The 56520-nt window shown below is 56.4% G+C and carries 59 protein-coding genes (2 of these 59 cut by a window edge); 35 read left to right on the top strand and 24 right to left on the bottom strand.

Features of this window, described 5'->3' with window-relative positions:
* Positions 1-677, bottom strand: the 5' end (the start) of a protein-coding gene (locus tag ACXJGX_RS11880; protein WP_474781867.1) for a sensor histidine kinase. It extends 1093 nt beyond the left edge of the window; the window shows 677 of its 1770 coding nt (coding positions 1-677); it begins with the start codon at positions 675-677; its stop codon lies off the left edge, out of view.
* Positions 678-736: 59 nt separating this feature from the next.
* Between ACXJGX_RS11880 and ACXJGX_RS11875 the strand changes: the two genes are divergently transcribed.
* On the top strand, positions 737-1906 hold the full coding sequence (locus ACXJGX_RS11875) for a cytochrome P450 (RefSeq protein WP_474781865.1): 1170 nt from the start codon (positions 737-739) through the stop codon (positions 1904-1906).
* 394 nt (positions 1907-2300) lie between these two features.
* Positions 2301-4322, top strand: a complete 2022-nt coding sequence (locus tag ACXJGX_RS11870; protein WP_474781863.1) for a Hint domain-containing protein — start codon at positions 2301-2303, stop codon at positions 4320-4322.
* 221 nt (positions 4323-4543) lie between these two features.
* On the opposite strand, the gene ACXJGX_RS11865 is transcribed toward ACXJGX_RS11870, so the two are convergent.
* The 5 genes from ACXJGX_RS11865 to ACXJGX_RS11845 all read right to left on the bottom strand — a co-directional run bounded on the left by ACXJGX_RS11865 (position 4544) and on the right by ACXJGX_RS11845 (position 10389).
* Positions 4544-6430: a bifunctional sugar phosphate isomerase/epimerase/4-hydroxyphenylpyruvate dioxygenase family protein gene (locus tag ACXJGX_RS11865; protein WP_474781861.1), complete on the bottom strand. Its 1887-nt coding sequence runs from the start codon at positions 6428-6430 to the stop codon at positions 4544-4546.
* Positions 6427-7266 carry a shikimate dehydrogenase family protein gene (locus ACXJGX_RS11860; RefSeq protein ID WP_474781859.1) on the bottom strand — a complete coding sequence of 280 codons (840 nt, stop codon included), beginning with the start codon at positions 7264-7266 and terminating at the stop codon, positions 6427-6429. Before ACXJGX_RS11860 ends, ACXJGX_RS11865 begins: the two co-directional genes overlap by 4 nt.
* Positions 7263-8765: a tripartite tricarboxylate transporter permease gene (locus ACXJGX_RS11855; RefSeq protein WP_474781857.1), complete on the bottom strand. Its 1503-nt coding sequence runs from the start codon at positions 8763-8765 to the stop codon at positions 7263-7265. Before ACXJGX_RS11855 ends, ACXJGX_RS11860 begins: the two co-directional genes overlap by 4 nt.
* The gene (locus ACXJGX_RS11850; RefSeq protein WP_474781855.1) at positions 8765-9277 is read right to left on the bottom strand and encodes a tripartite tricarboxylate transporter TctB family protein; all 513 of its coding nucleotides are present in this window, start codon (positions 9275-9277) and stop codon (positions 8765-8767) included. Before ACXJGX_RS11850 ends, ACXJGX_RS11855 begins: the two co-directional genes overlap by 1 nt.
* 113 nt (positions 9278-9390) lie before the next feature.
* The gene (locus ACXJGX_RS11845; protein WP_474781853.1) at positions 9391-10389 is read right to left on the bottom strand and encodes a Bug family tripartite tricarboxylate transporter substrate binding protein; all 999 of its coding nucleotides are present in this window, start codon (positions 10387-10389) and stop codon (positions 9391-9393) included.
* 157 nt (positions 10390-10546) lie between these two features.
* Here ACXJGX_RS11845 and ACXJGX_RS11840 point away from each other — a divergent pair, with 157 nt between their 5' ends.
* Positions 10547-11230, top strand: coding sequence for a TetR/AcrR family transcriptional regulator (locus ACXJGX_RS11840; protein ID WP_474781852.1), 684 nt, complete (start codon positions 10547-10549; stop codon positions 11228-11230).
* Between the two features lie 110 nt (positions 11231-11340).
* Here ACXJGX_RS11840 and ACXJGX_RS11835 read toward each other — a convergent pair whose 3' ends face one another.
* Positions 11341-11802, bottom strand: coding sequence for an Lrp/AsnC family transcriptional regulator (locus ACXJGX_RS11835; protein ID WP_474781850.1), 462 nt, complete (start codon positions 11800-11802; stop codon positions 11341-11343).
* A gap of 134 nt (positions 11803-11936) precedes the next feature.
* On the opposite strand from ACXJGX_RS11835, the gene cysG reads away from it, so the two are divergent.
* From cysG to ACXJGX_RS11805, 6 genes are all read left to right on the top strand, one after another.
* The gene (cysG, locus tag ACXJGX_RS11830) at positions 11937-13328 is read left to right on the top strand and encodes a siroheme synthase CysG (RefSeq protein WP_474781936.1); all 1392 of its coding nucleotides are present in this window, start codon (positions 11937-11939) and stop codon (positions 13326-13328) included.
* Entirely contained in the window at positions 13328-13627 is a 300-nt protein-coding gene (locus tag ACXJGX_RS11825) for a DUF2849 domain-containing protein (RefSeq protein WP_474781848.1), read from the top strand. The genes cysG and ACXJGX_RS11825 overlap by 1 nt, the downstream gene beginning before the upstream one ends.
* A 2-nt stretch (positions 13628-13629) precedes the next feature.
* Entirely contained in the window at positions 13630-15300 is a 1671-nt protein-coding gene (locus ACXJGX_RS11820) for a nitrite/sulfite reductase (RefSeq protein ID WP_474781846.1), read from the top strand.
* Entirely contained in the window at positions 15290-16009 is a 720-nt protein-coding gene (locus ACXJGX_RS11815) for a phosphoadenylyl-sulfate reductase (protein WP_474781844.1), read from the top strand. Before ACXJGX_RS11820 ends, ACXJGX_RS11815 begins: the two co-directional genes overlap by 11 nt.
* A complete protein-coding gene (locus ACXJGX_RS11810; RefSeq protein WP_474781842.1) occupies positions 16006-16413 on the top strand; it encodes a DUF934 domain-containing protein in 408 nt (135 codons plus the stop codon). Before ACXJGX_RS11815 ends, ACXJGX_RS11810 begins: the two co-directional genes overlap by 4 nt.
* Before the next feature lie 69 nt (positions 16414-16482).
* The gene (locus ACXJGX_RS11805) at positions 16483-17331 is read left to right on the top strand and encodes a ferredoxin--NADP reductase (RefSeq protein ID WP_474781840.1); all 849 of its coding nucleotides are present in this window, start codon (positions 16483-16485) and stop codon (positions 17329-17331) included.
* Positions 17332-17403: 72 nt separating this feature from the next.
* Here the strand turns inward: ACXJGX_RS11805 and ACXJGX_RS11800 are convergent, their stop codons facing one another.
* Positions 17404-18000: a hypothetical protein gene (locus ACXJGX_RS11800; RefSeq protein WP_474781838.1), complete on the bottom strand. Its 597-nt coding sequence runs from the start codon at positions 17998-18000 to the stop codon at positions 17404-17406.
* Positions 18001-18184: 184 nt separating this feature from the next.
* On the opposite strand from ACXJGX_RS11800, the gene infC reads away from it, so the two are divergent.
* Positions 18185-18739, top strand: coding sequence for a translation initiation factor IF-3 (gene infC, locus ACXJGX_RS11795; protein ID WP_474781934.1), 555 nt, complete (start codon positions 18185-18187; stop codon positions 18737-18739).
* Between the two features lie 170 nt (positions 18740-18909).
* Here the strand turns inward: infC and ACXJGX_RS11790 are convergent, their stop codons facing one another.
* The 4 genes from ACXJGX_RS11790 to ACXJGX_RS11775 all read right to left on the bottom strand — a co-directional run bounded on the left by ACXJGX_RS11790 (position 18910) and on the right by ACXJGX_RS11775 (position 23317).
* Entirely contained in the window at positions 18910-20664 is a 1755-nt protein-coding gene (locus tag ACXJGX_RS11790; RefSeq protein ID WP_474781836.1) for an OmpA family protein, read from the bottom strand.
* Positions 20665-20768: 104 nt separating this feature from the next.
* A complete protein-coding gene (locus ACXJGX_RS11785) occupies positions 20769-21560 on the bottom strand; it encodes an FAD binding domain-containing protein (RefSeq protein ID WP_474781834.1) in 792 nt (263 codons plus the stop codon).
* Positions 21547-22050 carry a (2Fe-2S)-binding protein gene (locus ACXJGX_RS11780; RefSeq protein WP_474781832.1) on the bottom strand — a complete coding sequence of 168 codons (504 nt, stop codon included), beginning with the start codon at positions 22048-22050 and terminating at the stop codon, positions 21547-21549. Before ACXJGX_RS11780 ends, ACXJGX_RS11785 begins: the two co-directional genes overlap by 14 nt.
* 292 nt (positions 22051-22342) lie before the next feature.
* On the bottom strand, positions 22343-23317 hold the full coding sequence (locus ACXJGX_RS11775) for an XdhC family protein (RefSeq protein WP_474781830.1): 975 nt from the start codon (positions 23315-23317) through the stop codon (positions 22343-22345).
* Between the two features lie 309 nt (positions 23318-23626).
* Here ACXJGX_RS11775 and ACXJGX_RS11770 point away from each other — a divergent pair, with 309 nt between their 5' ends.
* Positions 23627-24547: a phosphoadenosine phosphosulfate reductase gene (locus ACXJGX_RS11770; RefSeq protein WP_474781828.1), complete on the top strand. Its 921-nt coding sequence runs from the start codon at positions 23627-23629 to the stop codon at positions 24545-24547.
* On the opposite strand, the gene ACXJGX_RS11765 is transcribed toward ACXJGX_RS11770, so the two are convergent.
* Both ACXJGX_RS11765 and ACXJGX_RS11760 read right to left on the bottom strand, forming a co-directional pair.
* Positions 24544-24765: a DUF1127 domain-containing protein gene (locus ACXJGX_RS11765; protein WP_474781826.1), complete on the bottom strand. Its 222-nt coding sequence runs from the start codon at positions 24763-24765 to the stop codon at positions 24544-24546. The two genes, ACXJGX_RS11770 and ACXJGX_RS11765, sit on opposite strands and share 4 nt — an antisense overlap.
* Before the next feature lie 105 nt (positions 24766-24870).
* On the bottom strand, positions 24871-25158 hold the full coding sequence (locus tag ACXJGX_RS11760) for a hypothetical protein (RefSeq protein ID WP_474781824.1): 288 nt from the start codon (positions 25156-25158) through the stop codon (positions 24871-24873).
* Between the two features lie 117 nt (positions 25159-25275).
* Here ACXJGX_RS11760 and pyrC point away from each other — a divergent pair, with 117 nt between their 5' ends.
* The 15 genes from pyrC (at position 25276) to ACXJGX_RS11685 (ending at position 39374) form a co-directional block, all read left to right on the top strand.
* Positions 25276-26328: a dihydroorotase gene (gene pyrC, locus ACXJGX_RS11755; RefSeq protein ID WP_474781822.1), complete on the top strand. Its 1053-nt coding sequence runs from the start codon at positions 25276-25278 to the stop codon at positions 26326-26328.
* A 56-nt stretch (positions 26329-26384) separates the two neighbouring features.
* Positions 26385-27053, top strand: coding sequence for an orotate phosphoribosyltransferase (locus ACXJGX_RS11750; protein ID WP_474781820.1), 669 nt, complete (start codon positions 26385-26387; stop codon positions 27051-27053).
* Positions 27054-27243: 190 nt separating this feature from the next.
* Positions 27244-28731: a replicative DNA helicase gene (locus ACXJGX_RS11745; RefSeq protein WP_474781818.1), complete on the top strand. Its 1488-nt coding sequence runs from the start codon at positions 27244-27246 to the stop codon at positions 28729-28731.
* A 286-nt stretch (positions 28732-29017) separates the two neighbouring features.
* Entirely contained in the window at positions 29018-30055 is a 1038-nt protein-coding gene (gene alr / locus ACXJGX_RS11740; protein ID WP_474781816.1) for an alanine racemase, read from the top strand.
* Between the two features lie 9 nt (positions 30056-30064).
* The gene (locus ACXJGX_RS11735) at positions 30065-30514 is read left to right on the top strand and encodes a paraquat-inducible protein A (RefSeq protein WP_474781932.1); all 450 of its coding nucleotides are present in this window, start codon (positions 30065-30067) and stop codon (positions 30512-30514) included.
* Between the two features lie 82 nt (positions 30515-30596).
* Positions 30597-31277 carry an aquaporin Z gene (aqpZ, locus tag ACXJGX_RS11730; RefSeq protein WP_474781930.1) on the top strand — a complete coding sequence of 227 codons (681 nt, stop codon included), beginning with the start codon at positions 30597-30599 and terminating at the stop codon, positions 31275-31277.
* Positions 31278-31363: 86 nt separating this feature from the next.
* Entirely contained in the window at positions 31364-32728 is a 1365-nt protein-coding gene (radA, locus tag ACXJGX_RS11725; RefSeq protein WP_474781814.1) for a DNA repair protein RadA, read from the top strand.
* Positions 32729-32749: 21 nt separating this feature from the next.
* Positions 32750-33313 (top strand): CvpA family protein, encoded by a 564-nt coding sequence (locus ACXJGX_RS11720; protein WP_474781812.1) that lies wholly within the window; start codon positions 32750-32752, stop codon positions 33311-33313.
* Positions 33314-33515: 202 nt separating this feature from the next.
* Positions 33516-34976 carry an amidophosphoribosyltransferase gene (gene purF, locus ACXJGX_RS11715; RefSeq protein WP_474781928.1) on the top strand — a complete coding sequence of 487 codons (1461 nt, stop codon included), beginning with the start codon at positions 33516-33518 and terminating at the stop codon, positions 34974-34976.
* Between the two features lie 106 nt (positions 34977-35082).
* Positions 35083-35487: an arsenate reductase (glutaredoxin) gene (gene arsC, locus ACXJGX_RS11710; protein WP_474781810.1), complete on the top strand. Its 405-nt coding sequence runs from the start codon at positions 35083-35085 to the stop codon at positions 35485-35487.
* Positions 35488-35591: 104 nt separating this feature from the next.
* The gene (locus ACXJGX_RS11705) at positions 35592-35852 is read left to right on the top strand and encodes a hypothetical protein (protein WP_474781808.1); all 261 of its coding nucleotides are present in this window, start codon (positions 35592-35594) and stop codon (positions 35850-35852) included.
* A 38-nt stretch (positions 35853-35890) separates the two neighbouring features.
* Complete coding sequence (locus ACXJGX_RS11700; RefSeq protein WP_474781806.1) at positions 35891-36535, top strand: SDR family NAD(P)-dependent oxidoreductase; 645 nt, start codon at positions 35891-35893, stop codon at positions 36533-36535.
* A gap of 164 nt (positions 36536-36699) precedes the next feature.
* Positions 36700-37485 (top strand): 5'/3'-nucleotidase SurE, encoded by a 786-nt coding sequence (gene surE / locus ACXJGX_RS11695; RefSeq protein ID WP_474781804.1) that lies wholly within the window; start codon positions 36700-36702, stop codon positions 37483-37485.
* Positions 37482-38123, top strand: coding sequence for a protein-L-isoaspartate(D-aspartate) O-methyltransferase (locus ACXJGX_RS11690; protein ID WP_474781802.1), 642 nt, complete (start codon positions 37482-37484; stop codon positions 38121-38123). Before surE ends, ACXJGX_RS11690 begins: the two co-directional genes overlap by 4 nt.
* Positions 38124-38186: 63 nt before the next feature.
* Complete coding sequence (locus ACXJGX_RS11685) at positions 38187-39374, top strand: peptidoglycan DD-metalloendopeptidase family protein (protein WP_474781800.1); 1188 nt, start codon at positions 38187-38189, stop codon at positions 39372-39374.
* 35 nt (positions 39375-39409) lie between these two features.
* Here ACXJGX_RS11685 and ACXJGX_RS11680 read toward each other — a convergent pair whose 3' ends face one another.
* From ACXJGX_RS11680 to ACXJGX_RS11665, 4 genes are read right to left on the bottom strand one after another with little or no spacing between them, the layout of a single operon-like run.
* Positions 39410-40207: an ATP-binding protein gene (locus ACXJGX_RS11680; RefSeq protein WP_474781926.1), complete on the bottom strand. Its 798-nt coding sequence runs from the start codon at positions 40205-40207 to the stop codon at positions 39410-39412.
* 41 nt (positions 40208-40248) lie between these two features.
* On the bottom strand, positions 40249-41112 hold the full coding sequence (gene tatC / locus ACXJGX_RS11675; RefSeq protein WP_474781798.1) for a twin-arginine translocase subunit TatC: 864 nt from the start codon (positions 41110-41112) through the stop codon (positions 40249-40251).
* Positions 41109-41516, bottom strand: coding sequence for a Sec-independent protein translocase protein TatB (tatB, locus tag ACXJGX_RS11670; RefSeq protein ID WP_474781796.1), 408 nt, complete (start codon positions 41514-41516; stop codon positions 41109-41111). Before tatB ends, tatC begins: the two co-directional genes overlap by 4 nt.
* Before the next feature lie 22 nt (positions 41517-41538).
* Positions 41539-41751 carry a twin-arginine translocase TatA/TatE family subunit gene (locus tag ACXJGX_RS11665; RefSeq protein WP_474781794.1) on the bottom strand — a complete coding sequence of 71 codons (213 nt, stop codon included), beginning with the start codon at positions 41749-41751 and terminating at the stop codon, positions 41539-41541.
* A gap of 204 nt (positions 41752-41955) precedes the next feature.
* Here ACXJGX_RS11665 and ACXJGX_RS11660 point away from each other — a divergent pair, with 204 nt between their 5' ends.
* The gene (locus ACXJGX_RS11660) at positions 41956-42627 is read left to right on the top strand and encodes a helix-turn-helix transcriptional regulator (protein ID WP_474781792.1); all 672 of its coding nucleotides are present in this window, start codon (positions 41956-41958) and stop codon (positions 42625-42627) included.
* 148 nt (positions 42628-42775) lie between these two features.
* Here ACXJGX_RS11660 and ACXJGX_RS11655 read toward each other — a convergent pair whose 3' ends face one another.
* The gene (locus ACXJGX_RS11655) at positions 42776-43594 is read right to left on the bottom strand and encodes a sulfite exporter TauE/SafE family protein (protein ID WP_474781790.1); all 819 of its coding nucleotides are present in this window, start codon (positions 43592-43594) and stop codon (positions 42776-42778) included.
* 75 nt (positions 43595-43669) lie between these two features.
* Positions 43670-44671 (bottom strand): tRNA dihydrouridine(20/20a) synthase DusA, encoded by a 1002-nt coding sequence (dusA, locus tag ACXJGX_RS11650; RefSeq protein WP_474781788.1) that lies wholly within the window; start codon positions 44669-44671, stop codon positions 43670-43672.
* A 286-nt stretch (positions 44672-44957) separates the two neighbouring features.
* Between dusA and acsA the strand changes: the two genes are divergently transcribed.
* A complete protein-coding gene (acsA, locus tag ACXJGX_RS11645) occupies positions 44958-46694 on the top strand; it encodes an acetate--CoA ligase (protein WP_474781786.1) in 1737 nt (578 codons plus the stop codon).
* Positions 46695-47062: 368 nt separating this feature from the next.
* Here acsA and ACXJGX_RS11640 read toward each other — a convergent pair whose 3' ends face one another.
* Complete coding sequence (locus ACXJGX_RS11640; protein ID WP_474781784.1) at positions 47063-48100, bottom strand: sodium:calcium antiporter; 1038 nt, start codon at positions 48098-48100, stop codon at positions 47063-47065.
* A gap of 93 nt (positions 48101-48193) precedes the next feature.
* Between ACXJGX_RS11640 and ACXJGX_RS11635 the strand changes: the two genes are divergently transcribed.
* A complete protein-coding gene (locus ACXJGX_RS11635) occupies positions 48194-49330 on the top strand; it encodes a site-2 protease family protein (RefSeq protein WP_474781782.1) in 1137 nt (378 codons plus the stop codon).
* A gap of 60 nt (positions 49331-49390) precedes the next feature.
* Here ACXJGX_RS11635 and ACXJGX_RS11630 read toward each other — a convergent pair whose 3' ends face one another.
* Positions 49391-49537 carry a hypothetical protein gene (locus ACXJGX_RS11630; RefSeq protein ID WP_474781780.1) on the bottom strand — a complete coding sequence of 49 codons (147 nt, stop codon included), beginning with the start codon at positions 49535-49537 and terminating at the stop codon, positions 49391-49393.
* A 194-nt stretch (positions 49538-49731) separates the two neighbouring features.
* On the opposite strand from ACXJGX_RS11630, the gene ACXJGX_RS11625 reads away from it, so the two are divergent.
* The 4 genes from ACXJGX_RS11625 to ACXJGX_RS11610 are packed head-to-tail and all read left to right on the top strand — an operon-like array spanning position 49732 to position 53396.
* A complete protein-coding gene (locus ACXJGX_RS11625) occupies positions 49732-50811 on the top strand; it encodes an MlaE family lipid ABC transporter permease subunit (RefSeq protein ID WP_474781924.1) in 1080 nt (359 codons plus the stop codon).
* Positions 50808-51587, top strand: a complete 780-nt coding sequence (locus ACXJGX_RS11620; RefSeq protein ID WP_474781778.1) for an ABC transporter ATP-binding protein — start codon at positions 50808-50810, stop codon at positions 51585-51587. Before ACXJGX_RS11625 ends, ACXJGX_RS11620 begins: the two co-directional genes overlap by 4 nt.
* On the top strand, positions 51587-52786 hold the full coding sequence (locus tag ACXJGX_RS11615; RefSeq protein ID WP_474781776.1) for an MlaD family protein: 1200 nt from the start codon (positions 51587-51589) through the stop codon (positions 52784-52786). Before ACXJGX_RS11620 ends, ACXJGX_RS11615 begins: the two co-directional genes overlap by 1 nt.
* Before the next feature lie 4 nt (positions 52787-52790).
* Positions 52791-53396 (top strand): ABC-type transport auxiliary lipoprotein family protein, encoded by a 606-nt coding sequence (locus ACXJGX_RS11610; RefSeq protein ID WP_474781774.1) that lies wholly within the window; start codon positions 52791-52793, stop codon positions 53394-53396.
* A gap of 13 nt (positions 53397-53409) precedes the next feature.
* Here ACXJGX_RS11610 and ACXJGX_RS11605 read toward each other — a convergent pair whose 3' ends face one another.
* Together ACXJGX_RS11605 and ACXJGX_RS11600 are read right to left on the bottom strand one after the other, a co-directional pair.
* The gene (locus ACXJGX_RS11605) at positions 53410-54618 is read right to left on the bottom strand and encodes an APC family permease (protein ID WP_474781772.1); all 1209 of its coding nucleotides are present in this window, start codon (positions 54616-54618) and stop codon (positions 53410-53412) included.
* A 60-nt stretch (positions 54619-54678) separates the two neighbouring features.
* Entirely contained in the window at positions 54679-55107 is a 429-nt protein-coding gene (locus ACXJGX_RS11600; RefSeq protein WP_474781770.1) for a DUF2267 domain-containing protein, read from the bottom strand.
* A gap of 154 nt (positions 55108-55261) precedes the next feature.
* Here ACXJGX_RS11600 and ACXJGX_RS11595 point away from each other — a divergent pair, with 154 nt between their 5' ends.
* Together ACXJGX_RS11595 and ACXJGX_RS11590 are read left to right on the top strand one after the other, a co-directional pair.
* A complete protein-coding gene (locus ACXJGX_RS11595) occupies positions 55262-55621 on the top strand; it encodes a hypothetical protein (RefSeq protein ID WP_474781768.1) in 360 nt (119 codons plus the stop codon).
* A gap of 1 nt (position 55622) precedes the next feature.
* A protein-coding gene (locus ACXJGX_RS11590) for a 1-phosphofructokinase family hexose kinase (RefSeq protein WP_474781766.1) crosses the window boundary here: on the top strand, positions 55623-56520 show its 5' portion. It continues 59 nt past the right edge of the window; the window shows 898 of its 957 coding nt (coding positions 1-898); its start codon is at positions 55623-55625; its stop codon lies beyond the right edge, outside the window.

Raw genomic sequence — 56520 nt, 5'->3', positions numbered from 1 at the left:
ACTTTATCAAAAGGGTAACTATCCGACCCCGGCACGGCGGCATTACGTGCGCTGAAAATCAGTTCGGACCGGTTCGACAAGAACACAACCCCGTCGGTATCGGTAAAAAACAAGGCCGGGCGGGCACCGCGCCATGCGGACTCGACCGTTTCAACATCTGCATAGACCAGCACAACACCAATCACCGGACCGTCATCGGCAAACACAGGGGCCGCAAAGACAAAGGCGCGCCGCCCGTATGCCTCACTGTAGAGATGATGAAATCCCAACGCCCCGTCCAAGGCACGCGCCAAGTAGGGTCGCCCACGATGATCGACGTTCGGGGCACCCTCTGTCGCGGCCAATGTGACGCCGGTCTTGGCCACCAGCATGATATCCAGCGCACCCGTCTTATCCGCAATCTCTTGCAATACGGACTGCACTGCACCTGTGGGATTTTGCCCCGCAACCACTGCCTGCACCTGCGGGTGATCTGCCGTCAGCACCGCCAATTCGCGAAACCGGCGCAGTTCGCCCGTCAAACGATCCGACGCAAGCGCCAGATCTGCCTCGGCGCGCTGCTCAAGCGGGCCAAGGGCGGCAACATACCCATACCACCACACACCGCCTGCAAAACCGACAACAGCCGCCAAAAAAGCAGCGATTACCAAATGCCGTAGTCTTAAAAATCGTCCCATAGCACGCAACTTATCGACGCCCACTTGCATTGACCAGACAGGCGCGGCAAAGCTGCGCCATGCAACGTTTTTCCCAGTCCCCGACAGACCCCGCCTTCGTCCAAAACCCCTACCCGTTTTATGACCGCACCCGTGCGGGCGGCGACTTCTTTTGGTGGGAGGATTACAACATGGCCTGCGCGGTGTCGCATAGCGCCGTGCACGCGGTGCTGCGCAACCGGCAAATGGGGCGTGAATGCCCGCCCGAACTGGCGCCCAAAATCCCGCCCGCGCTGCAACCTTTTTACGACGTCGAAGCGCACTCCATGCTGGAACTGGAACCGCCGACGCACACGCGACTGCGGTCACTGGTGCTGCGCGCCTTCACCAGCCGGACGATTGCGGCCCTTGGGCCCGACATCACCCAGCTTTGCCATGATCTGATCGACAGCTTTCCAACCGGGCCGTTCGACCTGCTTACCGCTTACGCACAGCCTGTGCCTGTCGTCGTCATCTCGCGGCTACTGGGTGTCCCAGAAGACCGCGCCGATGATCTGCTGCGCTGGTCCAACGCGATGGTGTCGATGTATCAGGCCCGGCGCACCCCCGAAATCGAAGCCGCCGCCATCGCCGCCACCAACGATTTCACCGCCTTTATGCGTAGCTACATCACCAAGCGGCGCAAAACGCCGACCGACGATCTGATATCGACCCTGATCGCGGCCGAGGAAAACGGTGAAAAGCTGTCCGAGGACGAGCTGATCACCACCTGCATCCTGCTGCTGAACGCCGGACACGAGGCCACAGTGCACACGCTAGGCAACGGGGTAAAAACCCTGCTTGAACTTGATATTCGCGAAATTACAGACCCCTGCGTCGAGGAAATCATCCGCTTTGACCCGCCACTGCATATGTTTACCCGCTGGGTCTATGACGATGTGCAGATCGGTGACCAAGCCTTCAAGCGCGGCGACCAGATCGCCTGTCTGCTTGGGGCCGGCAACCGCGATCCGCGCGCCTATGACAATCCAAATACCTTTGATGCGGCCCGCAAGGGACCGCAAAACACCAGTTTCGGCGGCGGCATCCACTTTTGTGTCGGCGCGCCATTGGCCCGGCTGGAACTGCGCATCGCCCTCGAAACGCTGCTTAGCCGTTGCCCAAACCTGCAACTGGCACAGGCGCCCCGCTACGGGGACGTCTTCCACTTTCACGGACTGGAGCAGTTGATGGTTCGGGTCGCAGATTAGCGGCGAAGCCCGGATATGGGTGGGCAGCGCGAACGGCCCCCGCCTGATGTTCGCCAAATCGCCCACACGCGTTTTGCGGGACTTGTCAAACACGGCCCCAAGACAAGCACGCCATTCAAACACATAGTGACGTTTTTAATGCGCGCCTGTTGTGTCCCGTTTCTGGGACACAGGCAGTACCGCTACATTCCCTAGGTGTTGGAAATGGGGATGGCCCGGGCCATTTTACACGGCAAACTTAAATCCGGCGGTTTCTGTGCATATCAATTTTCCGTCCGTCGCAACATTACATTCGCGCAAAGCGTGTGTTTCGTTAAAATTTTCCACTTGAGAATTCGCGGCACCCTTCCTAAGCTGGCACAATATTTAGCTTCAAGGGGGGATCGTTAGCAAAATGGCAACAGAGTTTTCGCTATTCTATCTAGGCACAGCGCCAGAGATCGACACCATTGAAGGCAATCTGACGTCCGAGAACCATACCGCGTTGGAGGGGTTGGTTTTCGGTGGTCCGGGCGACACGATTTCCGGCAACCTTCAGACGCTGTCGCCTGATCCCACCAACTCTTACACTGGCGGCGCGAACGCCACCTCTTATGGGGCGGACAATCAATCCGAGAACGAGACGTTCTCGATCGATGGGGGTGCTCTGCAAACGCACGACACCACCATGCTCTATAATAACACTGTGATCACATACAGCGACGGACAAACCGTGACTGTCAATGCGATCGTAATGCAGGACACCAACGGAAATCTGTATCTGCTGCCACCGACAACCGGTCCCAACGCCTATTCGGACGCACTTGAGGCCAAGCCGATCGAATCGGTCACCCTTGGCACGGCAGCTCCATCTGGAGGAACCGACACCTATGGCATGACCGCAAGCCGTTACCTTCTGGAATTCAACTACGTTGACACCGACGGTGACGGCGTCATCAATTCCGACGACATCGACGATGATGGTGATGGCATTCTTGACGTCGATGAGGGCGTCACCTCGGAAGTTACCAGCACAATCACGGTCACCTTCGATGCCGACCCGTGGTCTGCAGTGGACCCCAACACCTGGGAACTTCGGGATGCTGATGGCGTCTTGATCGCAAGCGACACAACGATCGCAAACAGCACCTCTGTAACGGTGACCGTCGCTGCGACCGTAGGGGGAGACTACACATTTACGGTGTTCGATGGATTCGGCGACGGTCTGTCCGGCTCTTTCGAATCCGCCTTCTACAGTGTGCAGGTGGACGGTGTCACAGTCATCGATTCAGGCCAACGACCTAACTTTGGCACCCAAGCCACTCATACATTTTCGATCACACCCGAAGAGACATACACCGACACTGACGGCGACGGCGTCGCGGACCATCTGGATCTGGACAGTGACAATGACGGGATCACTGATAACGTCGAGGCGCAGACCACCTCGGGTTATGTGGCGCCTACGGGTATTGATAGTGACGGTGATGGGCTTGACGATGCTTATGAGACCGGCGGCCTTGCCCCGGTGGACACTGACGGGGACGGAATTGCGGATATTCTGGACACTGACAGCGACGGCGATGGCATCAGCGATACCGACGAAGCCGGCCACGGTGTAACGCAGGCCGCCATCGATGCCTCTGCCGATACGGATGGCGACGGAATTGCGGATGTCGTGGACGACGTGGTCGGGTACGATGCCAACGACGCCGATATTGACGGCGCGGGCAACTTCACGCTTGCCGATACCGACAATGACACCGCCCCCGATGGCACCGGCGCGGTGCCCCTTACCAACGATCTAGACTTCCGCGATGTGATCTGTTTTTCACGCGGCACAATGATCAGCACCAAGCGAGGCGAAGTCGCAGTAGAGGACATGTCAGAAGGCGACCTGGTTTTAACCGCCGATAATGGCTACCAGCGGCTAAGGTGGATCGGCAGTCAAATGGTGACCGCACAACGTCTGGACGATGAACCAAACCTGCGGCCGATTAAGATCAGCAAAGGTGCCCTAGGGGTTAACACGCCGTCCAGCGACCTAGTGGTTTCGCCTCAACACCGTGTTCTCGTGCGCTCCAAGATCGCCAGCAGAATGTTTGACACTCCCGAGATATTGGTGGCTGCCAAGTTCCTTCTGTCTGTAGGCGGCGTGTCCGAGGTGACCGATTGCGACGGCGTGGAATACTTTCATCTTTTGTTTGACCGCCATGAAGTGATCTCGTCTGATGGGGCATGGACAGAGAGCCTGTTCACTGGTCCACAGGCGTTGAAATCGGTCGGGCCGGACGCCCGCGCGGAAATCATGGCGCTTTTCCCGGAACTGATTGTACGCAATTACGCGGCGCAACCTGTTCGCACGCTGGTTTCTGGTCGCAAGGGGCGCAATTTGGCGTCTCGGCACGAAAAGAACCAAGTTGCATTGGTTGATTAGGCCGACCACCCCGCATCATGGATAGCCACGCAGCTACACCCAGCTGATATGAAAGCAACGCGTGATGCGCGGCAAACTATCAGGGAAACGTGGGCGAAGGTCGGCATTTCTGAACGGGTGTCTGGATCAAGGACATGTCGAAACCGAGGCGCGGCCCCTACGCAATAGCCCGCTGTGCAAGCACCTGTCAGGATTGCGGCCGTGCGATCAGTTACTGCACCTTAGGACTTTGGCAGTCCCTTGGGACGCATCAGTCGTTTTTGCGCGGCAATTCGGAAGGGTGCATTTGGCGCCCCAAACCCGGTGTAACCGTCCTTTCGCTGCACGATTTCAAAGAATATCCCACCGGCAAAGGGCCTTGAATAAAATTGGAAAAATGCGCCACTGGCGTCTTCGTCATACAAGATATTTCCCGCCCGCAACGCGGCAAGCAGTGGCGGCGAAAGGTCAAAGCGCGCCGTCAAATCAGCGTAATAATTGTCCGACATTGGCAACGGCTTGAACCCAAGATCATGCATCGCCGCAGAGGTCGCAAAAATGTCTTGCGTCGCCAAGGCAATGTGCTGCACCGACGCCCCGAAACTGTCGGCAAGGAAATTACCCGCCATCGTGCGATGTGTTTCTGCACCGTTCAGAGTGATCCGGAACGTTCCCCCCGGCGTCTCCAAGGCCTGACTGCGCACCAACCCGTCCGGGTCCACAACATCGACCATCGGTGATTTTTTCATGTCAAACAGCGATGTATAAAACAAAGACCAACTTAGCATCTCGTCATAACTCATGGTCTGGGCAAGGTGGTCAACACGCTGCAGCCCCGCCCCTATCTGCGGTTGCGCGGCGCCGGCAAATTCAATATCCCACACGGAATTAAGGTCGCTGGCGCGGTCGATAAAGTGCAACACGCTTCCGCTCAACCCACGGATGGCAGGAATATCGAGTTCACCCGGCCCCGTCGGCTGCGAGAACGGGCGCGCACCCAGACTGATTGCGCGTGTCACAACATTTTCAGCGTTATCAACGGCGAGACCAATGTCACACACGGTGGTGCCATGCATGGCAAAGGCGCTACTTGCATAGCCAATGGTGTCTCTGTTGACCACGAATTTCAAATCAGATTGGGTCCATAGCGACAGGTTCTTGGCAATGTGATCACCTGACTTGCTAAAACCAAGTGTCTGCAGCACCGCTTCAAGATCATCCGCCTCGGTTCCACGCGATGCAAATTCGATGAATGACACGTTTTCGACAGCGGCGCGTTGGGGCATGACATCAAACACTTGGTTTGCGCTTGGCTCTTCGCGTTTCACGTCATCCATCAGCGCGATCAGCGAACGAAACCCATCCTTCGCAATGTTTTTCGGCTGCCCGCCGCGAAACTGGTCGTTGAATATCTCAAGCGAAAACGGCCCAGCGTAACCTGTCGCAACAACAGCTTTAACAAAGTCTTTTACCGCCAAATCGCCTTCGCCCGGCATATTGCGAAAATGGCGCGACCAGTACAGTAAATCCATGTCAATCGCAGGCGCATCCGCGAGTTGGACAAAGAAAATCTTGTCACCGGGAATGCGTCGGATCGTGTCAGGATCAATTTTCCGCGAAAGCGTGTGAAAGCTGTCCAGTATCAGACCTACGCTGTGGTGATCGGCACGCCGGACGACCTCCCATGCGTCGCGGTGATCGTTGATGTGTCGTCCCCATGCGAGCGCCTCAAACCCGACACGCAGGCCGCGCTTGGCGGCGCGTTCACCCAGCGCATGAAAATCTTGCGCAGCACGGTCGATGCCTCCCAATGCCTCCGGGTGGCAGGACGAACACACCAACACAAGGTCGGTGCCGAGGTCTTGCATCAAATCAAATTTGCGCTCAGCGCGATCAAAGGCTTTGCCGCGCAGGGCTGTGGGCAGACCTTCGAAATCGCGGAACGGTTGGAATAGCATGATTTCCAATCCCATTGATCGGATCAGGTCACCCACCTCGCGGGGGTTCCCATCGTGGGCGATGAAGTCTTGTTCAAATATCTCGATCCCGTCAAAGCCCGCCTCTGCAATTGCTTCCAGCTTTTCTGGCAGGTTTCCGGAAATAGAGACGGTCGCAATTGACGTTTTCATAGCTCTGGTCCTTGAATTTCTGCCCGCAATGCGACCAGATCAGCATCTCTTCCAGAAAATATCTTCCACGCATCCACACCCTGTCCGAAGAACAGTTCATAGCCAGAAATGACGGACAGCCCTGCCCGCGCGGCATCTTGGATAAACTGGGTCTCGACCGGGGTGTATACCGCGTCAAATGCCCACTTCGCACCGTTCATATGCGCGGCCGCCAACGGGCTGCCCCCAATCCCGACCATGCCAAGTGGCGTACAGTTGATAATGCCGTCGGCACCCTGCGCGGCCACCACGGGATCATTGTGGACTTCGATCTTACAAGACGTTCCCAATCCGCGCAGGGATGTCGCAAGGGCGATCGCCTTGTCTGGGTTCAGGTCGACACAGCGGATGCAACTTGCGTTTAGACCGATCAACCCGAAGGCCACCGCTTTTCCGACACCACCTGTACCGATCAAGCAAACAGTGCCAGCGTCACCTTGGCCCAGAATGTTCCGGTAGGCCGCCATAAAACCAGTGTAGTCGGTGTTATACCCAATCGGCCCTGTATCCGCGAATACCACCGTGTTTACGGCGCCAATGCCCCGCACAAGCGGATCGATCACGGTCACACGTGATGTCACCTGCTCCTTGTAGGGGTATGTCACATTGATCCCACGAAATCCGGTGTCCTTGGCCTGGTCAAAAACCTCGTCAAATGTCAGCCCGAGATCCTTGGGGATCAACCGGTCGTAGACAACGTCAAGACCAACCAATCGCCCGGCAATCCGATGAAGGCGTGGCGATTGCGACCGTGTGATGTTGTCGCCAATCAGCCCAAGATGCAGATCAGGTTTCATGCTTTGAACACCTTCTTTTTTGCCGCGGCCCATAAAGGTGTCTGGCTGATGAAAATCAGAATTACAGCAGTGAATAAAGTCAGCGAAAGCGGGCTGCTGACAATACCCGCGAAAAACTTTGGCAGGCTCTCGCGTTCGGATATGATCGCGCGCCGCCAGTTATCATCAAGCAATCGCGACAAGATCACACCAAGGATCACAGGGCCAAGCGGATAGTCGTAATGCTTCAAAAAATAGCCCAGAATACCAAAGCCAAGCATCCAATAGATATCGGTGATTGCGTTATTGACCGCATACGCACCAACGATGGACAGCAATAAGATCAAAGGTATTAAAACCGCACGCGGCATCTCGACGATCTTGGTGAACACGCGGATCCCTGTCAGGCCAAAAACCAACATAAAGACGTTTGCCATCGCAAGAGAGCCCACGATAAACCAGAACATATCTGGCTTATCGATCATCAGCATCGGACCCGGGTTCAAACCGTGAATATACAGCGCACCGATCATGATGGCCGTGACGGCGTCGCCCGGAATTCCAAGCGTCATCATCGGAATAAATGCACCGCCCACGGCAGCATTGTTTGCGGTCTCAGGCGCGACCAGACCCTCCATTGCCCCCTCGCCAAAGGGAACCTTGGGGTTTTTGGTCACACGCTTTGCATGGTCGTAGGCCATCAGCGCGGCAATGTCGCCACCGGTTCCCGGCAATGCGCCAATGATGACCCCGATGCTGGATGTTTGCAGCGACAGCGGCAAATAGGTGCGGATCACGCGCCACGACGGCACAATCTTACTGATCTTTTGTTTTATGGCTGGCGTATCAAGGTGGTGAAGTTGGTGTAACGCCTCAGATACACCGAACATCCCGATCATCACCGCGATGAAAGACACGCCTCCGCGCAACAGTTGCGTGTCAAAGGTGAAGCGTTCGGTGTACGTTAACGGGTCCATTCCCACCGCACCGATCGCGATACCAAAAGCACCGGCAAAAATGCCCTTGAGCAGGCTTCCACCCGACAGCGATCCGACAAGCAATATCCCCAAAACAGCGAGCAACATATAGTCGCGGGGTTGGAAGCTGAGTGCGAAATCGGACACCAGCGGGGCCGCGACTGCAAGAACGGTAATGCCGATCAAACCGCCGACAAAGGACATCACTGTTGTGACGCCAATGGCAGTACCTGCTTCTCCCTTTTGTGCCATCGGATAGCCATCCATCGCCGTGGCAATCGCAGACGGCGCACCCGGAATATTAAGAAGGATCGCCGTGCGCGACCCGCCGTAAACACCCCCCATGTAGATACCGATCATCAGCGCGATGGCAGGCTGCACATCCCATGAAAATGTGAACGAAATCAGAATTGAAACAGCCATTGTGACCGACAAGCCAGGAATGGCACCAACGTAGATCCCCGCCAGCGTTCCCAAGCCCACCAACACCATCAGCTGTGGGTGTGTCCAAACCGTGAGAAAATAGGAAAGCGTCTCGGGCATCACTTTTCCCCCGCGAAAATGTGGCGCATCCACGCCAATATTTCACCCTCTGGCACGATACCCGCGGGCATCAACACGGTGAATACAATCCGAAATACCAAATAGATGCCCAACAGGCATGCCAGACCTACGATTGTCGCAAAAAACCACGACCGACGGCTGAGATATTTGATCGTCACCAGCAAGAACACGGCGGAGGTCGGCAAAAAGCCAAGTGGCTTCAGTGCAATTGCGTAGGCAATCAACAGCGCCGCGATAATGGCGATCCGTGGCGGCATGATGTCGACGAAAAACTTGCCTTGCGTGTCGGGCGTGGCACGCGATGTTTGATAAAACACGAGGGACGCCGTGATGACCATGACCAGCGTTGTCGCCATGGGAATTGCTCCGGGCGCGCTCAGTGCTTCGAATTTTGAAATGCTGTATGCGCTGACCAATAGACCGATACTGGCGATCGTCAGGAAAGCAGCGAATGCAAGTTCACCAGACTTGCGTTTGGCGGGGTGTTTCATGGCGACCTCGTGCAATAAGACGGCAGTGTGCCAACGGTCATCGCATTGATGTTGCGGTAACAATTGTTGTCGGGGTGCGGCGCATAGGGGGCCGCAATCGGCCCCCTAAAAAATCATTCCGGACGTTCAATACCAAAGTCAGCGGGCGATGCTTTGGTCAGACCAGCGTCGTTCATCAGCCACGCAGTGTTTTGCTGCCACTTTGTTAAAAAAGCCTGCGCTTCATCGCCAGAGATGTTCATCATTGTAAACCCGCGACCATTCATCAGGTCGATAAAGTCCTGCGCCTCTGCGCCCGTGGCATATGCCGCGGAAAGGCTTGCAATCACATCGTCAGGCGTCCCGTTCTTTACGAACACGCCAAAGAACGGACCCCAGGGCAGGAATTTTTCAAACTCGGGGTTTGTCGACGTGATGGTTGGGACATCAGGCAATGCCGCGTTGGGTTCAATGTCGAACACCGCCAGCGGCTTCATTGTACCTGCACGGATTCCCTCGACGGAGGCCCCAAGAACAGCAGGCATCACGTCGATGGCACCACCTTGCAAGGCAGTCAAGGCCGGGCCATCACCATCGTAGGGAACAAAGATCACATCGAGTTCGGTGCCCGACGTGATCATGGCGGTTACGACAGACGGGAGGCCGCCAGGGCCTGTTGACCCGAACTTCACTTCGCCGGGGTGTGCCTGAATATAGGCGATCATTTCAGGGTATGTATCAAAGGGCGCATCAGGACTGGACACCAAAATCGGCGTCCCGCGTGCAAGCAGATTGATCGGCGTAAAGTCTGTATAATCTTTGTCACCAAGCCCCATGACTTTGTACAGCATCGGGTTTTCGGCGCCCATCAGCACGGTATACCCGTCCGCCTCTGCATCCACCACGTAGTTTAGCGCAATCGCGCCCACCCCGCCCGTCATGTTCTGCATGACAATGGACCCACCAAGAACCTCTTCTGCATGTGGCGTTACGGCCCGCATCACGGTGTCTGTCGATCCGCCTGCGCCCCACTGAATGATGCCTTGAATTTCTTTTGTTGGATAACCCTCGGCTGTTGCAACGGACGTGCTAACGCCAAGCGCAACAACGGCGCATATCATCTTAAACGACATTTCTGCCTCCCCTATGTGTTTTTGGCTCTCGAATCGCTCCTCGCCTCGAAAGCCGCAAACGCATTTATGTACCCACGGGTTAATTTGTCAATAAATGTTCACACGGGTTAAATTGATGCTATACACCGACGGCAAACACTTATCAGGGGCAAATTCGATGGACGTCGATAAGCAAAGCGATTCCAAAGCACGCAAAACGTCGTGGAAGAAAGACCCTGCCGCAGTGCAAGAAAATATCCTTGAAGTCGCGACCCAGGAGTTCGCAGCCCACGGGCTGACCGGCGCGAATATCAACGAAATCGCCGAAAAAACATCAACGTCGAAACGGATGATTTACTACTACTTTGGTGACAAAGTCGGCCTTTATTGCAAAGTGCTTGAAGGCGTCTATTCTTCATTGCGCAACAGCGAAGATCTGCTTGAGGTTGGCGGGCTAGAGCCGGTCGAAGCTTTGCGCACCCTCGTTCTTGCGACGTTTGATGCCCATGTGCGCTCGCCCCAATTCATCCGTCTGGTCATGATCGAAAATATACATAATGCCGAGTATTTACGTAAATCAGAGATCGTACCACGCCTGAACCGCTCGATCATCGACAAGCTGATCGACGTCTGTGATCGCGGCAAAGCAGCAGGATTATTCCGCGAAGGAACTGATCCACTGCAACTTCACTGGCTCACCAGTTCGTTCAGCTTTTATAACATCTCAAATCGCGCCACATTCACCGCGTCTTTCGGGCCGTCGCTCTTTGACACCGCGATGCAAGCGCAGCTAAAAGTCCGGGCCACGGATATGGTGCTGGCCGCCGTTGTGATTGGCTACGAACCCACATCATGGAACTGATTAAAATGGGTTTCGCGTGACTTCTATTCATGCCCGATCAACCCATCAGCGCGGCATCGTTCCGATGCTTTCACCCGTATAGGTCGCCACCAAATACGCGCGACGCTATGCTACAGCGGCAATGCCACCGTCGATTTAATTTCCTCCATCGACAGCAACGCGGTGACGTTATGCACCTTCACCTCTGATATCAGCGCTTGATAGAATGTGTCATAGGCACGGGCATTTTTGACCCGCACCTTCAGGATGTAATCAATATCGCCGGCCAGACGGTGTGCCTCTTGCACTTCGGGGCGGGATTTCAGCGCCTTAAGGAACTTTCCCTGCCAATCCGCGTCATGTTCCGACGTGCGGATCAGCACGAAAAAGCAGGCCTCGAATCCCAGCGCTTCTGCATCCAGCAATACCGTCTGCTGTCCGATGATTCCCGCATCGCGCATTTTGCGGATTCGGTTCCACACAGGCGTTTTCGAAGAGCCTACATTTTTGGCAATTTCGTCCAGTGACTGCGCCGCATCCGCCTGTAAAGCCGCTAAAATTTTCCGGTCTGTTGCGTCAATCCGTACCGACATTCTGAATTCTCCAATTTCGCAGGACAGGCGGTCCAAATTTGGCAATTGCCAGAACAAACTTCCTTAAACGCCGCCTAGGGGAAGCAAATAGCAGAACGATGTTCTATATTAAAGACAACAAATCAGAGGTCCCTATGCAGCACTTTCCCATCTTCCTAGCCGTTGCAGGCCGCCGCATTGTCCTTTCGGGCGGTGGCGATGCCGCTTTGGCGAAGCTGCGGTTGCTTCTCAAGACCGAAGCCAGACTGACAGTCATCGCCGCTGACGTGGCACCCGAAATCACCCGCTGGGCCGCTGATGGCAAACTGACAGTCATTCGCCGCGCGATGGCACCTGGTGACGCGATTTGCGCTGCGCTGTTTTATGCGGCCAACGAAGACGACGTCGAAGATGCCCGTGTCGCAGCCATCGCCCGCGCCGATGGTGCCTTGGTGAACATCGTCGATAATCTGGCCGATAGCCAATTCATCACACCTGCCATTGTGGACCGCGACCCGGTGACGATCGCCATCGGCACCGAAGGCGCGGCCCCTGTTCTGGCCCGCGCGATCAAAGCCGACCTTGAGGCGCGCCTGCCCACGTCGCTTGGCACCCTGGCGCGTATCGGAAAAACGTTCCGTCATGCGGTCGACGTCCTTCCAATGGGTAGAAAGCGGCGCGATTTCTGGTCTGCATTCTACTTTAATGCCGGGCCAAAAGCCATTGATGACAAAGGCACAAGCGCCGTCATCCCAACATTGGAAACCTTGCTGGATGCTCACATCATGGCGACCGCAAAATCAGGGCATGTTGACCTTGTCGGTGCAGGCCCCGGCGACCCCGAACTGCTGACCCTCAAGGCGCGCAACGCGCTCGACAAGGCGGATGTGGTGATCCACGACCGGTTGGTCACGCCCGAGATTTTGGAACTCGCCCGCCGCGAAGCGATCATTATCGATGCCGGCAAAGAAGGTTTTGGCCCGTCGATGTCGCAATCCGATATTGACGCGCTGATCGTGCAACATGCGCAACACGGCCACCACGTTGTCCGGCTGAAGGCCGGAGATCCAACCGTGTTTGGCCGCCTGGACGAGGAAATCGAAGCACTGGAAGCCGCCGACATCAGCTACCGCATTATCCCCGGTATCACGGCCGCGTCGGCAGCTGTTGCAGGGATCGGGCAAAGCCTGACAAAACGGGGCCGCAATGCATCGGTGCGCCTGATCACGGGCCATGACACCAAAGGTTATGCCGATCAAGACTGGCGCGCGCTTGCCGTCCCGGGCGAAGTTGCAGCGATTTATATGGGCAAGAAAGCTGCCCGGTTTATCCAAGGGCGTCTGCTGATGCACGGTGCCGATCCGGCGACTCCGGTGACGATCATTGAAAACATCAGCCGCACCAACCAGCGGGTCATCGCGACCACGCTGGGTGAACTGGAACCCACAATGACCCATGCAGACCTGACCGGCCCTGCCATCACATTTTACGGCCTTGCCCCGCGCGACGCCGCTGCTCAATCGCAAAAACTCAAGGAGTTTGCATAATGTCCCGTGCATTTTCACCCAAAGTCATCACCGCCAATGCGCTACTGGAAGGTGACGCCGTTTGGCTGACAGAAGATGACCGCTGGACCCGCGACATCAAAGAGGCCGAATTGATGACCGATGAAGCCCACGCTGATCTGCGCCTGCTAGAAGCCCAAGCACGCCAGGATGAAATTGCGGGCGTCTATCTGGCGGATGCAAAATCCGGCGAGGACGGCCCAGAGCCAACCCACTTTCGCGAAACATTCCGCACACGCGGTCCGTCAAACTATGCCCACGGCAAACAAGTAGAGCTTTAATTATGTATGTATACAACGACTTCGACGAAGCTTTTGTCCGCGAGCGTGTTGCCCAATTCCGCGGCCAAGTTGAACGCCGCATCGACGGATCACTGACCGAAGACGAATTCAAGCCTTTGCGCCTGATGAACGGTCTGTATCTGCAACTGCACGCCTACATGCTGCGCGTTGCAGTACCTTACGGCACCCTGAACGCACCGCAGATGCGCCAACTGGCGTACATTGCTGATAAATGGGACAAGGGCTACGGCCACTTTACGACGCGTCAAAACATTCAGTACAATTGGCCTGCACTGCGGGACGTTCCCGATATGTTGGCCGCTTTGGCTGATGTCGGGATGCACGCGCTGCAGACGTCTGGCAACACCATCCGCAACGTCACCGCGGATCATTTCGCGGGTGCCGCCGCTGATGAAATCGCTGATCCGCGCCCGGTGGCCGAACTGCTGCGCCAGTGGTCGACCGACCACCCGGAATTCCAGTTTCTACCGCGTAAATTCAAGATTGCCGTGTCGGGGTCAACACATGACCGCGCCGTGATCCGTGCGCATGATATTGGCTTGCAAATTGTGCGCAATGACGCAGGCGAAATCGGCTACGAGGTGATCGTGGGGGGCGGGCTTGGCCGCACGCCGATGGTGGGCAAAACATTGCGCGCCTTCTTGCCGCAAGCGGACCTGCTGCCCTACTGCGAGGCGATCGTCAGCGTTTACAACCTGCTGGGACGCCGCGACAACAAATATAAAGCGCGGATCAAAATCACGCTGCACGAAAATGGTGTGGAAAAGATTCGCGAACTGGTCGAAGACCGGTTTACCTCTATCCGTCGCGAATTTTCCGGCATCGATCAGGCGTGGCTGACACAAATCGAAGCCGCATTTGCTGCGCCCGCATTTGTGACGAAATCAACGGATGGCTACGATGCTGCGCGTCAGGCAAACCCGGCATTCCGGTCGTGGTCGGACACCAATCTGGCCGCGCACAAGCAGCCCGGCTATGCCATCGTGTCGATCAGCATCAAAAAACATGGCGCGACCCCCGGTGACGCGACATCCGACCAGATGCGCGCAATGGCAGACATCGCAGAGGCCTATGGCCACGGTGAACTGCGGATCAGCCACGAACAGAACGTGATCCTGCCGCATGTGCATAAATCTGACCTTCCTGCCGTGTACGCAGCCTTGCGTGCGGCGGATCTGGCAACCGCGAATGTCGGGCTGGTCAGCGATATTATCGCCTGCCCCGGCATGGATTATTGCGCGCTGGCCACCGCACGGTCGATCCCCATCGCGCAAGAAATCGCAACCCGTTTTGATGAGCTAAAGATTGAACACGACATTGGTCAGCTCAAAATCAAAATCTCGGGCTGCATCAATGCCTGTGGCCACCACCATGTGGGGCATATCGGCATTCTCGGGCTCGACCGCGCTGGTGTTGAAAACTACCAGATCACATTGGGCGGCGATGGCACCGAAACAACAACAATTGGCGAACGTGCCGGTCCCGGTTTCAGCGCCGAAGAAATCGTGCCCGCCATCGAACGTTTGGTCACAGGATATTTGGAGCTGCGCAATGACGCTGATGAAACATTCCTACAAGCCTACCGCCGCTTGGGGCTTTCCCCATTCAAAGCAATCCTTTATCCAGCCGAGGACCAAGCAAATGCCGCATAACGACGTCGCAGAGCGCCGTAATGTGTTGCACCGCGACAGCGATGCGCAGAGCATTCTCGGCCATGTTCTTGATGACGTTGAAATAGGGAAGGTCGCGGTTGTGTCGTCTTTTGGCGCCGAAAGCGTCGTGCTTTTGCACATGGTGTCGCAAATCAACAAAGACACGCCAATCCTGTTTCTGGACACAGAGATGCTGTTCGACGAAACGCTGCAATATCAGAAAGATGTCGCTGAAAAGCTGGGACTGACCAACGTCCAAGTTATCACGCCGTCCCGCGAAGCGCTGCTGCGCGAGGATGTCGACGGGCTGTTGCATCAGGCGGATACCGACGCTTGCTGCGATCTGCGTAAAACCCGCCCGCTTGAACTTGCGTTGCAGGGGTTCGACGGCTGGATCACCGGGCGCAAACGTTTTCAGAACGGGCAACGCGCCGCTCTGCCGCTTTTTGAAAAAGAAGCAGGCCGGATCAAGGTTAATCCGCTTGCGAATTGGGGCCCGGCGGACCTTCAGGCCTATATTACAGAACACAACCTGCCCCGGCATCCGTTGGTGGCGCAGGGCTATCCATCTATCGGCTGTGGCCCTTGCACAACCCGTGTGGGTGAAGGCGAAGATCCGCGTGCAGGCCGCTGGCGGGATAGCGACAAAGAAGAATGCGGTATTCACTTTGAAAACGGCAAAATGGTACGGAGCGGAAAAGCAGCATGAGTGTGATTGTTACAGACAATGGATTTGGCGTCGAAGATTGGGTGCACGGCTTTGTTGCCCGCGACGATGCGGCGGCAAACGGGATGCAAGGCATTGACCTTCCGTCTGACACTGCGCCTGACACGTTGGCGTCGCTTGCGAACGCGCCGATGATCCGCATCGACTTTCCGTCATTTGCTGATGGGCGCGGGTTTACGCTGGCGTCCATTCTGCGCCGGGCGGGTTTCACGGGGCGTCTGCGCGCGCGCGGTCATGTGATCGCCGACCAATACGCCATGGCGCGCCGGTCCGGTTTTGACGAGGTCGAAATCGACGATGCGCTTGCGGCACGTCAGCCCGAAGACCAATGGCTGTTCCGCGCCGATTGGCAAAACCACAACTATCAGGCCCGAATGCGCGGATAACCCCCTTTCCCTGATCCATTTCAATGTCTAAACCGGAGGGCGGCCCGATAAGGGTCACCAATGTAAATTATGACCGAGCAAACACCTGTGACCCTAGCAACTGCCAAAGCTGTCCCCACCCTGCCCGACGCCCAAACGGTAACAGAGGTCAAACACTATACTGACAACCTGTTTTCCTTTCGGGTAACACGCCCCGCATCACTGCGGTTCCGGTCGGGTGAATTTGTGATGATCGGCTTAATGGGCGACCCGAACCCCGAAACAGGCAAGCAAAAGCCGTTGCTGCGTGCTTACTCCATTGCATCCCCATCTTGGGACGAAGAACTGGAATTCTATTCGATCAAGGTCCAAGACGGGCCGCTGACATCCAAGCTGCAGCACATCAAACCCGGTGACGAGATCATTTTAAAGCCGAAACCTGTGGGAACACTGGTCCATGACGCACTGTTGCCAGGCAGTCGGCTATATTTTTTCGCGACCGGGACGGGCTTTGCGCCGTTTGCGTCGCTGCTGCGCGAACCCGACACGTATGAGAAATACGACGAGGTGATCATCACGCACACATGTCGCGATGTTGCTGAACTGACTTACGGTCGCGACCTGATTGAAGGCATCAAAAAAGACGAGCTGATGATCGAGTTGCTGGGCGAAGAAAATCTGGCCAAGATCAAATACTACCCGACAACCACACGTGAACAGAGCCCAAAGATGGGCCGGATCACGACGCTCATCGAAAATGGGGAATTGTTTGCGGATCTTGGTGTGCCACCGCTGAACCCGGCAACCGACCGTGCGATGGTCTGTGGGTCGCTGGCCTTTAATCTTGATATCAAGGCACTGATGGAAAAGGCCGGGTTACACGAAGGTGCGAATTCTGAACCCGGCGAATTCGTGATCGAAAAGGCGTTTGTCGGATAACATCGGTAGACCATCAAATTAAAAAGGCCGCGTCAGAACTGACGCGGCCTTTTGTATTGCGGTCAGATGGGATTACTCGCGACCCATCATACCTTTAAGTTGGTCCAGAACGCTTTGCAGAAGTTCTGGATTGTCTTTGGCAGCGGTTAGCGCAGTTGTGATTGTTGTTTTCTGCATCTCTGACAGGTCAGATCCTGCAATCAGCTCCATCACTTTGTCAGCGTCGAAACCATCGGTCGACAAAAGGTCTGCGACTTCTTCCGGTGACATTTCATCTGCTTCAGAAACTGCCGTCATATCAATCTCGGCCGAAGGCGATGATACTGCGGCTTCGGCTGCCGCAGCGGCGGCAGCTTCATTTGCAGCAGCAGCTTCTTCTGCGGCGACAGTCGCCGCTTCGAATTCAGCGGCAATTTCGGCCGCTGCAGCTGCAGCTTCCAGCTCAGCCGCGGCGGCGGCAGCGGCAGCGGCTGCTTGGTCGGCGGCAGCGGCAGCAGCCGCTTGTGCTGCTTCTTGTGCGGCTTGCGCTTCCAAGGCCGCTTGTTCTGCTTGGGCGGTTGCCCCCGTCAGCACACCAACAGCGGCGGCAGGACCACGTCCTTCGACGGCATATTGATAGCCAAAGAAACCAAGCACGGCCACAATGATCAAAATCGCAATTGCTCTCATGGATTTCTACCTTTCCAGTTTGTATTTTGGGTCAATTCGACCCTCATCGCGGATATGTCAGAAGCGCGTCGCAAGGTGAAGTGGTATTAGCGGGGAAAAACTCTTGTTTATACGCAGTTTTGCGGGTTGAAGAGCGGGCGCTGGCGGTCTATTTTACGCATCACCCATTTGGAACAATTAAAGGATAAAGACCATAGGACGCAGACCTCATAACGCCCCACCGCAACGCGATTCAGGGGCACGGATCAACGGAAGTATCCGAGGAAGCGAAATTCGCCTGATTGGCGCAGACGGTGAAAACGTAGGGGTTGTCACCCCAGCGCGTGCGCTTGTCATGGCAGAAGAAGCAGGACTTGATCTTGTCGAAATCTCGCCCAATGCGACGCCGCCCGTGTGCAAGATCATGGACTATGGCAAATTCAAATACGAGACTCAGAAAAAGGAAGCTGAGGCGCGTAAGAAACAAAAGATCATCGAGATCAAAGAAATCAAGTTTCGTCCGAATACTGACAGCAATGACTACGAAGTCAAAATGCGTAACGTGTTCAAGTTTCTTGAAAATGGCGACAAGGTTAAAATCACGCTGCGTTTCCGTGGCCGCGAAATGGCCCACCAAGATCTGGGTCGTCAATTGTTGGAACGTGTCGCCGAAGACACGAAGGACGCCGGGAAAGTGGAAAACTTTCCAAAAATGGAAGGCCGTCAAATGGTTATGCTTATCGGACCGCTTCCGAAATAGCAGGCACCATCACTGGATGACAAAAGGCCCCCGCGAAAGCGAGGGCCTTTTTGCATTTGCGGTCGGGGTATACTGCCGCGCCGGATGATGTGCGTGTCACGGCGTCTGCAATACGTTTGACGTAAAAAGGCCCGCGCGATGGCGCGGGCCTTTTGGTCCGTGATTTCGCCTTAGTTCAGCAGCGACGTAATGTTGCGGATCGATGCCCGACGGTTTTCACGCTCTGCCGACAGTGTTTGAACCTTCAAGATGCTCTCGCCATAACCTTGGGTAATCAGGTTTTCGGGTGGAACGCCAAAGTATTCCGTCATCGCAAGCGCCACTGTTTCCGCGCGGCGGTCAGACAAAGCCAGGTTGTATCCTGCGTCACCAACCGCATCGGTATGCCCTTCGATCAGGAACACCTGGCTTGGATCCTCGCTGATGATTTCAGCGATAGCGCGGCCTAGATTGGTAAGTTCCTCGGCTTGGCTTGGGTCAATGGCGGCGGAACCCGACGCGAATGTCACCGTGTCCAACTGCACCTCTGGGGCAAGTACGCGCACCTGCTCGATGTTACGAATCTGACGCAACGAGAAAGTACGCTCCAACTGTGTGCTTTGTTGCACCATCAAGGCACGACGCAAGGCTTCGACGTCCGACTGCGACGCACGCGTTTCAACCACTGTTTGGGCCGGCAATTCACTTACGACCACGGCTTGCGATTCTTGGGTGTCATCGAACAGTGACACTTGGGTCCCATCTTCCAAAATGCGTGCCCGACGCAGGACGCGACCGTCACTGCTGCGAATGGTCACGATTTGCGTGCCATCGGCGCGGGTTACAACAGTCCGTGTTGACCCGTCGTCAAATGTGCGCGTCTGGACCTGCGCACCCGGTTGACGCAACAGCACATCGTCGTCCTTTAGAACGACCAGCTCTCCGTCACGTTCGACCACGACACGGTCGCCACTGTTCGATACAACGGCATCGCCGTTATTCAAAACAGACCCGACCACGGCCGCGCCAAGACCCAAAAGCAGCGCTTTTTCAAAGTTGCTCAGACCGCCTGTCTGGCCGCCACCCTGATTTGATTCAGCGCGGGCTTCTCCGGTTGCTTTGGTCGTGAAATCCTCGGAGCTGCTGCGCACGTCTTCCGCGCTCAGCTCTTCAACTTCAACATCTTCGGCCACCCCGTCTTCGGCCAGATCAGCACTGTCCATTTCCGCTGCGGCAGCGGCAGGTGCAGTTTCTTCTTCGATAATGATATCTTGCTTCACCTCGGCTTCAGCTTCGGCTTCGGCGTCGACTGTCGCGGCTGGGGTGGTTTCTTCGGCGGGTGCCTCTGTCGTTGCAACCGGCTCTGCGGGTGCTGCCTCTTCAGCGGTGGTTGCCGTCGCTTCCGGCTCTGCGGTCACCTCGTCGGTGAGCGGCACAACTTCTTCACCAGGCATGTCGGTGCTGGTCTCTGCATCTGCCGCCGGGCTTGCAGTTTCGGCTTCTGGTTCAATCTGCGGCAGCTCCGCCTCGATTACGGCTTCGGCGTCTGCTTCGGGCGCGTCTACCACAGGTTCATCAGCGACGGGCTGTTCTGCCACTGGCTCTTCGACGGCGGGCGTTTCTGCAACCGGCTCTTCAACAATCGGCTCTTCAACAACGGGCGCTTCCGCCAAAGGTGCGTCTTCCATCGGCGCATCTGCAAGCGGCGCGTCAGTCGGCACCATCTCCGGATCCAACGTCACGGCCTCTAAGGCATCCTGATCCAGTGCGATGTCACCGTTTACGTCAAGACAGGGAAAAACCGGTGCTGCCTCTACATCGGTCATGTCGACACAAGATTCGAGCGCGTTCAGATCAATCGTAATGTCCTGCGCTGCAAGCGGGCTTGCGGTCATCGCAAAGCTCAACACGACAGATGTCGTCGATTTTAAATATGATTTTCCCATGGGACCCTCGTAAAGTTTTATCTCCTAATTGGAGACGTCTCAGTGGAACGCACTGACACGCACTTTAGTTCCCGATCCATTTCAAATCAGCGGCGATGGCGCATTCAGCGGGACGCGCTGACCGCACGTGCAGTCATCACCTTTACAAGGTGCGCCCGATACGCGGGCGATCCGTGCAGGTCGCCAATCATTTCATCGGCAGAGACCGTCAAACCATCCAGTGCCGCAGCCGAAAAATCAGATGAAAGCACGTCTTCGGCGTCTTCCCAACGGAACACGCCGTTTTCAGATGCGCCGGTCACGGCAACCTTTACCTGATCTGCGAACCGGGCGACAAAAACCCCCACCAGCGCAAAGCGCGACGCGGGTTGGACGAATTTTTGGTAGCCAGCGACGATCGGTACCGGAAAGCGTATTTGGGTGATAATTTCACCATCGTGCAAAGCTGTCGCAAACATCCCTTGGAAAAAATCATCCGCCGCAATTTCGCGGCGGTCGGTAACGATTGTGGCACCTGTGGCCAGAACTGCCGCTGGATAACAGGCGGACGGATCGTTGTTGGCGACCGATCCACCGATTGTGCCACGGTTGCGCACAGCGGGATCGCCGATGTGGCTGGCCAGATGTGACAGCGCGGAAAAATGCGCCTTGGCCTGTTGGGCAACAGTGTGATGCGTTGTTCCCCCACCGATACACACGTCCCCGGCATCATTTACGCAAACGCCGGTCAATTCGGGAATCGCCGTTAGGCTGACAAGCGTTGCGGGCATCGCCAACCTTGCCTTTAACGCTGGAATCAGGGTTTGCCCGCCACCCAGGATCTGTGCGTCTTCTTTTTCAAGCGCCGCAACGGCATCCGCCAGAGTTGTCGGTTGTTCCATATCAAACGCGTACATCTGAACCCTCCTGAACAAGGTTGCTGACATCTTGACCGGATGCCGCCATCACGGCCTTAACGATGTTATGATAGCCCGTGCACCGGCAAATATTGCCTTCCAGATACGCACGTACCTCCGTTTCGGAAGGCGTGGGGTTTTCCTTTAAAAGCGCGGCAGTCGTCATAATCATACCGGGCGTACAAAAACCACATTGCAATCCGTGATGGTCCTGGAATGCCTGTTGGATCACATTCAGCGTACCATCGGCATTCTCTTGCCCTTCAATCGTTGTGACCTGCGCACCGTTCGCTTCGATTGCGAACATTGTGCATGATTTGACAGCGGTACCGTTCACATCAATCACGCAGGCCCCACATTGGGACGTATCGCACCCGACATGCGTCCCCGTAAGACGCAGATCATTGCGCAGAAAATCCACCAGCAGTGTGCGGTCTTCGACATCTTTCGACACAGATTTTCCATTCACGGTCATCTTTATCGCTGTCATGTGTTCATCCAGTGTTGTGCGTTGCATGATCAGAGTAAATCACGCCGCGCCCCGGTTGAGAACCGCAATCTTGCCCGCGCAACCGGCAGTCATGACAGATATGCGCACATAGTCGTCGGTAAGACTGTATTTCGGTGCCCATTCCCCGCGCTCAAACCGGACATAAACGCGCCCACGGTGATCGGCTTCGTCTATGGCCAGCGTGATCGTTTGATCGGCGGGTCAATGGCCGGGATCGCATCACCGGGCAGCTGTGAAATTTGGGCAGATATAACCCGCAATCTGACCGTTTTTATTTGGCCTTGCGCAGCGTTTGGGTGATCTGCGCCATAATGCTCAGCGCGATCTCTGCCGGGTGCCGCCCGCCAATATCCAAACCCACAGGCGCATGGATCCGCGCAATTTCTTGATCTGTAAAACCGACAGCCTTCAACCGTTCAACCCGTTTGGCGTGCGTGCGCTTTGACCCCAGGCTTCCCAAATAGAAAATTGGCGATTCAAGCGCTGTCACAATTGCCGGGTCATCCAGTTTGGGATCATGGGTCAATGTGACAACCGCTGTACGCGCGTCCAACTTTAGCGATCGCAGCGCTTCGTCGGGCCAGTCTGCCAAAATCACTTCGCCCGGAAAGCGATCTGCGGAGCCAAATGCGGCACGCGGATCAATCAACGTCGGGCGAAACCCGCAAGCACGCGCCATGGCGACCAACGGCTGGGCAATATGGACCGCGCCCACCACAACCAGACGCAGCGGCGGGTTGTGAACCGCCACAAATGTATGGCCGTCTTCCATGACACCCGATTGGTCCAAACGAAAGCGATCAGGATAGCTGGATGCCCCCACTAAGCGCGATCCGCCGCCTGCCAGATCGGTGACATAGGCGACAGGTTCAGCACGGTCACGCGCAGCGACCAAGCGTTCAAGCACATCAATCGGCAATGCATGCCCCACCGGTTCGACCAGAACACGGATTTTACCGCCACATGCCAGCCCCACAGCAAAGGCCTGGTCATCGCTGACACCAAATTCCAGAACCCGCGGCAGACCGTCAGCGATGGCGTCAACCGCTTCGGTGACCACTGCTCCTTCCACGCATCCGCCAGAAACCGAACCCGCCATCGCACCATCCGCATCGACCACCAGTTGGCTGCCAACCGGACGCGGCGAAGAACCCCACGTTTGAACGACGGTCGCAACAGCAACCCCTCGGCCCGCACGATGCCAGTCAAGTGCGGTCATGGGCAGATCATCGTCTATAAAGGTCATTGTTATCCTTACTGTTGCTAGCAATGTGGATTTCCAGGCCGCACAACGCCGAGATTGCAGCGCTTTGACGCGTCTTGCAAGCGCGCTGCGGTGCCAGACCAGACCGCTGACTAATCCTTAGCCAAAAAAAGATCGAAGTCGAAAAAAGGCACCAATGTGATAGAAAACAAAACCATTGACGCCGCACTATCTACAAACACTTTACAGCAGTCTTATTGGTTCACTTCTGTCAGCATTAAGTTGATTAACTCACCCAGTTTTGCCGTATTTCACTTGTATCTCGGGCGCGAGTAAGAAGTTGGTGATGCGATGGTCGACCGGCCCCTGCCTTTTGAGAGTAACTTGTTTGATCTAACGCCAAACGCATGGCTTGGACGCATTGACGACCTGTGCGACCAATTTGGTTTCTTTGAACAGTTAGGGGCGCAACATTGTGCCGGCTTTTTAGAAGCAGGCAACAATCTGATCGTTACATTTGAAAATGCTGAAGATGTGCGCGCGCACAATGCCCGTGCCGAACCGCGTGGCTTTGAGCATGCGCGCTATGACGGTTGGTCGCATCTGTCCATCATGTCATTCACCCAGAGCTGGTTTCGTGACAGCGCCATTTTCGATTTTTTTGACCGCATGGTGGACGACGGGTTTTTTGAGGACTTTGAAACCATTGTTTTTTACGGCGCTGGCGCTGGCGGATATGCCGCTACGGCCTACTGTGTGGCGGCGCCCGGCGCAACGGTACTGGCGCTGTCTCCCCAAGCCACGTTAGCAAGACAGCTTGCGGGTTGGGACTGGCGTTTCATACAGCAACGGCGGAATGATTTCTGTGGAAGATACGGTTTTGCACCGGATATGATCGAAGGCGCCGGACAGGTCTTTGTCGCCTATGATCCCCATGTACACCTTGACGCGATGCATGCCGCCCTGTTCTACAAACCGCATGTGACCATGATGCCCTGCCCTCTTCTGGGGACAAGGATTGATCATGCTTTCGACCGGCTTGGCATCCATGACGTCCTGCTAAGGTTGGCGATGGACGGGTCTTTGGATGCAAAACGGTTCCGTCAACTTCTGCGCGCGCGCCGATACGATGACAGCTATGCGCAATCGCTGATTACCCATCTTACGGACACAGGTCATCGGGACATGGCAAAGGCGATATGTCGCTACAAGGAGCAACGCAGCAAAAACCCGTATTATACCGACGTTTTAGCCGCGCTTTCGGGCGATTAAAGAACGTAAATATCGCGGAATACGTAACGAACGATGTCGGTGCGGGCGATGCCCTTTGCGGCAAGCTCTTCGTCACTTAGTGCTTCAAGGCGACGGACTTGCGGGCTCCGGTCTTGGGCTTCGACAACCCGGTGAAAGGCTGTCGAAATACCGGCTGCGATGAAAGCAAAGAAACCGACGGACGGACGGGACGCTTCTGTGGCTGTGAAAAAGGTCATTGTTTGCTCCTGCAAGGTGCGCTTCTGTTGCACCCATTATAAGTCACAAACGTTGACCTAAAAATAGCCAATGCTGCAATGCCGCATTGCACTGGCCGCATAGCATCAGGCGGCGTTGTTTCGCGCGTCCAGCACTTTCTTGATCGCGGAAATAATGCGCGCGCCAAAATAACCCAAAACACCACCGGCAGTGACCCAAAAGGCTGTGCCGCTGTAAAAAATGGCTGCGGCAATACCTGCGCCCAGCATCGCAACCATAAACGCCACAAGCCGCTGCTCGGAGGGGGCTATCACGATATGATCTTTCAGCATTCTGGTCAGCGGCGCCGCAACCAGACTGTCAATTTGCGGTGTAAAAAAACCTGCGGCGACGGCGATGATGAAACCAATCATGGTATTTCTCCGGTTATAAGCAAAAGTTAACAGTTTATATCAATATCTCTGTCGCAGACTACAAGTACTATCATAAATCCTATGGTCATGAACGGCGCAAACGTGTAACTCGGCAACATGCCTGAAAGAGATTTGACCACACTTACGATCCGCCGCCCTGACGATTGGCACCTGCATCTGCGGGATGGAAATATGCTGCGTGCGGTGCTGCCTGAAACGGCGCGCCATTTTGGCCGCGCCATCATTATGCCGAACCTTGTTCCGCCAGTGGTGACCGCCGCACAGGCCGCCGCATACCGCGACAGAATTATGGCGGCCCTGCCGGGCGACATGCGGTTTGAACCGTTAATGACGCTGTACCTGACGGAAACTACCGACCCTGCCGATGTGCGCGCAGCCTTTGAAAGCGGGGTCGCAAAGGCGGTCAAACTTTATCCTGCAGGCGCCACCACAAATTCGGCGTCGGGCGTGCGCGACTTTGAAAAAGTCCGCCCCGTTCTGGATATGATGGCCGAAATCGGCATGCCACTTTGCGTGCATGGCGAAGTGACCGACAGCCACATCGACATCTTTGACCGCGAAGCCGTATTCATTGATAAAGTACTGAACCCTTTGCGCAAAAAAGTCCCCGACCTGAAGATTGTGATGGAACATGTCACGACCGAGGACGCCGTGGACTATGTGCGCGATAATCCTAAAAACCTCGCTGCCACGATCACGACCCATCATTTGATCATCAACCGCAACCATATTTTGGCTGGTGGCATCAGGCCGCATTATTACTGCCTACCCGTGGCAAAACGCGAAGCGCACCGGGTTGCTTTGGTACAGGCTGCCATATCGGGAGATAAACGTTTCTTTCTAGGGACTGACAGTGCGCCGCATACCGATCCGGCCAAACTTCAGTCGTGTGGTTGTGCTGGGATATTCACAGCCCCCAACACCATCTCGTGCCTTGCAGAAGTGTTCGAAGCAGCCCGTCAGTTAAAAAAGCTAGAGGCGTTTACGTCGCTCAATGGCCCTCGGTTTTATGGCCTGCCCCCAAATGAGGACACTATCACATTACGCAAGGGCGACCCGGTGTCGTATCCCGCATATATCGCCACAGTCGACGGTCCGGTGACGGTTTTTGATCCCGGTTTCGAACTGCATTGGCACGTAGAACCATAAGACCCGGCCCCTATGGGCGTGTATTTTTGACAAATAAGAAACAATAGGTTCGTGCCATGATCCCGACATCTTTCCCCACCAAAGAAGAAATCGCCCGCCTGACAGCAAGCATGCTGATTGAAATCGGCGCAATTGATTTCAACGCGACCGATCCATTTGTCCACGCGTCCGGCAAGCAAGCCCCTACGTATGTCGACTGTCGCAAGCTAATCTCATATCCCCGTATCCGCGCAACGCTGATGGACTTTCTCGCCGTGTCGATCATGCGCGAGGCCGGCTTCGAGGCGTTTGACAACATTGCTGGGGGTGAAACAGCCGGCATACCGTTCAGCGCCTTGATTGCGGAACGTCTTGCCCTGCCAATGACCTATGTGCGCAAAAAACCCAAAGGTTATGGCCGCAATGCCCGCATCGAAGGTGTGATGACCGAAGGTCAGCGTGTCCTACTGGTCGAAGACCTGACAACCGATGGCGGATCGAAACTGTCGTTTGTGGATGCGATCCGCGAGACAGGGGCCACCTGTAACGCAACTGCCGTGATCTTTTTCTACGGGATTTTTGATGGGGTTGAACAAACGCTTGCCGATCATGGCGTGCAGTTGATCAGCCTGTGTACATGGTGGGATGTGTTGGCCGAAGCCAAAGCACGCAAGGCCTTTGACCCGCAGACCCTTGCAACGGTTGAGACGTATTTGCGTGACCCTGCTGCCTGGAAACCTGCGTAAACTTAACCACAGCCTGTGGATAGTTCGTCCTAAATACGGTGGTTGTGCAACCCACAGCCACCGCTATGTTGATTTTATCTGCGCACCTGCTTGGGTCGTAGAAAGTTATCCCACCTTATCCACATGCAAAGGCAGTACCCATCGTACGTGCGCATTGCTACAACACACCCTTGATTGGTGAGAGACAGACATGAACGAGATTACTGCATTCAATCCAACCGGTGTCGCAGAGGCCAAGCTTGACTTGATGCCCCACTCGATCGAGGCAGAACAGCAGCTGTTGGGTGCTATTCTTACCAATAACGACATCTTCGACCGTGTGGCCAGCCTGATCGGTCCCAAGCATTTTTATGACCCCGTCCATGCGCGCATCTTTGAAACAGCGGCCAGCCGCATTTCAAAGAACATGCTGGCCAGCCCGGTCACCCTTAAGACCTTTATGGAAGACGACGAGGGCCTAAAAGAACTGGGCGGCCCCCCCTATCTGGCACGCCTCGCCGGTGCCGCGATTTCGGCCTTTGCCGCGCGCGACTATGCCCAAATGATTTACGATCTGGCGACACGCCGCGAGTTGATCCAATTGGGCCGCAATATCGCTGACAAAGCCGCCAAGCTGGATGTCGAAAGCGAACCCAAAGAACAGATCGTCGAAGCCGAACAAGCCCTTTACAGCCTTGCTGAACAAGGCACATCCGAACAGGGTTTCCAAAGCTTTCTGCGCGCCGTCACCGAAGCCGTCAATGTGGCCAACACCGCCTACCAACGCGAAGGCGGGCTGGCGGGGATCTCGACGGGTTTGATCGATATGGATAAAAAGCTTGGGGGATTACACAAATCCGACTTGCTGATTTTGGCCGGGCGTCCGTCGATGGGGAAAACCTCGCTGGCCACCAACATTGCATATAACATCGCCAAGGCCTATCGCCGCGGCACCTTGCAAGATGGCAGCGAGGGCGCGATTGACGGCGGTGTCGTCGGGTTCTTTTCCCTCGAGATGAGCGCAGAACAATTGGCAGGCCGGATTTTGGCCGAAGCGTCCGAGATTTCATCGCATAAAATTCGTCAGGGCGACATGACCGAAGGCGAATTCCGCCGCTTTGTCGATGCCGCCAAAAGCCTTGAATCCTGCCCGCTGTTTATTGACGACACCGCAGCAATTCCGATCTCGCAACTGGCCGCGCGCGCACGCCGATTGAAACGCACACACGGGCTGGATGTGCTTATCGTCGACTACTTGCAGCTGGTACGCGGCACGTCGGACAACCGGGTACAGGAAATTGGCGAAATTTCGATGGGCCTGAAGGCAATTGCCAAAGAACTGAACATCCCTGTCATCGCGTTGTCCCAGCTATCACGTCAGGTGGAAAGCCGTGAAGACAAGCGCCCGCAACTTTCCGACTTGCGGGAATCAGGGTCGATCGAGCAGGACGCCGACGTCGTTATGTTTGTGTACCGTGGTGAATATTATACCGAGCGTGAAAAGCCCGAAGATTCCAACCTTGAAGCCATGGGGGCTTGGCAGGAAAAAATGTCGAGCCTGCACGGCAAGGCCGAAGTGATCATCGGCAAACAACGCCACGGCCCCATCGGCACCGTTGAACTGGCCTTTACTGCCGAATTCACCCGCTTTGGCGATCTGGTGAAACCATGGCAAAGTGGTGCAATTGAGGAATATTAGGCTGTGCTAAACCGCCAATGCGGTCGGGCGCAACGCGATGTTGCCGCACCTGAGGCAACCGCCCCCGATCCGGCGACCCCAAGCGCGTATTCTTGGGGCGGGCGAACCGAAACCGATGCACCGCGTCTTTCCGCACAAGCAAGGACCGCACGACCACCCCAAAAGGGCGGCGTTTTTCCGCCGTTTCCATGACGTTGTGCCCCAAAAGCATCTTTTGGCGCGATACTGTGATGCGGCGATTGTTTAACCACTTGCCCGACCGCCTGCCCCCTGCCAAAAGGTCGACATGAGTACTGGACGCCTGACTATCGACCTTGACGCTGTCGTCGCCAACTGGCGCGCGCTGGACGCCATGACAAATTGCAAGACCGCTGCGGTGGTCAAAGCTGACGCTTACGGCGTTGGCGCAGAAAATGTGGGCAAGGCCCTGTTCAAAGCCGGTGCGCGAAAATTCTTTGTGGCCGTCGCAGAAGAGGCCGTTGTCTTGCGAACGGCGCTTGGGCCTGGGCCGGAAATCTCGGTTTTTTCGGGGCATATGCGTGGCGACACCGATCTGATTCGCGAACTTAACCTGACCCCGATGCTCAATTCTGTTGAACAGATGACGCAGCATTTCGAAACGCTGCCCGGCCACCCGTTTGGCATCCAGATTGATACGGGCATGAACCGCCTTGGGATGGAGCCAGAGGAATGGGGCGCGGTTGCTGACCTGGTACTCTCGCAAAATCCGACACTGGTCATGAGCCACCTGTCATGCGCGGACGAACCGGACCACCCGATGAATCCGCATCAATTAGCCATTTTTAAGCAGCTGACTGACGGCATTTCTGTGCCGCGGTCACTGTCGGCGACGGGCGGCATCCTGCTCGGCACCGACTACCATTTTGATCTGACACGCCCGGGCATCGGTCTTTATGGCGGACATCCATTTACCCAAGCCACGCCGGTCATCGAACTTGATCTTCCGGTCGTGCAAATCCGGGACGTGGCCGCAGGCGAAGTTGTCGGTTACGGCAACAGCTGGCAAGCCGAGCGTCCGTCGCGGATCGCAACCGTGTCCGGTGGCTATGCGGACGGGCTGATGCGCGCGTTGTCCGACAAGGCAACACTGTTTCACGGCGATATCCCCTGCCCTGTTGTGGGCCGCGTATCGATGGACCTGATCACAGTGGATGTCACAGATCTGCAAGACAGCCCCGAACGGTTGAATTTGATCGGACCGAACCAGTCGGTGGACGATCTGGCCAAGGTTGCCAATACCATTGGCTATGAAATCCTGACGCAATTGGGCGCACGCTATCACCGGCGTACATACGGTAAATAGATGTTGAACGTGCTACGGGTCGCTAATCTGGCGCTCTTGGTGCTGTTTCCGATTGCGTGGTTTGCCCCGTTGATGCGGGCCGGGTTGCTGCCGTTGTTCGGACTAAGCGAAATCAGCGTCATTTCCGGTATGCAGGCTTTGTGGGAAAGCGATGTCGCACTGGCACTTCTGGTGACGTTCTTTGCGCTTTTTGCACCTTATCTGAAGACGATCGGGCTGGCGTTGATTCATTTCAACATGATGCGCCGCAAAGTGCTGCCCGCGCTTTCTTGGCTGGGAAAGCTGGCGATGGCAGACGTGTTTCTGGTCGCGCTTAATATCGTGGTGATCAAGGGCGTCGGCTTTGGCAAGGTCGAAACAGCGTGGGGCCTGTATCTGTTCACGGCGTGTATCCTTGCGTCGCTTGCCATCTCTTTCTTGACGTCAAAGCACGTTCAAAAATCGAAATTCCCCGCCTAACGGGAATACAACCGATTATTTCCCCGTTTCTCCGCGCGCGGTATCACGTTCATGTGATCTATCGATCTCACATGGAGGAATCATCGTGAAAAAAGAAATCGCGGAATTCATCGGTACTTTCACACTTGTTCTGTTTGGCTGCGGTGCAGCAGTTATCGCTGGCCCAGATATCGGATTGACCGGCATCAGCTTTGCATTTGGTCTTGCACTGGTTGGGATGGCTTATGGTATCGGCCCGGTGTCAGGCTGTCACATCAACCCTGCTGTATCTCTGGGCGCGGTGGCGGCTGGACGCATGACGATGCCGGAAGCGATCCGTTATATCGTTGCGCAGGTTGCTGGCGGTATTGTTGCAGCCTTGGTCCTGATGATCATTGCAACGGGTAAGGCAGACTATTCTGTTGCGCAAAACGGTCTTGGTCAAAACGGCTGGGGTGCGGGATATCTTGGCGAATACAATATGGGCGCAGCATTTGTGTTCGAAGTGGTCGCCACGTTCTTGTTTATGGTCGTGATCTTGGGGTCGACAGGCAAAGGCGCATCCGCCGGGTTTGCAGGCCTCGCGATTGGCTTGGCGCTGGTTGTGATTCACCTTGTCGGCATCAATGTAACTGGTGTTTCAGTGAACCCTGCGCGTTCCATCGGGCCAGCGTTGTTCGCCGGGGGCCATGCGATTTCACAGCTTTGGCTGTTTATCGCAGCACCGATCATTGGCGCTGTTGGTGCCGGTCTGTTGTTCAAGACCGGTAAGCTCGACGCGTAAGTACAAAACAGGTATGGCCGCCCGATATTGTGGCGGCCATACAGTTACCCATTGCCGCACACCACGATCTGGGCCAAAAGGTGAACATGGCAAAAGAACTTACTTTCTCCTGCTCGGCATGTGGCGCGGCCTTTGGTAAGTGGTCCGGGCAATGTGATGCGTGCCAAGCTTGGAACACAATTACCCAAAGCAAAGCCCTGTCCAGCGGCCCCAAGGGGAAATCACTGGGCAGTATGCGCGGCAAACCGATCCCGCTGACCGACCTTGCGACCCAAGAAGCCGAACCACCGCGCACAAATGCCGGGGTTGCCGAACTTGACCGCGTTTTGGGTGGCGGTTTGGTCAAAGCATCGGCACTTTTGGTGGGTGGGGATCCGGGAATCGGCAAATCCACGTTGCTGTTACAAGCTGCTGCGCGATTTGCACGTAACGGACTAAAGGTCATTTACGTGTCGGGCGAAGAATCCAACGCCCAAGTCCAAATGCGGGCCCGCCGTCTAGGGTTGGAAAACAGCCCTGTTCTGTTGGCCTCTGAAACGAATTTGCGTGACATCCTGACGACGCTTGAGGTTGAAAAACCTGATCTGGCGATCATCGATTCTATCCAGACCATGTGGGCCGACAATGTCGACAGCGCCCCCGGTAGCGTCAGCCAAGTGCGATCATCAGCGCATGAGCTGACAACATTTGCCAAACGCAACGGCATGTCCGTCATCATGGTCGGGCATGTCACCAAAGATGGCACGATCGCCGGTCCGCGCGTGGTTGAACATATGGTTGATACCGTGCTTTATTTTGAAGGCGAACGCGGCCATCAGTTCCGTATTCTACGGTCTGTCAAAAACCGGTTCGGTCCTGCGGACGAGATTGGGGTTTTTGAAATGACCGGCAAAGGGCTGGCAGAGGTTAAGAATCCTTCTGCGCTGTTTTTGTCAGAGCGCGGCAAACCAGCGCCCGGTTCAGTCGTCTTTGCGGGCATTGAAGGCACCCGACCGATGCTGTGCGAGATACAGGCACTTGTGGCACCTTCGCCACACAGTCAACCGCGGCGTACGGTGGTCGGATGGGACGGTGGACGGCTTGCAATGATCCTTGCCGTCCTCGAATCCCGCTGTGGTGTCCCCTTCACCGGATTGGACGTTTATCTCAATGTAGCAGGGGGTTTGCGGATCAATGAACCTGCTGCGGACCTCGCAGTTGCGGCGGCACTGATGTCGGCGCGCGAAGACGCGACACTCCCCGCAGAGGCTGTCATTTTCGGGGAAATCAGCCTATCGGGCGCACTGCGTCCGGTGTCGCAAACGGAAAATAGATTGAAAGAAGCGCAAAAACTTGGTTTTACAACAGCAATTGTCCCGCAACAGGCTAAACAGCCAGCGGTGTCTGGCTTAATCTTGCGTGAAGCGACTGATTTGGCCGGATTTGTAGAAGACGTATTCGGCGCAAGATAGCGCCCGAGCAGGAGACAGACCATGGAAGGTTTCACACTTGTCGACGCGGGCGTCGCCGGCATAATCCTCCTATCAGGCATTTTAGCCTACAGCAGAGGCCTTGTCCGCGAGGCACTTGCGATCTTGGGGTGGATCGGCGCCACGATCGTCGCGTTCATCTTTGCAGACCAGGTTGAACCTTTGGTCCGCCAGATTCCCATTTTGGGCGACTTTATTGGTGACAGCTGCGAATTAGCGATCATTGCGGCCTTCGCTGCGGTGTTTGCAGTCGCTTTGGTAGTCGCCGCGATTTTTACGCCCCTGTTTTCGAGCGTTGTACAACGGTCTGCGATTGGCGGCGTTGATCAGGGGCTCGGGTTTTTCTTTGGCGTTCTGCGGGGCATCTTGTTGGTGGCGGTTGCATTCTTTGTGTACGACACCGTGTTTGCATCCCAGGAATTTCCCGCCATTGACGACAGCCGCTCTGCACAAGTTTTCGCGCAGTTGACCGGACGGATCGAAAACCAAAATCCGGAAGAAGCATTGGGCTGGATCAAAGAACAATATCAGCAGCTGGTCGGTAGCTGCGGCGCGCCTGCTGAATAATTAAAGCGGCTTCGGGTCGTATCAAAGTCACCGCCACGTGCGGTGACTTTTTCGTTTGCGTGGCCAAAAACCAGCCGATGCGACGCAATCTAAAATTTTCATGCCATAAAGTTATGATCGTTTCGTGACACTGCCCGCTTGAGCGACTAAGAGGGGGCATCAAACCCTAATCGGATTCGGAGCTGCCCCCTTGTCCAGCCAAATGCCCCCCGCCCATCCTTTTGACGATGATAAACTGCGGGAGGAATGTGGCGTTTTTGGCGTTGTCGGCGTGACCGATGCATCAAACTTTATCGCACTCGGCCTTCACGCGTTGCAACACCGCGGTCAGGAAGCCGGCGGAATTGTCACACATGACTTTTCGACCGGCTTTAATCAGGCCCGCCGCATGGGGCTGGTCCGCGATAATTTCACCTCTGCCGAGATGATGGCCCAACTACCCGGCCCGATCGGTATCGGGCATGTCCGCTATTCCACCGCAGGCAACAAAAGCCAGCAAACTGCCATCCGCGACGTTCAACCATTTTTTGGTGAATTTTCGATGGGTGGCGCCGCGATTGCCCATAACGGGAACATCACGAACGCCCTCGCCTTGCGCAAAGAATTGATCGAGCGCGGATCGATTTTCCAATCCTCGTCGGACAGTGAATGTATCATCCACCTGATGGCCCGGTCGATGGGACGCACGATACCCGACCGCATGGAAGAGGCGTTGCGCAAAGTCGAAGGCGCGTTTTCCATCGTTGCGATGACCCGGACCAAATTGATCGGCTGTCGTGACCCGCTGGGCGTACGTCCGCTGGTGCTTGGCAAGGTTGGCGATGGCTGGGTGCTGTCGTCGGAAACCTGCGCGCTTGATATCATCGGCGCAGAATTGGTCCGTGAAATCGAACCCGGCGAAATGGTCGTGATCACCAAAGACGGCGTCCAAAGCCATTTTCCATTCCGTCCGGCAAAGTCGCGGTTCTGCATCTTTGAACACGTGTATTTTAGCCGCCCTGACAGTATCTTGGGCGGTCGCTCTGTCTATGAAAACCGCGAGAATATTGGCCGCGAGCTGGCCAAGGAAGCCCCGGTTGAGGCAGATCTGGTCTGTCCTGTACCCGATAGCGGGACACCTGCGGCAATCGGGTATTCGCTGCAATCAGGGATTCCCTATGCCATGGGGATCATCCGGAACCAGTATATGGGCCGGACCTTTATCGAACCGTCCGAAAGCATTCGTAACATGGGTGTGCGGCTCAAGCTGAACGTGAACCGTGCGCTGATTCGCGGCAAGCGGGTCATCTTGGTCGATGACAGCGTGGTCCGCGGCACAACAAGCCGCAAGATCAAGGAAATGATTCTGGATGCCGGTGCCGCCGAGGTCCATTTCCGGATTGCGTCGCCACCAACCGCGTGGCCATGTTTCTACGGCGTCGACACCCCGGAGCGCGAAAAACTGCTGGCCGCCACAATGACCGAAGACCAGATGCGCGACCATTTGGGCGTCGACAGTCTGAAATTCATCTCACTGGACGGGCTTTACCGCGCTGTTGGTCAGGCCGAAGGCCGTAACCCCAAATCCCCGGCCTATTGCGACGCCTGTTTTTCAGGTGAATACCCGGTCCCACCACGCGATATGCTGGAAAAAGGCTTTAAGGCGAAAATCGCGGCAGAATAACCAGTACGGGTCGCATGTCGCAATTTTTGGTCGCAGGCATGTGAGCGATCGCAACCAATTTGTTACAATGCCTGTGTAATTGGTCGCAAACTTTACGGAGCACGCCATGACCACCGTTATCCATCACAACCCTGCCTGCGGCACCTCGCGCAATGTTCTGGCCGTGATCCGCGCGAGTGGCACCGAGCCAGTGGTGATTGAATACCTGAATACCGGCTGGACACGCCCACAGTTGCTGGCGCTTTTTGCCGCAGCGGGTTTGACACCGCGCACCGCACTGCGCACCAGCAAATCCCCTGCCGAAGAGCTGGGGTTGCTTGATCCGAACGTGTCCGACGACGCGATCCTCGATGCCATGCTCGCGCACCCGGTTCTGGTCAACAGGCCGATCGTCTGCACCCCCAAAGGTGTGGCCCTGTGCCGCCCATCCGAAGCGGTGCTGCCGCTGCTGGAAATCCCGCTGACGACCCCCGTCTATAAAGAAGACGGAACGGAAATTATTCGTCCGTAGCAAAGCCGCCGGTCGCGCTCTCGATAACGTTACGTTGCAGGGGTTTCGTGCTGATCAAACCCGTGTCATGCGCTATGCGAAAGCAATCGACACGGTACACACCAATGACAGACCAAACACCCGCCAATGTCGCGGCATCAGCAACAGAAACCGGCGTTCTGACGATGGACAACCTCACTGTGATTGGGGTGATGGATGGCGGCGAAACGCCCGCCGCGTTGGTGCGTTCTAGCGAAGGCGAAATTGTGCGGGTCACCCCCGGAGAGATCGTTTTTGGCGTGCTGTTTGCAGCCATCGGCGATGATCAGGTGGTGCTGACCGATTATGCCGGAACCCAGCATGTGTTGACCGTTCCGCGCAGCTAGGTCTTGACCTTGTGCGCGGTTCACAGCAAACCGCAGACATGACAAAGATAGCTCTGATCACTGGCGCGTCACGCGGCCTTGGGGCGGCTCTGGCCAAAGCGCTGGCGCCAACTCACCATATCATCGCCGTCGGCAAAACTGTCGGCGCGCTTGAGGAATTAGATGATGCCATTCAGGCAGCAGGCGGTCAAACGACGCTTGCGCCAATGGACATCACCGTTGACGCGGCCATGCAGCAGTTGTGCCGCAGCGTTTTTGACCGGTGGGGTAAGCTGGACCTTTGGGTCCATACCGCAATCCATGCGGCCCCCTTGGCACCTTCGGGGCATATCGGCCCGAAAGACCTGACCAAATCCATCGCAATCAATATCGAAGCCACTTCGCGGCTGATATCGTATGTCGCGCCGCTGCTGGGTCTAACCGGCCAGGCGGTATTCTTTGACGACCCACGCAGCGGCGAGAAATTTTTCGGCGCTTATGGTGCAACCAAGGCCGCACAAATTGCGCTCGCGCGCAGTTGGCAGGCAGAAACCGTCAACACGGGGCCAAAGGTACAGGTTTTATCCCCTGCGGCGATGCCAACCGCGACACGTGCGCGATTTTTCCCCGGTGAAGACCGCAGCGTCTTGATGGACCCCAATCAAGAGGCCGCCCGGCTTCTGCCGCAGATCATTGGCGGCTAGGTCGACATAAACGCCCACCAAGCCAGCATTTTCCGCGACATCCTACCGCGAACTTGAGTCCTTTGCGCCACAACTAGTAAATCGCGGGTCCGACAGCGGACCTGCGGCTTGCCGCCCCGTGTTTGCTCGCCTAGGAACAAGCTGGACGACGAGGGAACATGTCAATGCGCATTCTGATCACCAATGACGATGGTATTAACGCACCGGGCCTGAAAGTGCTGAGCGCGATCGCGCAGGAGATCGCAGGACCCGAAGGCGAGGTTTGGACTGTCGCACCGGCGTTCGAACAATCTGGTGTCGGCCATTGCATCAGCTACACGCATCCAACGATGATTGCGCAACTGGACGACCGCCGCTTTGCCGCAGAGGGGTCACCTGCGGACTGTGTGATTGCCGGGCTTTACGACGTGATGAAAGATGCGTGGCCCGATCTGGTATTGTCAGGTGTCAACCGCGGCAACAATGCGGCTGAAAATACGCTTTATTCCGGGACAATCGGCGGCGCAATGGAAGCAGCCCTACAAGGTATCCCCGCGATTGCACTGTCCCAATACTATGGCCCCGCAAATGCCAGTCTGGCAGATCCCTTTGATGCGGCGGTGAAATACGGGGGGCGCGTCATTCAATCTTTGCTCTCGCCTTCGCTGTGGGATCAAGAAGATTATCGCCTGTTTTACAACGTCAACTTTCCACCAGTCGCGGCCGCAGATGTCAAAGGCACCGTCGCAACAAGCCAAGGGTTTCGCACCAATAGTGATTTTACCGCCGAGGCCCAGACATCCCCAACCGGGCGTAAATTCTTGTGGGTCCGAAGCGGGCCACAGCACGAACCCACTGCCCCCGGCACCGATGCCGCCGCAAACCTTGATGGGTATATTTCCATCACGCCGATGCGCGCGGATTTGACCGATTACAAAATGATGTCCGCTTTGAAGGCGGTGTTAAAGTGACCTTTGACGCCGCAACCAAGATGCAGTTTGTCTATGCTTTGCGCAGCAAGGGGATTACCGATACCCGCGTGCTAACCGCGATGGAACAGGTTGACCGCGCCGCCTATGTCAAAGGTATTTTTGCCGATCGCGCCTACGAGGATATGCCGTTGCCGATTGCATGCGGGCAAACCATTAGCCAGCCATCGGTTGTCGGACTTATGACCCAAGCATTGCGGGTTACTGCACGTGACAAGGTCCTAGAGATCGGAACCGGCTCTGGTTATCAGGCGGCGATACTTAGCAAATTGGCGCGGCGCGTTTACACCATCGACCGCTTCAGAAGCCTGGTACAAGCGGCGCGCACGACTTTTGACGAACAGGGTATCAGCAATATCACCAGCTTTACTGCGGACGGCAGCCACGGGCTGATCGAACAGGCCCCATTTGATCGCATTCTGTTGACCGCCGCAGCAGAAGACCCGCCCGGCCCCCTGCTCGCCCAGTTAAGGGTCGGTGGGATCATGGTTTTACCGGTGGGGCAATCGGACACAGTCCAAAGCCTGATCCGCGTCACCCGGCTGGAACATGGCTTCGACTATGACGAATTGCGCGCAGTGCGGTTTGTGCCCTTGCTAGAAGGGCTGGGACAAGAGTAAACTCTAAAAAAAATGAGGTACGCTCTTGGCAACAAGAGACGGCCAGTCATAAGGAGCGGTAAGATGGCCCATGGGCGAAGCACAGTGCGACAGGTTTTGATGGCAGGGGTGGCGTTGGCCGCCCTCGGTGCATGCGACGACTTCGACCCCGATGTGCGCGGCATTGGCAACGGGTTTGATACGTCAAATTCCGTTCTAAATATGCCCAATCGGCCGCGCCCGGATGACCGCGGTGTCATTTCCTATCCCAATTATCAGGTTGTGGTTGCGCGGCGCGATGACACCATTCGCGGGATCGCAATCCGGCTTGGGCTCGATGCTAACGAATTGGCATCGTACAACGGGATTGAACCCGATGTCATCTTGCGGCGGGACGAAATTATCGCTTTGCCTTCGCGGGTTGCAGAACCCTCCGGACCCAGCGCTATAACCCAGCCCTTTGATGTGGCTGCGGTCGCGACCACTGCGCTTGACCGCGCAGAGGCAAGTGGCGGCGCGGTCACTGCCACACCTTTGGAACCCGTCACAACCGCGGCGGCCGTGCCAACGACACCAGCTGCGGCCCCTGCCGGCGCAGAACCGATCCGCCATCAGGTGGCGCGCGGCGAAACTGCGTATTCCATATCGCGGCTTTATAATGTGCCAGTCACGGCGATTGCTGAATGGAACGGGCTGGACAGCGCCTTTACCATCCGCCAAGGGCAATTTTTGCTGATCCCGCAGGGCGGCACACGGCCAGCCGCGACGCCGCAGCCTGTCAGCGCACCCGGCCAAGGCACAGTGACACCCGTCCCCCCCAGCGCAGCAACACCACTGCCCGCTGCACCCGTCGCGACGGCACCTGTTGCCGCACCTGCAGCGCCGGATCTGGGAACCAGCACACCTGCGCCCGCCACCAGCAGCACGCGGATGGTCGCACCGGTTCAAGGCAGCATCGTGCGCGCCTATGCCCCGGGCCGTAACGAAGGTATCGATATCGCGGCCCCTGCAGGCACTGACGTGAAAGCAGCAGATGCAGGCAGCGTGGCGGCCGTGACAGCCGATACCAATGGCGGCTCTGTCGTTGTCATCAAGCACAGCGACGGTCTGCTGACGCTTTATACGCAGATGGACCGCTTGACCGTGGCCAAAGGCGATACGGTGAGCCGGGGACAAACAATTGGTAAGGTGCGTGCAGCAGAGCCAAGCATCCTTCACTTTGAAGTCCGTCGTGGCCTGCAGAGTGTCGATCCAAGCGATTATCTGCCGTAATCGCGCTTGTGTCGTAGGGTGGATAGGGGTCCACCCTATGACAGGCGTACCCCACGGCGACCTGCCAAATCCGTAAAGAACTGCCATGCCACGCGGCCCGACCGGCTGCCGCGTGTCGCCTGCCATTCGATCGCGTCGGCGCGCAGCGTCGCATCGTCAATAGCGATCCCATATGCGTCACAATACCCACGGATCATCGCAAGATAATCATCCTGATCACACGGATGAAACCCAAGCCACAATCCGAACCGATCAGAAAGCGATACTTTTTCCTCGACGGCTTCGGCGGGTGAGATCGCTGTGGATCGTTCGTTTTCGATCATATCGCGCGGCATCAGGTGGCGACGATTTGACGTCGCATACAGCACGACATTTTCTGGCCGCCCTTCGATCCCGCCGTCCAGAACCGCCTTTAGCGATTTGTAATGCGCATCATCATGGCCAAACGAAAGATCATCGCAAAACAGGATAAACCGTTCGGATGCATCCCGTAGCAGGTTCAGACAACGGCCAATGCTGGGCAGGTCTTCGCGCTGTACCTCGACCATCTTAAGCGTCGGATAATCTGCCTGCAAAGCACCATGTATCGCCTTGACAAGGCTTGATTTTCCCATCCCCCGCGCACCCCAAAGAAGCGCATTGTTGGCTGGCATTCCCGCCGCAAACTGTGTGGTGTTGGCCATCAGGGTATCACGTGACCGATTGATACCGATTAACAGTTCGACTGGCACGCGGTTCACCTGCGGCACGGGTACCAGACGATCCGGGTCCGGATGCCAGACAAAGGCCGTCGCGGCGTCAAAATCTGGTGCCCCCAAGGGCGGCGGACGCATCCGTTCCAGCGCGTCCGCTATCCGTTTCAGGGTTTTCTTGGTCACTTTGGCGCGTCCTCGTCCGCACCGTCACCGTGGATTTCATCGTCCCACAGGCCTTCAGCACGCAGCTTGGCTTCGCGTATACGCTCCACCCGAGCGACCAACTGAATGGATATTTCGTACAAGCCATAGACAACGACGAACAAAATCACCTGACTGATCACATCGGGCGGCGTTGCGACCGCTGCCATGATCAGGATGCCAACCACGGCATATTTGCGTGTGCCACGCAAACCACGGGCAGATACCAGCCCCGCCTTCCCCATCAGGGTCAACAAGACCGGCAGTTGGAAACATAATCCAAAGGCCACAATGAATTTGATCGTCAAGTTAAGGTAGGCCTTGGCAGAACCCTGGAACAAGATACCCGCCGCTTGTGTCGCACTGTCTGTCCCCGTTTCAAGCGTACCTGGCTGTTGAAACCCCAGAAAAAATCCGAAGGCCAAGGGTGTGATCACGAAATACGCGAACGCTGCGCCAAGAAAGAACATGAACGGTGACGCGATCAGGAACGGCAGAAACGCGCCCTTTTCGCTTTTGTAGAGGCCCGGCGCCACAAACCGCCACAGTTGATAGCTGACCATCGGAAACGACAGCATCAAACCACCCAACAAAGAGATGGAAATCGCAACAAAAAAACCTTCTTCCAGCGCAATGAATTGCAGGTCGCAGGCCTGACCGCGTGCGGCAAGCGCGTCACACAGCGGATATGTCAGAAAGTTAAACACCGGGTTCCAGACCGTGAAACAAATGATCATGCCCACGATAAATGCGAGCAGGGATTTGATCAGTCGCGACCGCAGTTCGGTCAGATGTTCGATCAACGGCGCGGCGCTGTCTTGGATTTCGTCAGTCGCGCTCATTCTGCTTCACCCTTGGGATTTTCTGCCACGGCTGCCTCTGCGGCCTCACGGGATTGACGGTCGGTTGCCGCCTTCGCCATTGCGTCGCTCATCTTTTCTTTGACGGCCTGGCGTTCCGGCGACAGCGGCGTGGCCGGGGCTTTGGTCATCCCGGTCGCTTCTTTGATCTTGTCGACACCAAATTTTTGCGGGTTGGCGGCGGCTTTGATCGTCTTTGAAATGTCGTTCACGCCCGCTTCGTCGGCGGCCGCTTCCATCGCACGGGAAAATTCGCGCGCCATGCCGCGGGCCTTACCAGTAAACTGCCCCAAGGTGCGGAACATTCCTGGCAAGTCTTTCGGCCCGATCACAATCAGGGCCACGATGCCAATCAGCACCATTTCGCTCCAGCCAAGGCCAAACATGAACGATTATCCTTCTAAGACTTTAAACTTTGTCTTTTTCTTCATCCGGTGTCACATCGCGCGCAGACGCCATGCTGTCGTCGATTTCCTTCTTGCCGTCATCAACACCTTTTTTGAACGCGGTGATGCCTTTACCGACTTCGCCCATCAGGCTGGAAATCTTGCCACGGCCAAACAGCACCAGCACGACAACGGCGATGAGTAGAAGGCCCGGCAGGCCAATATTGTTCAACATTTACTTTCTCCTCTGGCGGGCCACTGACCCGTTTTGTCATTCGATCCCTTTACAAATACGGCGCGTCGACGGCCATGGAAAGCGGGAAATGCGCATATTGACGCTGCGAAGATGCCTTTTTTAGAAGGGTTTACGCGAACTTGTGACAAAAACTTGTCAGTTGACAGAAAATTGTCAAAACTGTCCCGAATCGAAAGGAACCCGATGCGCCGCGCCGACCGACTAATGCACCTTGTTCAGCTATTGCGGGATGGAAACCTGCACCGCGCCCAGACCCTGTCTGACGCAGTGAACGTGTCGTTGCGCACCATCTACCGCGACATGGAAACGCTTGCGGCGTCTGGCGTCCCGATCGAGGGAGAGCGCGGGATCGGTTACCGTGTCACCGCAGCAATCACCCTGCCCCCGCTGAATTTGACAATGACGGAAGTTGAGGCGCTGCATATTGGCCTGAACGCGGTCGCCTTAAGCGACGACAAAGACCTGTCACAGGCCGCAAGGGCACTGGCTGCCAAACTGGACGCTGTCATGCCCGAAGACCGCAGTCGCGCCCCTGCAAGTTATGGGTTTGCGATTTATCCGTTCGCGGATGCCGCACGCGGATTTCAGCACCTGCCAAAATTGCGGCAGGCCATTCGCACCCGGCAAAAGCTTGCGATCACCGTGCAAGGCAGCGAACGGACGGTGCGGCCCTTGCAGTTGGATTACTGGGGCCGGCTGTGGACCTGCATTGTCTGGTGCGAAAACGCAAAGGACTTTGACGAACTGCGCGTTGATCAGATTGCGGTTCTTCGCATCCTTCCCAGTCTTTTTGTGGATGAACACGGAAAGTCCCTGGCCGATTTTCACGCGCGGTGCGTGCGCACGGGGCTTTAGTACGTGGCCCCCGCCCGCTGCCCCCTTGGGCAGTCGTTTTGACACAGACCCGCAAACCCTTGCCCATGTGAATGCGGCGCACCTTACCAAAAGCGCGCCGCATCTTTATTCTTCACCGGAAAACCGGCGCTGGAAATGGTATGTGCCGCTACCAACCAAGAGCTTTGCGCAGCATATTCAACGCCACAATGATCAAAAATATCCCGAAAATCCGCTTGAGCGGTTTTGGGTCCAGACGGTGCGCCAGTGCTGCACCAAAGGGCGCTGTGATCAGTGTCATGGCGACAATCAGACCAAATGCCGCTAAGTTGACCGCGCCCACCGTGAATGGCGGCGCAATCGCCATATCGACAAACAAGAACCCGGCAACCGACGGCACGGCGATTATCACACCAAAACCTGCAGCAGTCGCCACCGCCCTGTGAATTGGAATACCAAACAGCGTCATCGTGGGCACCCCGAAAGACCCGCCGCCAATGCCCATCAATACCGATAGAAATCCAATCAGTGGCGACAGGACGGCACGCTTGATGCCCCGCGGCATCTGCGCACCCAGACGCCAGTGACTTTGGCCGAATGTCATATAGAGGCCCACGGTGATCCCAAGGCCGCCAAAGATGCTTTGCAAAACCACCGACCGCAACGATGACACGACCAACACACCAATCAGCGCCCCAATGGCAATCCCGGGCGCCCATGTCTTAAGAATGTCCCACTCCACGGCGCCCTTTTTATTGTGGGCCATGACCGACCTTGTTGAGGTCACAATAATTGTCGCCAGCGATGTCCCAAGGCACATCTGCATCAGCTGGGAACTGTCATACCCCAAAGCGCTAAAGGCATAGTAAAAAGCTGGCACCAAGATGATACCGCCACCGACCCCCAAAAGTCCGGCCAGAACGCCTGCAAAGGCACCGATGACCAGCAGCATCACTGCCATTTGAATAAGAAGCATAGTATCGGGCATTAGACTGACCTTTGATAGTTTGGTTTGCATCGTAGTAGCGGATGCGCACTGGTGCGGCTAGCCGCATAAAAACCGCTATTCTGGTGTTGCGAAAGCCGTCACAAATTCCAATGCATCCAGAATAACCTGAGGGCCAGCATTGTCTTGATGCACATTCTCGGACAAGTGACGACGCCAGCGGCGCGCCCCGGGCAATCCTTGAAACATGCCCAGCATATGCCGTGTAACTTGCCCCAAGCGGCCACCCTGTGTCAGATGGTTTTCCACATACGGCAGCATTTCGTGCACAACTTGCGCAGCCGTTTTTTCACGGGGATCGTCGAAAATGCGGACGTCAGCCCGAAGCAATACGTCACAGGGATTATGGTAGGCCGCACGCCCTATCATGACACCATCCATGCCGCGGTCCAACAGGTCTTGTGCTTGATCCAAGGTTGCGATGCCGCCATTGATCGACAGGTTGAGATGCGGGAATATTTCCTTCATCTGTAGGACAAGATCATAGTCCAGCGGCGGAATATCCCGGTTTTCCTTCGGGCTTAGCCCCTGTAGCCATGCCTTTCGCGCATGCACGGAAAACCGGTCAACACCGGCTGCGGACACGCGCGTCAAAAATTCCGGCAGCGTCGTCGCGGGGTCCTGATCATCAACGCCGATGCGGCATTTGACAGTGACGGGCACATCGACAGCCCGGATCATTGCGGTGACGCATTCGGCCACCAGTTTGGGGTCCTCCATCAAGACAGCCCCAAAGCTGCCCGATTGCACCCGATCAGACGGGCACCCGCAGTTCAAATTGATTTCTGAATACCCGTAATCCGCCGCGATACGCGCCGCTTCGGCCAGTTCCGCGGGGTCTGACCCACCCAGTTGCACAGCAACAGGCTGCTCTGCGCTATTAAAACCAAGCAAACGGTCACGATCACCGTTGATCACGGCCGGTGCTGTCACCATTTCGGTATAAAGCAATACATGACGCGACATCAATCGATGCAAATATCGGCAATGCCGGTCGGTCCAATCCATCATGGGTGCAATGGACAATCGCGCTGCCGCAGTGGCTGCGTTGTTGGGCATTCCTCATTCTCCTATTGGTCCACGATCCGGTTGCGGGCACTTGTTGCACACATACTGCACATAAATTGACGCAGTCCAGCCCCCCGAAGGGCAACATATGGTCAAGTGGTGGTCAGTTTCATTCACATCATCGCCATATGGCGATGACTGTATCAGCGATCAACACCGCTGCATTGCGCGCTGCTGCGGTGCGTCGCGCGATTGATATCTCTCAATCCATCAGCACACATCTTTGGCAAAACTTTTTCTATACGGAACCCAACTGCGCGCAGTCAGGATGATCAAGATGACCCAACACCGCATCCACAAGGCAACGCAGACGTCGAATATGACTGACTATGATGCGACAAAAGACAGTTTTACATGGCAAGATGCGCAATCAAATCTGGACGGTTTGCCCGGCGGCCACCTGAATATTGCCCACGAGGCCATTGATCGCCACGTTACCGCAGGACACGGCGCACAGGTCGCCCTGCGTTGCATTGCCAAATCGGGCGTGCGCAAGGATTTCACGTACGAAGAAATGCAACACCTATCCAACAAGTTCGCAAATGTGCTGCGCGCCCATGGTTTGCAACCCGGCGATACGGTCTATACTTTGCTGGGCCGTATCCCAGAGCTTTATATTGTGGCGCTTGGTGCACTGAAGGCTGGTTGCGTATTCTGCCCGTTGTTTTCGGCCTTTGGTTCAGAACCGATCAAGGCCCGCATGCGCATCGGCGGTGCCAATGCTCTGATCACAACAACCCAACTTTACAAACGCAAGGTCGCGGGTATCAGACGTGATATCAATACCTTACGCCATGTATTTACCGTTGGCGGTGCGGTTGCCGATACCGTCGACCTTGCGCCACTTATGACGGACGCAAGCGCCGATTTTGACACTGAACTGACAGCGCCAGAGGATACTGCCCTTGTTCATTTTACGTCCGGCACCACAGGCAAGCCCAAGGGTGTCGTGCATGCGCATCAGGCCGTTGTTGCACACGATACGACGGGTCGCCTCGCGCTCGATTTGCGGCCCGGTGACATCTATTGGTGCACGGCTGATCCCGGTTGGGTTACGGCGACGTCCTACGGGATCATTGCTCCGCTCACCAATCGCGCAACATTGATCGTCGATGAGGACGCGTTCGATGTCGCGCGGTGGTACGACATTCTGCAAACCGAAAAAGTGAACGTCTGGTACACCACCCCGACCGCCATTCGTATGCTGATGCAAGCCGGAACCAAAGCCATCGGCGACCGGGTGTTTGCGCAACTGCGCTTTATGGCAACCGTGGGCGAACCCCTAAACCCCGAAGCCGTCATGTGGGGCATTAAAACATTCGGCATGCCCTTCCATGACAACTGGTGGCAGACTGAAACTGGGGCCATTATGATCGCCAATTACGCGTCGATGGATGTCGAGCCGGGATCAATGGGCAAGCCCCTGCCCGGTGTCATCGCGAGCATTGTCGAAGTGTCGGGCGATCAGGTCACCGAACTGACCGAACCGATGATAATGGGCGAACTTGCCCTGCGCCCTGGCTGGCCGTCAATGGTGCGCGGATACCTGCACGAGCAGGCGCGTTACCAGAACTGTTTGAAGGACGGTTGGTATCTTAGTGGTGATCTTGCGATGCGCGATGCAGACGGGTATTTCTGGTTTGTGGGGCGCGCGGATGACGTGATCAAAAGCGCTGGTCACCTTATCGGACCTTCCGAGGTGGAAAGCGCGTTGATGCAGCACCCCGCCGTGGCCGAGGCAGCAGTGATCGGCCTTCCTGACGAAACCGCGGGGCAGCTTGTCAAAGCCTATGTCACCCTTAAATGCGGCACCAAGGCGACCAATGCATTGCGCCTTGAACTTATGGGATACGCCCGCAGGCTGCTTGGCCCCGCCATCGCCCCAAAAAACATCGCCTTTCGCCAAAACCTGCCCAAGACCCGCAGCGGAAAGATCATGCGTCGCATGCTGAAGGCGCGCGAAATGGGATTGCCGGAAGGGGACATTTCGACGCTGGAACGTGACGAAAGATAAAATGCACACCAAACTCCGCCTTGATGCAAGGCATGTTCGAAGACAAATGTGCCAAACCCTATAAACCGCCCCCGCGTTGCGACGTCTGTCGAACGATCGGGGCTATGGGAGCGCGCAAGCGCGTGCCGTTCATCTGACCGCCGTCGCGCTGTCGCTTGGCGTGACTGTCATCGGCGCGGGCGCCTCCCCGTTGCGTGCCGCGCCTTAAGATCACCGCTTTGCCAACGCACATCGGACGCCTAGCAGCCAAGTAGCACCCCCACCGTAGATGGGGCCGCGATTGTGATGCGCCCGGGACATATTTGCACGAAATCTAGAAAAAGGCGCAGCCGTCCGCGTGTTCCACGTTCGCGTGAGCCTACGCTTGCTTATCGCGCATAATAATACGCGCCGAGGCTGCCGATAAACGTCAACATCACCAGCACGGAATCCGACCCAAGCATCCCTAATTTCGGTTTGCGCCGCACGATCAGCCCGACCAGATAAATAGCCGTCACCGCGATCCCAAATGTTAACGCAAGGCTGACCGTTTGCGACGTACCCTGCAAAATTGCCCCCCCCCGATAAAGAACGTCAGCGGGAAATACCAACACAAGCATGATCAGGTTACTGCCGAAAATATTCGATATCGCCATCGTATACGCCCCCATGCGGGCAGCGGTGATGCTTGTGGTCAGTTCCGGCAACGACGTCGCCGCAGCAAGCAATGTCACCCCGATAAAACTGGCCCCCAGCCCCGACTGCGCGGCGATCCTTTCTGCGAAAACGACCAGTAATAGACCAAAGACCAGGATTGCAAAACACGCTGCGATGGCTTGAATAATCAGGCTTTGATTGCGTGCTTTTCCATCATCTGCCTTGGTGAATAACGGGCGCTCTTCGGTGTCGGGCAGGTCAACTGGCACCCAGTCACTGGAACTATCGTAGCGGCGCAAAATCCAGATCGTGCTGATGTACGCGAGAGCGACAACAATGCTGCCCAGCCCGACCTGAAACACCACGATCGTTTCACCAAGATTTATGATAATCAGCGTGATCGCCAGCAAAAGCACCAGCAAAGTCGCTTCAAGCGCGTGGTTGGCCTTGCGGGGATAGCTGGTAATCGCACCGCGCGCCCAGAAATCGGCCACACCCAGAATGGCGGTTTGCAGCGCGATCCCTCCAAAGAGGTTGTTGAGGACAAGATCCTGCACCTGACTGACCGCCGCCGACAGGGTTGTTGCAACCTCGGGCAGTGAGGTGGCGAGCGACAGCATTAACAGACCGACCAGCGATTTCGCCAGTTTGTAGCGGTCAGCCAATGCGTCAGCAAGATAGGCCAGTCGCGCACCTGAAAACCAGACAACACCCGCGCAAAGCGCGAAAACCATCAAACTTTGGATCAGCGTTGTCACAGGAATTTCCATGCTCTTTGCCTGACCGATTTTCGCATCACCGCTTTGATTTACCTCAATCACGGGGCGACTGGGCGCGGTATAACGCTGTAAACACGAGGCTTCATGATGTTCTCAAATACTTTCAAGATTTTTTCTTTGGGTGGTTTCGACATCAAACTGGACCCAAGCTGGTTTCTGATCGCGGGACTGATCACATGGACGCTGGCGACCCAATATTTTCCTGCCACGTTGCCCGATCAAACCGGGATCACCTATGTCACCCTTGCCGTCATCGCGATGCTTGGGTTCTTTGGATCGCTATTGCTGCATGAATTGGCCCATTCCTACGTTGCTCGCCAATTTGGCGTGCACATCGTGGGGATCACCTTGTTTTTGTTCGGGGGCGTTGCGGAGCTCAAAACCGAAGTGCCGTCGGCCAAGGCAGAGGTGTGGATCGCCCTTGCCGGCCCCGCCATGAGCATCGGATTAGCCGCCGTGTTTATGGTCTTGCGCGACGTGGGCGGGTTAATTGGCCAATCCCCTGCCAGCATTCTGGCCTACCTTGCGACGATCAATTTGGTCATTGCGGTCTTCAACATGTTTCCCGCCTTTCCGCTGGACGGCGGCAGGGTGCTGCGCGCCTATTTATGGCACCGCAACGGTGATAAGCTGCGTGCAACACGAACCGCCGCGCGTTCAGGGACTTTCTTTGGATATGCGCTGACGTTTGTGGGGGGGCTTGCCTTGTTCGGCGGCGCCGCGACAACGGGCCTCTGGTATATACTCATCGGCTTTTTTATCTTGGGTACCACGCGCTCTGCCTATGAACATCAACTGTTGCAAAGCACCTTCGCCGACAAGACCGTGGGCGAAATGATGATCCGCGATCCCGTCGTGACATCGCCTGACCTGACACTGTCAGAATTCGTCAATCAGGTCATGCTCAAGCACCGCGTGAGCTTTGTCCCGATTTTAGCAGACGGCGTGCTGATCGGGCAGATCGACAAAAGTGTGCTGTCATCCATTGACCGCGAAAACTGGACGAGTACGCGTGTCGGCGACGTTTTCGCAGGTTTGGACTATGCCACGACGGTCGCGCCGCAAATGCCCATTCCCGATCTGCTGGCCATCATTGCGCGCACCGGTCAGCGCAAATTTCTAGTGACGCAGGATCATCAGTTATCGGGGGTGATCACGCTGGCTAACCTGATTGGCCATTTGCATTCCGCCGATGGCGCACAGCGCAGCGCCTATTGGTGACAGCTAAACAGCAAGGCGCTGATATGTCATCGCGCGCCGATGGCTTGGGTTTTCCTGCGCCTAGCCCATTCCGGGGGTGGTGCAATCCGCAGCGTCGAGGGTCAAAACAGGGTCATCGGGTCCGCATTCATCGCCAGATACGGGGTAATGTCCCTCTTGCGCGCAGCTGGCGATCAACAAAAGAGCAAGAAGCGGGATATATTTCATAACAAACCTCAATAAATGATTGTTTCTGCATCGCAAAAATAGCGGCTCAAGCCGTCACCTGATTGATGTTTGTCAAGGCAGCGGCTGTTTATCCTGAATTGACCTCGATCAACGAAGACGCTTTGGTGCTACCCTAGAAGATGAACATGAATGAAAGCGCCCCAAACACTGTCCCAAAGCCCACCCAACCGCAGATGACCTGCGCGCAGGGGGTTTTTGTACTGCGCGGCGATCTGCTGATTGGCACGGTTGAACGCCTGCAATGGCATCAAGGCATGGCCGATGTCATCGACCTGAGCGGGGTCACGCGGTTTGATACCGCGGGCGCATGGGCTGTGGTCACTTTAGAACGACGCCTGCGGGCCGCTGGCCTGGCCCCACGTATTAGCGGCGCAACAGCATTGCAAAATGATTTGCTTGCCACGCTGCGCCAGAACATGCCGGACGTGGACAGCCCCGCTGTCGCGCGTCCCAGCTTGACGGACTGGTTGGAAAATCTGGGCCGTCACGTGGCAGCGTCGGTGCAAAAAACCTTGGCAATCATCGGGTTTTTAGGGCGCGTCATGGCCACAATCGCGGGCTTATTACTGCACCCTGCGCGGATCAGATGGACAGCAATTGCCTATCACATGCAGCAGGTGGGGCTGAATGCCGTGCCAATCGTGTCTTTGATGGCGTTTCTGATCGGCGTTGTCCTTGCATTTCAAGGGGCCACACAGCTGCGCCAATTCGGAGCGGAGGTGTTTGTTGTCGATCTCATCGCGATCTCCATCCTGCGCGAGCTGGGGATACTGTTGACCGCGATTATCGTCGCCGGCAGATCCGGATCAGCCTTTACCGCCGCCATCGGGTCAATGAAAATGCGCGAGGAAATTGACGCGATGCGCACGCTTGGACTGGACCCGATCGAGGTGCTGGTCGCCCCCCGCGTGATCGCCCTTATCTTGATGCTGCCGATTTTGGGAATTATCGCCAATTTTGCAGGGCTTTTTGGTGGCGCATTGATGTCGTGGGCAGAACTGGGTGTGTCGCCGGGTGTCTTTCAATCGCGCTTGGTCAGTAATACCGACGTCTGGCATCTTGGTGTTGGCCTGATCAAAGCCCCGTTTTTTGCGCTGATCATCGGAATCGTTGGGTGTTTCGAAGGGATGCAAGTCAAGGGGAACGCTGAATCCTTGGGGCATCTGACCTCGACCTCTGTGGTGTTGTCGATCTTTCTTGTCATCGCGACGGACGCGCTGTTTTCCATTTTCTTCGCAATGGTGGAGGTATGAACAATAGTGATGCCATCATTAGCGTGCGCGGGCTTGTCACCCGTTTTGGCAATCATACTGTGCATGAGGGTCTTGATCTTGATGTGCGCCGCGGAGAGATCATCGGCATCGTCGGCGGATCGGGTGCAGGTAAGTCGGTGTTGCTGCATGCGGTGGTGGGACTGCTGAAACCGGTTGCGGGGCAGATCACGGTTTTTGGTGAAAACGTGCGTGATACCAGCGCCGATGACTACCGTCGTCTGCGCCGCAGGTGGGGTGTGATGTTTCAAGACGGTGCGCTTTTTTCATCGCTGAACGTCCAGCAAAACGTCGAAGCGCCGATGCGCGAACAGTTGGATTTGACGGCTGCGACACGCGCCGCGCTCGCTGCGGTGAAGGTGCGCATGGTGGGCCTGCCCGATACGGCACTGCCAAAAATGCCATCGGAACTGTCAGGCGGAATGCGCAAGCGCGCGGGGTTTGCCCGCGCCATTGCACTGGACCCTGAAATCGTATTTCTGGACGAACCCACTGCGGGGCTTGACCCGATCGGCGCAGCAGCTTTTGATGCACTGATCGCCCAGTTGCGTCGTGCCTTGGGATTAACCGTGTTTATGGTCACCCACGACCTTGATAGCTTGCACGCGATCTGCGACCGTATCGCCGTATTGGCAGAGGGGCGCGTTCTGGCAACGGGAACGATGGCGCAAATGCAAGACATCGATCATCCTTGGGTGCAGGCCTATTTCAAAGGGCCGCGCGCCCGCGCAGCCCTTGCTCAGAAGGGAACGAGCTGATGGAAACCCGCGCCCACTTTATTATTATCGGGCTTTTTACGGTGCTGGGAATCCTTGGGGGGTTGGGATTCTTCTTGTGGCTGGCAAGTGTCCAGATTGACCGGCAATACGCGCAATACGGTGTGCTATTTGACAATGTTTCGGGTCTTGACCAATCCGCAGACGTTTTGTTCAACGGGGTTTCTGTGGGCCGCGTCACGGGCATACGCATCTGGGAAAATGACCCCAGCAAAGCATATGTTGCGCTTGAAATCGATGCGGCGACGCCGATTGCAGTGGATACAATCGCCCAGCTTGAATCCCAAGGTGTCACAGGGGTCGCCTATATCGCATTGTCTGGCGGCGCGCCCGGGTCTGCGTTGCTAACCCCTGAAATTGACGGCCCGCCCATCATTGCGTCGCGACAATCCTCGTTTCAATCTTTGGTCAACAGTGCGCCCGAACTGATCGCGGACGCAGCCGACATCATCAGTCAGCTTCAAAAGCTGACAGGCGCGGAAAACCAAGATCACGTGCGCAGCATTCTGGAAAATGTCGATCGTGCCACCGCGAACCTGGAACAGGCGCTGACCGACTTTTCCGATATTTCCGAGACGCTGCGCGCCGCAACCACGGACGTGACGGGGTTTGTCGCGGGGTTCGAAGGGGTCGGCGCAGCGGCCAAATCCACCTTGGATGCTGCCGATACGTCATTTGCAACCATAACTGAGACATTCGAAAACGCCAATGCAGCGATCGAAACGCTAAGCCCGGCGATTGATCGGGCCAGTACAGCGCTTGATGCCATCAACACACTGATCGCAGATGATTTTGCCCCGCTGGCCAGTGATATCCGCACGACACTGACCAACGCAGACGCGGCATTGGCAAGCGCAGATCAGGCTTTTATCCGCGCAGACAGCGTGATGGAAACAGATGTGGGGCCGGCATTGGCAGACGCGCGTACCGCCCTGAATGATGTGGCCGTGACACTGTCGTCTGTCACAGCAGATGTACCCGCGATCATGACGGACCTGCGCGCAGGCGTGGCCGAAGCCCGCAGCGCAATTGCCGCCCTCGCCCCCGGCATGCGCGACTATAGTGAATTAGGTGGCGAGGCGCGCGCCGCCGTGCGCGCCCTGAACGACATGATCCGCCGTCTGAGCCAGAACCCCGCAGGATTTGTTCTGGATAACCGCGTACCCGAATACAGAAGGTAGTATGATGACACTGACAAGACGCACATTTGCATTGAGTATGCTTAGCCTGTCGGGTTGCACGGCGATCAATTCGTTGAACAATGCCGCCCTGCCCCGCGACACCTACCAATTGCAGCCTGTGGCCGTTCCACAGCAAGGCAGGCGAACATCACGTAGCCTGATGGTGGTGCTGCCGACCGCGCCAGCCGCCATTTCATCCGACCGCATCATGATCCGGCAAGACTTGCTTTCGGTGATGTACCTGCCAGACGCCCGTTGGTCTGCCGATGTTCCGCAGATGATGCAATCAGTGCTGATCCAGACCTTGGCGGGGACAGAGCGGCTTGGCTATGTTGGCGCGCAAGGCGCAGGGCCAATTCCTGACGTTGTGCTTTTGACACGGATTGACGCATTTGACGTCACCGCACAGGATGGCGGCACCTTTAGCGTCCGCATCTCTTGCGACTTGACGGTGCTGCGCGACCGCGACCAGCGCGTGCTTGGCACGCAGCGTTTTTCGCAGGCACAGGTGTTGAACAATGACCGCACTGAAACCATTGTCGCGGCATTCCAAAACCTTTTGGACGGGTTGCTGCCTGCGGCTGCCACGTGGATTCTGGCGCGGACCTGACGTTCGCGAACGGCTAAAGAAAACTGGTTGCAAGCAATAGAACGCAAGTTGCAACACCCAGATATGGAATGAACGCCGGCACGCGAAAATAATCCGCCGTAGGCGGATCGCGGTGTTTCAGGCGGATCAGCACGAGATTCACCAAGACAAAGATCACCAGTACCACCTGCGATGTGCGCGCAGCCAGCGACTCTATCGACAATGTCAGGCTCAATAGCAGGATGATCGCTGCAACACTGATTGTCGCCGTGACAGGAACCTGGCTTCGCGCTGACACCTTGGCGAACACCTGCGGCAAATGCCCCCGATCGGCCAGGCCGTAAATCACACGCGACGCCATAATGATCTGGATCAGCACGCCATTGACGGTCGCCACCACCGCGATGATCGCGAACCCGTGCAGGACCGTTGGCGGCGCCCCCGCAAATACCAAAGCAAGCGGAGCAGCCGAGGTCGCAAGTGTGTCAAGAGGAACTGCATGCAACACGGCCATCATCGTGACAACGTAAATTGCGGTCGCAAGAACCAGCGTCGATATGATGGCCTTTGGCATGGTGCGGACCGGATCTTTGACCTCTTCCGCGACATTCGCCATGTCCTCGAACCCGACAAATGCAAAGAACGCGAGCAGCGCGCCAGCGCCAATCCCTGCCCAATGCGGGCCAGTCAGGGGCGGTATCATTTGCGCCACCGTCACGCCTGACGGATCCGCCACAGCCCCGGCCCAGTATATCACGAAGACCAGCCCGCCAACTTCGATGACCGTGATCACCCCGGCGACGGTCACCGACTGCGTGATACCCCACAAAGAGATCAGTGCCATGGTTGTCACCACAACAACGGTCAGGGTCGGCGCCGCGATGCCAGTCAGCGGCTGCAGATACGAGGCCGCACCGATTGACACCGCCGCTGCGGAAATAATGCCCGACCCCGCAACCGCCAGCCCGACTGTTGTCGTCAACCACCGCAGGGAAAACCCCGCCTCAAGATAGGCTGCCTCGCCTGCACTGACGGGATAGCGCGTGGATAGCTCTGCGTATGAAAGCGCGGTGAAGGCAACAACGATCGCCGCGATCACAAAGGTCGTGGGGGCAAACAAACCCGCCTTGGCTGCCGTTGCACCGACAAGCACATAGATGCCTGCGCCAATGGTTACCCCAAGCCCGTAAAGTGTCAGCAGCGGCGCATTGAGCGCCCGTCGTAGTTTTGGGGTTCTGGTCAATCTGTTTCCAACTTGTGTGGCTTCACGCCGTTATGACGGCTGCGCGACAGGTAACATCACCTAAGGCGCGGGCCACAGTTCACGCAATTCTTGCGGCAGGCAGGCGCGCACATCCTCTACCTCGCCACGCGACACATGTGCATTGATGACGCTGAACGTGGCCTTGATATCCATGATACCTTGGTAATCAATCACCTCGCCGACTTCGTCATTGATCGCCGCGACAAATGCCGACGCGTGGCGTTCCTGAACAGGCGTCATCTTGGGCTGCCACCCCTCAAAGAACATTCCGCGCAAGATGATGGGAAGCTGCGCGGAAAACTGCGCCATCTCGTTGACGGGTAAATGATCGCGAACTTTTGCCAGCACTGTCCGCAAAAGCCTGAGAACTTCACGTTCGTTGGTCCAGCCGGTGCGCCCCGCCAAATCGTTCACCCATTCATGGGCCTCGTGGTTTGTTCGCTCGAAGACGTGGATCATGCGTGTCATTAAGAGCTCCTTTGCAGGTTAAGATGCTCACCTTGTAGACCGGTACCCCGCGCGCGGTATTGATCAAAATCAAATCGCGCAGGCCGCACCGTTGCTAAAGTGCATGTGACCGCACTGGGGCCGCATCTGTCGCCCAGCCGCAGGAGGAGCAGTGATGAAAAACCCTGAACTTGACCTTTTGATCAAGCAGCTTGAAACCACACACCCCATGAGCATCGCCGATTTTGATGGTGTTATACATGCGCTGGCGTATCTGCTGCCAGAGGTGACGACCCCAAGCGCAAATCTGATTGGCGCCACTGACCATGCCATCCAGGTCGCCGATGCGGCCTATCCCGACTGGTTTATCCAAATTCGGGGTCGCGCCAACGACAGTGACGGGCATTGGCGCTGCACCCTGCGCGAAAGCGATAGCCGCGATAGTGATGCCGCAATCGGCATCGGCCGTTCGCCAGTTCTGGGGCAGGCCGTTCTGGCGGCGGTGATCCGTCTGGCGATGGCGCAGCGGCCATAAAATGGCGGTGCAAACCGATATCCTGACGGTCACATTGAACCCGGCGGTTGATCTGGCCACGACAGTACCAAAGGTGATTGCCGGCCCAAAGCTGCGCTGTGATCAACCACGGTTTGATCCGGGTGGCGGTGGGGTCAATGTCGCACGCGCGATCTGCAAACTGGGTGGAAACGCGCGCGCGCTGATCGCGGTGGGCGGGGCAATGGGCGATAAATTACTCGCATTGCTGGCGGCCGAAGCCGTACCCGCACTGCCCGTCCGCGTTTCCGGCGAAACACGGCAAAGTTTTGCGGTGACAGATGGTAGCACTGGCGCGCAGTACAGGTTCAGCGTGCCAGGGCAGGTCCTGACAGCGCAAGACGCCGACCTTTTGCTGACTGAAATCGCAGCACACACCCCACAACACAGCTATCTGGTCGTCAGCGGAAGCGTGACCCCCGGACTGCCGGTCGATTTTCAAACGCGGATCATTGCCGCAACAGCCCAGGCCGCACCCAAGGTGATTGTGGATACATCTTATGCAGCGCTCGGTCAGTTGATCACGCATCCGACCGTTCCATTGCACGTGCTTCGGATCGATCAGGACGAGGCAGAACAGGCCGCGAACCGCACCATGCCGTCGGTCGCCGATAGCGTGAATTTTGCGGCTGATTTGCTGTCGCGCGGCGTGGCGAAAACAATCGTGATCGGTCGCGGCGCAGAAGGATCCGTGCTTGTATCCGCTGATCATCGGTTCATGTGTTATGCCCCGGTCGTGCCCGTTCGCAGCAAGATCGGCGCGGGTGACGCGTTTTTGGGTGCGCTTACTTTGGCTTTCGCCAGAGGCGATCTGCCCGATACCGCGCTGCGTTGGGGCGTGGCCGCAGCCAGCGCGACAGTGCAAACCGAAGGGACCGCTT

It is taken from the genome of Yoonia sp. SWMV100 (assembly GCF_056108365.1).
Note: the sequence above shows the minus strand (reverse complement) of the source record. Positions and strands in the feature narration are given on the sequence as shown.

Excerpts from the sequence above, each read along its gene's own strand:
- pyrC (WP_474781822.1), top strand. The coding sequence starts at position 25,276 with ATGCCTGAAAGAGATTTGACCACACTTACGATCCGCCGCCCTGACGAT.
- ACXJGX_RS11765 (WP_474781826.1), bottom strand. The coding sequence starts at position 24,765 with ATGACCTTTTTCACAGCCACAGAAGCGTCCCGTCCGTCCGTCGGTTTC.
- ACXJGX_RS11630 (WP_474781780.1), bottom strand. The coding sequence starts at position 49,537 with ATGAAATATATCCCGCTTCTTGCTCTTTTGTTGATCGCCAGCTGCGCG.
- ACXJGX_RS11655 (WP_474781790.1), bottom strand. The coding sequence starts at position 43,594 with ATGCCCGATACTATGCTTCTTATTCAAATGGCAGTGATGCTGCTGGTC.
- ACXJGX_RS11680 (WP_474781926.1), bottom strand. The coding sequence starts at position 40,207 with ATGCGTCCGCCGCCCTTGGGGGCACCAGATTTTGACGCCGCGACGGCC.
- ACXJGX_RS11870 (WP_474781863.1), top strand. The coding sequence starts at position 2,301 with ATGGCAACAGAGTTTTCGCTATTCTATCTAGGCACAGCGCCAGAGATC.
- ACXJGX_RS11610 (WP_474781774.1), top strand. The coding sequence starts at position 52,791 with ATGACACTGACAAGACGCACATTTGCATTGAGTATGCTTAGCCTGTCG.
- ACXJGX_RS11720 (WP_474781812.1), top strand. The coding sequence starts at position 32,750 with ATGGAAGGTTTCACACTTGTCGACGCGGGCGTCGCCGGCATAATCCTC.
- acsA (WP_474781786.1), top strand. The coding sequence starts at position 44,958 with ATGACCCAACACCGCATCCACAAGGCAACGCAGACGTCGAATATGACT.
- ACXJGX_RS11770 (WP_474781828.1), top strand. The coding sequence starts at position 23,627 with ATGGTCGACCGGCCCCTGCCTTTTGAGAGTAACTTGTTTGATCTAACG.
- ACXJGX_RS11625 (WP_474781924.1), top strand. The coding sequence starts at position 49,732 with ATGACCTGCGCGCAGGGGGTTTTTGTACTGCGCGGCGATCTGCTGATT.
- ACXJGX_RS11810 (WP_474781842.1), top strand. The coding sequence starts at position 16,006 with ATGAGTGTGATTGTTACAGACAATGGATTTGGCGTCGAAGATTGGGTG.
- ACXJGX_RS11595 (WP_474781768.1), top strand. The coding sequence starts at position 55,262 with ATGAAAAACCCTGAACTTGACCTTTTGATCAAGCAGCTTGAAACCACA.
- ACXJGX_RS11760 (WP_474781824.1), bottom strand. The coding sequence starts at position 25,158 with ATGATTGGTTTCATCATCGCCGTCGCCGCAGGTTTTTTTACACCGCAA.
- ACXJGX_RS11835 (WP_474781850.1), bottom strand. The coding sequence starts at position 11,802 with ATGTCGGTACGGATTGACGCAACAGACCGGAAAATTTTAGCGGCTTTA.
- dusA (WP_474781788.1), bottom strand. The coding sequence starts at position 44,671 with ATGCCCAACAACGCAGCCACTGCGGCAGCGCGATTGTCCATTGCACCC.
- ACXJGX_RS11845 (WP_474781853.1), bottom strand. The coding sequence starts at position 10,389 with ATGTCGTTTAAGATGATATGCGCCGTTGTTGCGCTTGGCGTTAGCACG.
- ACXJGX_RS11865 (WP_474781861.1), bottom strand. The coding sequence starts at position 6,430 with ATGAAAACGTCAATTGCGACCGTCTCTATTTCCGGAAACCTGCCAGAA.
- ACXJGX_RS11785 (WP_474781834.1), bottom strand. The coding sequence starts at position 21,560 with ATGTACGCGTTTGATATGGAACAACCGACAACTCTGGCGGATGCCGTT.
- ACXJGX_RS11685 (WP_474781800.1), top strand. The coding sequence starts at position 38,187 with ATGGCCCATGGGCGAAGCACAGTGCGACAGGTTTTGATGGCAGGGGTG.
- arsC (WP_474781810.1), top strand. The coding sequence starts at position 35,083 with ATGACCACCGTTATCCATCACAACCCTGCCTGCGGCACCTCGCGCAAT.
- ACXJGX_RS11750 (WP_474781820.1), top strand. The coding sequence starts at position 26,385 with ATGATCCCGACATCTTTCCCCACCAAAGAAGAAATCGCCCGCCTGACA.
- ACXJGX_RS11660 (WP_474781792.1), top strand. The coding sequence starts at position 41,956 with ATGCGCCGCGCCGACCGACTAATGCACCTTGTTCAGCTATTGCGGGAT.
- ACXJGX_RS11615 (WP_474781776.1), top strand. The coding sequence starts at position 51,587 with ATGGAAACCCGCGCCCACTTTATTATTATCGGGCTTTTTACGGTGCTG.
- ACXJGX_RS11705 (WP_474781808.1), top strand. The coding sequence starts at position 35,592 with ATGACAGACCAAACACCCGCCAATGTCGCGGCATCAGCAACAGAAACC.
- surE (WP_474781804.1), top strand. The coding sequence starts at position 36,700 with ATGCGCATTCTGATCACCAATGACGATGGTATTAACGCACCGGGCCTG.
- ACXJGX_RS11700 (WP_474781806.1), top strand. The coding sequence starts at position 35,891 with ATGACAAAGATAGCTCTGATCACTGGCGCGTCACGCGGCCTTGGGGCG.
- ACXJGX_RS11855 (WP_474781857.1), bottom strand. The coding sequence starts at position 8,765 with ATGCCCGAGACGCTTTCCTATTTTCTCACGGTTTGGACACACCCACAG.
- ACXJGX_RS11800 (WP_474781838.1), bottom strand. The coding sequence starts at position 18,000 with ATGAGAGCAATTGCGATTTTGATCATTGTGGCCGTGCTTGGTTTCTTT.
- ACXJGX_RS11635 (WP_474781782.1), top strand. The coding sequence starts at position 48,194 with ATGATGTTCTCAAATACTTTCAAGATTTTTTCTTTGGGTGGTTTCGAC.
- ACXJGX_RS11600 (WP_474781770.1), bottom strand. The coding sequence starts at position 55,107 with ATGACACGCATGATCCACGTCTTCGAGCGAACAAACCACGAGGCCCAT.
- ACXJGX_RS11815 (WP_474781844.1), top strand. The coding sequence starts at position 15,290 with ATGCCGCATAACGACGTCGCAGAGCGCCGTAATGTGTTGCACCGCGAC.
- tatC (WP_474781798.1), bottom strand. The coding sequence starts at position 41,112 with ATGAGCGCGACTGACGAAATCCAAGACAGCGCCGCGCCGTTGATCGAA.
- ACXJGX_RS11805 (WP_474781840.1), top strand. The coding sequence starts at position 16,483 with ATGACCGAGCAAACACCTGTGACCCTAGCAACTGCCAAAGCTGTCCCC.
- tatB (WP_474781796.1), bottom strand. The coding sequence starts at position 41,516 with ATGTTTGGCCTTGGCTGGAGCGAAATGGTGCTGATTGGCATCGTGGCC.
- ACXJGX_RS11820 (WP_474781846.1), top strand. The coding sequence starts at position 13,630 with ATGTATGTATACAACGACTTCGACGAAGCTTTTGTCCGCGAGCGTGTT.
- ACXJGX_RS11620 (WP_474781778.1), top strand. The coding sequence starts at position 50,808 with ATGAACAATAGTGATGCCATCATTAGCGTGCGCGGGCTTGTCACCCGT.
- ACXJGX_RS11825 (WP_474781848.1), top strand. The coding sequence starts at position 13,328 with ATGTCCCGTGCATTTTCACCCAAAGTCATCACCGCCAATGCGCTACTG.
- cysG (WP_474781936.1), top strand. The coding sequence starts at position 11,937 with ATGCAGCACTTTCCCATCTTCCTAGCCGTTGCAGGCCGCCGCATTGTC.
- ACXJGX_RS11875 (WP_474781865.1), top strand. The coding sequence starts at position 737 with ATGCAACGTTTTTCCCAGTCCCCGACAGACCCCGCCTTCGTCCAAAAC.
- ACXJGX_RS11775 (WP_474781830.1), bottom strand. The coding sequence starts at position 23,317 with ATGACCTTTATAGACGATGATCTGCCCATGACCGCACTTGACTGGCAT.
- ACXJGX_RS11780 (WP_474781832.1), bottom strand. The coding sequence starts at position 22,050 with ATGACAGCGATAAAGATGACCGTGAATGGAAAATCTGTGTCGAAAGAT.
- alr (WP_474781816.1), top strand. The coding sequence starts at position 29,018 with ATGAGTACTGGACGCCTGACTATCGACCTTGACGCTGTCGTCGCCAAC.
- ACXJGX_RS11860 (WP_474781859.1), bottom strand. The coding sequence starts at position 7,266 with ATGAAACCTGATCTGCATCTTGGGCTGATTGGCGACAACATCACACGG.
- radA (WP_474781814.1), top strand. The coding sequence starts at position 31,364 with ATGGCAAAAGAACTTACTTTCTCCTGCTCGGCATGTGGCGCGGCCTTT.
- ACXJGX_RS11840 (WP_474781852.1), top strand. The coding sequence starts at position 10,547 with ATGGACGTCGATAAGCAAAGCGATTCCAAAGCACGCAAAACGTCGTGG.
- ACXJGX_RS11745 (WP_474781818.1), top strand. The coding sequence starts at position 27,244 with ATGAACGAGATTACTGCATTCAATCCAACCGGTGTCGCAGAGGCCAAG.
- purF (WP_474781928.1), top strand. The coding sequence starts at position 33,516 with ATGCCCCCCGCCCATCCTTTTGACGATGATAAACTGCGGGAGGAATGT.
- ACXJGX_RS11640 (WP_474781784.1), bottom strand. The coding sequence starts at position 48,100 with ATGGAAATTCCTGTGACAACGCTGATCCAAAGTTTGATGGTTTTCGCG.
- ACXJGX_RS11790 (WP_474781836.1), bottom strand. The coding sequence starts at position 20,664 with ATGGGAAAATCATATTTAAAATCGACGACATCTGTCGTGTTGAGCTTT.
- ACXJGX_RS11665 (WP_474781794.1), bottom strand. The coding sequence starts at position 41,751 with ATGTTGAACAATATTGGCCTGCCGGGCCTTCTACTCATCGCCGTTGTC.
- ACXJGX_RS11850 (WP_474781855.1), bottom strand. The coding sequence starts at position 9,277 with ATGAAACACCCCGCCAAACGCAAGTCTGGTGAACTTGCATTCGCTGCT.